Consider the following 57671-nt stretch of genomic DNA (forward strand, 5'->3'; position numbering starts at 1 on the left):
TGCATCTTTGAGCTTTCTTTCAAGTTCCGAAATGCGTTCCTGTTCTGGCGTTTGCTTTAAATTGCCGTTCCCTGGAAAACTTCCTTGTCCGAACTCTTCATATTCTTTTCTCCATTTATACAACTGTGGAGCAGTAACTCCTAACTCTCTGGCCAGTTCTGAAATATTTGTTCTTTCAAAACTCAACTGGACTGCTTTCTCTTTAAAAGCTCGGTCATAAATTATTCGCGTTTTTTTCATAAATTAAAATTAAGGTTTTTATTCTTAACTTTTTATGCGGGTAAAGTTAGCATGTCCAAACTCCATTCATCTACATGAATGGAGTTTTTAGTTTTGAGTGATGCTTTAAAATGATATAAATACCGTATAAAAATGCTATAGTAAATAATAATAAAATTTCATTGTCTATCGATAATCCTGGAGGAGTTACTGGTTGTTTAGCACCTGGCGAAGGAGGGTGAGGTGCTGCATAGACGTACATTTCCCCAAGAAGGTAAATAATAATATAATAAAACTTACTTCTATTGATTTTCATATTTATAATAAGATGTTAATCTTTAGTGTATTGTCAATTACCGATTGTTGTTATAACTCAAAAATAGATGTTATAGTGATCGCAAAGTTATTTTATTTAATTATAAATCAATACAAATTTAGATTAAAACCCATTTTTTATCGATGAAATGCAGTTTCGGCTTGAGCATAAAAAAACCCTTTTAAATTAGAATTTAAAAGGGTTTTAGTGGTCCCACTTGGAATCGAACCAAGCACCTACTGATTATGAGTCAGTTGCTCTAACCGAATGAGCTATAGGACCGTTTATGCGAATGCGAAATTACTACAATTTTATATTTGTTGCAACTATTTTTGAAGTAGTTTTATATATAATTTAATTAATTACTTTTTTAATTCAGAACAATCTGATTTTGAGAAACATTCATAAAAAGCTTTCTGACGTATTATTTTATTTCCTGACATAATTCTATCAAAACACCATTTGTGCTTTTTGGATGAAGGAATGAAACTAATTTGTTATCGGCTCCTTTTTTTGGAATTTCATTTAAAACAACAAATCCTTCTTTTTTTAATCGGTCAATTTCAGCTAAAAGATCCTCTACTTCAAAAGCGATATGATGGATTCCTTCTCCTTTTTCGGCAATAAATTTTGCTATAGGACTTTCGGGATTTGTTGCCTCGAGTAATTCTATTTTATTGGGACCATTCAAAAAAAATGCTGTTTTAACACCTTCGCTAATTACCTCTTCCTCTTTATAAGCAGCAGCGCCAAAAAGTTTCTCGTATATTAAAACAGCACTAGATAAATCGTTAACAGCAATTCCAATATGTTCAATTTTTTTCATTTTTTGAACAAATTAATACATTTAAAATTAAATGTAAGGTTTATACCAATTTATTTGCGATCAAATATTCAGCAATTTGAATTGTATTTGTCGCCGCTCCTTTTCTTAAATTATCAGCTACAATCCACATGTTTAGGGTATTTTCTTGGCTTTCGTCACGACGAATTCTACCTACAAAAACGTCATTCTTGCCTTCGGCATATCTTGGCATTGGATAGGTAAATGTATCTAAGTTGTCTTGAACTACAATTCCATCTGTTTGACTCAAGATGGTTCTAATGTCACCAACTTCAAAATCATTTGAAAACTCTACGTTTACCGCTTCGCTATGTCCACCTACTACTGGAACACGTACAGCAGTAGCGGTTACTTTGATAGAATCATCGCTTAATATTTTTTTGGTTTCTTTTACCAATTTCATTTCTTCTTTGGTATACCCATTATCTTCAAAACTATCACATTGAGGAATACAATTGCGATTGATTTTATATTTATATACCATGTCACCTTCGATTCCAGCACATTCATTTTCGAATTGTTCTACAGCTTTTACTCCAGTTCCAGTGATGGATTGGTAAGTTGAAACAACTACTCGTTTGATGTTGTATTTTTTATGTAATGGTGCCAAAGCCAAAACCATTTGAATAGTAGAACAGTTTGGGTTGGCGATGATTTTATCTTCTTTTGTTAATTCATTTGCATTAATTTCAGGAACGATTAATTTTTTTGAAGGATCCATTCTCCAAGCAGATGAATTGTCAATTACGGTAGTCCCAGCAGCTGCAAATTTTGGTGCCCAATCTAATGAAGTTTGACCTCCAGCCGAAAACAAAGCAATATCCGCTTTCATATCAACTGCGGTTTGTAAGCCTACAACGCTATGTTTTTGTCCTTTGAATTCAATAATTTTTCCAACAGATTTTTCAGAGGCTACCAGAATTAATTCGGTGTAAGGAAAGTTTCTTTCTTCTAATACTTTTAACATTATTTCTCCAACCATTCCGGTTGCACCTACAACAGCAATTTTCATAATATATCGTTTTATTTTTTTTATTTCTTTTTATTGTGGTACAAAAGTATGGAATCTTCAATGTAAAACAAACGCATTCACAAAAAATAACAAAATGTTACAAATATAACAACGCGTAAAAAAACCACGCTTTTCGGCGTGGTTAAGTTAGAATATATAATGTAGCGGAAATTATTTTTTCAACAAATCTCTAATTTGAGTAAGCAATTCTTCTTGAGACGGACCAGCTGGTGCAGCAGGAGCGGCAACTTCTTCTTTCTTTTTTGCTTTTTCTGCTGCTCTTAAAACAACAAAAACAAACAACGCAATAATAACAAAATTAATAGTAGCCTGCACTAAATTTCCATATGTTATAATAGCGGCTTCAGCAGTTTTTGCAGCATCTAAACTTTCATAACTATTACCGTCAAGTGTAATAAATTTTTGAGTAAAATCTATTCCACCAGTTAATAATCCTACAATTGGCATGATTACATCATCGACAGCTGAACTGACTATTTTGCCAAATGCACCACCAATTACAACCGCAGTTGCTAAACTCAGTACATCTCCTTTCATTAAAGAAGCTTTAAAATCTGCAAAAAATCCCATAATTATTTGATTTATTGGTTGTTAAATAATAATATTTTAAACGAAGTTAAGAAAAGATTAACAAGAAAAAAATTATTCTCGATAATAAATACGTTTTACTCTTTGAGAAATACTTGTCAGAATTTCATAAGGGATGGTGTTTAGTTTTTTTGCTATTTCATTAACTGTCGGTATTTTACCAAAAATAATCACTTCATCTCCTTCTTTACAATCTATTTTAGTACAATCTACCATCAACATATCCATACAAATACTTCCTATAATTATTGCCTTTTGGTTATTTATGGTAACAAAACCCAATCCATTGCCCCAAGCTCTCGAAATACCATCTGCATAACCAATAGGAATAGTGGCTATTTTTGAAGAGTCGTTAGCAATAAAACGTCTTCCATAGCCCACACTTTCGCCAGCTTGAATGCTTCTTATTTGTGAGATAACGGATTTTAAGGTACTCACGTTTTCCAATTCTTTTTGCTCTTCTAAATCATTAGAGACGCCATAAACTCCAATTCCAAGTCGAACCATATCGTATTGTGCGTCAGGAAAATTAGTAATTCCCGAAGTATTCAATAGATGACGAATTGGGTTTATTTGTAATTCAAATAGCATTTTCGATGATAATTTTTCAAATAAATTAATTTGATAGTGAGTAAATTCAAGGTGATTAAGGTCGTCACTAGTGGCCAAATGGGACAAAATACTTTTTATAGTCACCAAGTTAGTGTTTTGTAGAATTGAAATTAATTCATTAATATTTTCTTCTTCAAAGCCCAAACGATGCATTCCGGTGTCGATTTTAATGTGAATCGGAAAGTGTACTAAATTTAATTGTTCAGCAATTTTAAGGAAAGCATGTAAACCTTTCAAACTGTATATTTCGGGTTCTAATTGATGTTGGATAATAGACAAAAAACTAGTACTTTCAGGATTTAAAACCATTATTGGTAATTTAATTCCGGCATTTTTTAATGTAATTCCTTCATCGGCGAAAGCCACACCTAAATAATCTACTTTGTGATGTTCGAGTAGTTTTGCGATTTCAAAACCTCCGCTTCCATAGCCAAAAGCTTTAACCATTACCATAATTTTGGTGGTTGGTTTCAATTTTGATTTGTAAAAGTTGAGATTATGGCTAATTGCGTTGAGATTTATTTCCAAAATCGTTTCATGTGTTTTCCTTTCTAATAAGGAAACAATGGTCTCAAATTGAAAATGACGCGCTCCTTTTATCAAAATCGTTTCATTTCCAAAAGTTAAATTCGGATACGCGATTATAAATTTTTTCGTATTTTCGAATGAAGAACAGTTAGGAAATTTATTTTCAAAAGCTGAAATCGTTTCTCCAATGACAAAAACTCTAGTTATTTTATTTGCTACAATCAATTGTGAAACTTTAGAATATAATTCTTCGTTTGTCAAACCACTTTCGAAAATATCCGATAAAATCAGCGTTTTCTTCTCGTGTTGTTTTTGACTTTCCAGAAAATCCAAGGCTATTTTTAACGATTGAAAATCGGAACTATAACTATCATCAATAAGAGTGCAATTGTTAATTCCATCTTTGACTTTTAAACGCATTTCAACTGGAAACAATAATTTCATTCTATTTTGAATGGTTTCAATATTGTAATTGAAATACAATAAAACCATCAAACAAGAGATGGAATTTTCAATCGAAGCGTCCTCTTTAAAAGGAATTTGAACTTCAAAATTAGTTTTGACATAGTGTATTTGTAAAACTGTTCCTTCTTGATTTGGTTTTAATATTATAAAAACAGCTGCGGTTTTGTCAGTAAAACTCCAAGAAAATGTTTTACTATTTGAATCTAATAGCGCTTTTACAATACTATTCTTTTGATATATAATGATATTAGAATGTTGGAAAAGAAGTAATTTTTCTTTTATTTTTTCATCAATATTGGTAAAACCTTCATTGTGTGCTGAACCGATGTTGGTGAGGATTCCAATTGTTGGCTTAATAATCGCTTCCAATTTATCCATTTCGTTCCTTTTCGAAATTCCTGCTTCAAAAATACCTAGATTGTATTTTTGGTTGATAGCAAGTATAGATAAAGGAACGCCTACTTGTGAGTTGTAACTTTTAGGACTTCGAACAACATTGAAATCGGGACTTAATAAGAAATTAAGCCATTCCTTTACGATTGTTTTGCCGTTACTTCCGGTCAAACCAATAATTGGGAAATCAAAAAGACTACGATGATGAGCCGCAAATTGTTGTAGTGCTTCTAATGTATTATCTACAATCAAAAAATTGGCTTTGTTCTCGCATTTATCCGGAATATGGGTTACAACAAAGTTTTGGACTCCTTTTTCGATTAAAGTGGTAATATAAATATGAGCGTCATTATTGGGACCCACTAATGCAAAAAACAATGTTTTTTCATTGTTTTGCAAAGAACGACTATCTATGGAAATGTTGTCGATGGTACCGTTAGAGACACCTCCAAACCTTTTGGCATGAAGGATTTGTTCGATGGTTTTTATAGATAAAGTCAAAATTTACTTTTGATTTTTGTTAGTTTTATCAGATGCTAATTTATGGTCTTCTTCACTTTTCTTCATCGCGTAAAAATAAGCTGCACGACTCAATGGTTCGTATTCCTCGTTTTCACCAAGCATAACAAGTTTGTCATTGTCGTTTTTTCTATAGCTGTAATTGGCTAAATTTCCTGTACGAGTACAAACAGCATGAACTTTGGTAACGTATTCGGCAGTTGCCATCAAGGCAGGCATTGGCCCAAAAGGGTTGCCTTTGAAATCCATATCTAATCCAGCAACAATTACGCGAATGCCTTGGTTTGCCAAATCATTGCATATTTTTACAATTTCGTCATCGAAAAACTGGGCTTCATCAATGCCTACAACATCACAACCTTGTGCTAAAATAGCAATATTGGCTGCTGCAGGGACAGGTGTAGAACGAATTTCATTGGCGTCGTGTGACACAACCAAATCATCATGATAGCGAGTGTCAATGGCGGGTTTGAATATTTCAACTTTTTGTTTGGCAAATTGCGCTCTTTTTAGTCTGCGAATGAGTTCTTCAGTTTTACCTGAAAACATAGAACCGCTAATAACTTCGATCCAACCAAATTGTTCTTTATGATTTACTGTATTTTCGAGAAACATTTTGTATTTTTCTACCTTTAGAAATGAATAATTTTTATTACTTTGTGGCGGCACTAAGCGACATGAAAATTTTATACTTTTACATCGTTTCAAATGTAGAAAAATTTTATCAAAACTAAGATTCACGAGCCTTTAATTGTAAAATTATAATTGCTGTTGATCGTTGCTTGTTCTCTAGTTAAAAAACAAAACAAATTCATTTATTAAAAAAGACAGGACTTACTCACTATAATTTCAAATGTTATGAAGAAAAAACTGGAAGCTGACTTAATGAGCATTGCTCACAGAGTATTGCAAATTAAAAACAAATCTGACATCAATCAATTGTACATTGAAACGCAGAAATTATATGAAAAACTAGCGATTTTAAGATTTGTTGAAGATCATTTTGCTGATGCAAAACCTACAATTGGTCAAGCCGAAATAGTCGAAAAAATGGAGCATTATTTTGAAGAAATTCACGTAGCAGATCCTTTGATTAAAATGATTCAGCCAGCAATTGTTGTTGAAGAAACTGCCATTGAAGAAGTTGTAATCGATGAAGTTCCAGTAGAAGTTCCTGAGAAAAATGAAAGGGATGCTGCTGTTGAAGTAAATTCAACCGATGAAGTTGCAGAGGAAAAAGAAGTAGAAGCTGTTGTTGCAACTGCTATTGAGGTAAATGCAATTGATGAAGTTCCAGAAGAAAAAGAAATACAAGTTGTTGTTGCAACTGACATTGAAGAAGTTGTAATCAACGAAGTAACTGCAAAAGATTCTGAGGAAAAAGTAGTAGTGGAAATCCCTGTAGAAGAGGAAATAAAAACTGAATCCTATAAAGATTATGGATTTCTACCAGCATTTGAGTTGGATGTAGAAGTGGAAGAAGAAACACCTAAAAAATCAGAAGAAGTACAAATTTCTTTTATGGATTTATTAGGAGGCGATTTTAGTGAGCCGATGTTTGTGAAAGCAGATCAATCTGATCCAATAAGATCGAAAACGCCTTTTAGTTTTCCAAAAGAGACTAGTTTTAAATTGGATAAAGAAGAAATAGCAACATCTATTGATGTGAATATAAAAAAAATTGAGCCTAAAACAGTTTCTCTAAACGATAAATTTGCAAAAGGAATTACTATAGGTTTAAATGATAGAATTGCATTTGTAAAGCACCTTTTTGGGAATAGCGTCGAAGATTATAACCGTGTAATGAATCAGTTAATTACCTATGATAATTATGAAGAAGCCCAAAATTTTATTGAAGATATGGTAAAACCAGATTACAATAATTGGGATGGAAAAGAGGATTATTCACAACGGTTTTTAGAAATCATCGAGAAAAAATTCACTTAAATGGGTAAATTATTTATTGTCCCAACTCCTATTGGCAATCTTGAAGACATGACTTTTAGAGCAATTCGGATTCTTAAGGAAGTCGATTTGATCTTGGCAGAAGACACCCGAACAAGCGGAAAACTATTAAAACATTATGAGATTGGTACACATATGTACAGCCATCACATGCACAATGAGCATAAAACGGTCGAAAATTTAATTTCCCGTTTGAAATCAGGAGAAACCATTGCCTTAATTTCTGATGCAGGAACGCCTGCGATTTCTGATCCTGGATTTTTGCTCACTCGTGCTTGTGTCGAAAACGGAATCACGGTCGAATGTTTGCCTGGCGCAACAGCTTTTGTACCTGCTTTGGTGAATAGTGGTTTGCCGAATGATAAATTCGTTTTCGAAGGATTTCTACCTGACAAAAAAGGAAAACAAACCCGATATTTGGCACTTGCCGAAGAAACTCGTACGATGATTTTGTATGTGTCGCCCCATAAATTAGTCAAAACTTTAGCCGAATTCATTACTTATTTTGGTGAAGACCGATCGATTTGCGTTTCAAGAGAATTATCAAAACTACACGAAGAAAATGTTCGTGGAACGGTACGAGAAGTCTTGACACATTTCGAAAATAAACCGCCAAAAGGAGAAATTGTGGTCGTGGTTGGTGGAAAATCAACAATGAAAGAAAATAAAAAACAATCAGAATAAAAAATATATAATGAGCATTGCATCCTTCTTAGAAAAATTAAAACAAACACCAAATTCCATTACTTTCCCAGAAACCATTGCTGTGATTGAAGAAAATTACGATTTTACTCCAACGACTTTCGATAATGGAACACAACATAATGCCGCTGGGCAAAACTCAGGTTCTTGCAAATTATTTGCATTTGCCCAATTACAAAACTTATCCCAAGCCGAAACTTTAGCTTGTTTTGGAGCCTTTTATTTCGAGGAAGTATTGGGAGAAGCAGAAGGGACCAACCACCAAAACATTCGTAATTTTATAAAATTAGGATGGGATGGAATTCAATTTGAAGGAGAAGCTTTGGTTTTGAAAGCATAATTTTTTTTGGCCACGGATTACACGGATTAAATGGATCTTCACAGATTGCAAAATTTAAAATCTGTGAAAATCTGTGAAATCTGTGTCAAATTTAATTTAAAAATTAATGAAATATTTGCGACTTATTGTCTTCGCGGCAAATCAACCCTCCACTTCCAAATCCACAAACGAAAAAGTATTCCCACTAAATAATCCTTTATCTGATAATTTCAAATCGGGGATTACAAGCAAAGCCATAAACGAAAGCGTCATAAAAGGAGCTTTCAAATTACTGCCTAAATCTTTCGCCATAGCATCAATTTCCTGATACAATTTCGCGGTTTCCCAGCCGTTTTTGTCGCTCATAATTCCTGCAACAGGTAAAGGTAATATTTTATTTTCAGATCCATTTACGGCACAAACGCCGCCTTTGTTTTCAATTATAAGATTCACAGCACTGCAAATTTCGGCATCAGATGTTCCTACAACCACAATATTATGGCAATCGTGCGCTACAGAACTGGCGATTGCGCCTTTTTTTAATCCAAAATTCTTTATAAAAGCAATTGCGGGTTTCGTATTTTGATAGCGATTCACAACTGCCATTTTCAGGATGTCATTTTCTGTATCCGAAACTATTTTTCCATCAACGATTAATGATTTGTGATGGATTTCATTGGTAATTAATTGTCCTTCTAAGGCCTCAATCACACGAATTGTAGAATTAGAACCCGAAATGGCACCCGAGCGATAGCGAACTGGCGAAGCAAAGTCACTAATTTCCTTTGCAGTAATTGTAAAATTATTAGGCGTTTCAAACGCAACGTGTTTTACAAAAGATTCGCCATTCTCGGCGACTAATTCTCCGTTGATATAAGTTTGCTGCACTTTAAAATTAACTAAATCTTCGACTATAATAAAGTCGGCAGCATCGTTTTCTTTTAACAATCCCACATTAATTTTATAATGATTCACAGGATTCACGCAAGCAGCTTGCAAGACTTTAAAAACGTCAATTCCTTTGGCAACCGCTCGAGCACAAAGCAAGTTAATGTGACCAACAATCAAATCATCTGGATGTTTGTCATCCGAACAAAACATAATGTTTTCATAATTATCAGGAAGTAAATCAATGAGTGCTTCAAAGTTTTTGGCGGCACTTCCTTCGCGAATTAACACTTTCATTCCAAGCGACAATTTTTCCTCAGCTTCTTCAAAAGTGAAACATTCGTGATCGGTAGTAATTCCTGCCGAAATGTATTTACGAACTTCTTTCCCTCGTAGTCCTGGGGCGTGGCCATCAACTGGTTTGTTGAAATGTTTTGCCCATTGTATTTTCTTCAAAACTTCATCATCATCGAATAAAACGCCAGGGTAATTCATCATTTCTGCCAAGTAATAAATATCAGGCGAAGCTAGTAATTCCGCAATTCCTTCTGAATCTATCATAGCGCCAGCACTTTCGAAAGAAGTTGCAGGAACACAAGATGGCGCACCAAAATGAAATTTCAATGGCACTTTTTTGCTGTTTTCAATCATATAATAAACACCTTCGGAACCAAGAACATTGGCGATTTCGTGTGGGTCAGAAATAGTTGCCACAGTTCCATGTAACACGGCGATTTTTGCAAATTCAGATGGAACAAGCATGGAACTTTCGATATGAATGTGGGCATCTATAAATCCGGGCATAATGAAATTTTTAAGCCCGTGATTTTTCTCAATTATCGAAATGATTTTTCCGTTGGCTACAGTTATTTCTCCAGCATAAATACGTCGGTTTTGGATATCGACAATTTGTCCTTGAATTTGCATTTTGTATGTTTTAAAATGATATTCAAAAGTACTACGATTTTACTTTAACTTCTAAAAATTCACCGCAGATTCACAGATTATTTTGAAATATTTTTTAGATAAGGATTAGTAATGGTTTTGTTAAATTTGCGAATATGCGGTTAATTTTTTTGTTATTAAATTATTCAACTATTTTAAACTAAATTTGTCAAAATACTCAAAATCATAATTTATAATTCTCAATTCATAATTATTTATGCGCTGGACCATTAAACCAAAACCTTCGGATGATAAAGTAAAACAACTTGCTGAGGCTCTGAAAGTAGAGGAATTTGTAGCCACACTTTTGGTACAACGCGGAATTGAAACTTACGAAGAAGCCAGACAGTTTTTTCGTCCTACTTTGGGTGATTTGCATAATCCATATTTAATGAAAGATATGGATAAAGCGGTCGAACGTATCGAAAAAGCGATCGAAAACGACGAAAATATTCTCGTTTTTGGAGATTATGATGTCGATGGAACGACTGCAGTTTCATTAGTTTCTTCTTATTTGAAAACCTATTATCCAAATGTTGCAACTTATATTCCAGATCGTTATGATGAGGGTTATGGAATCTCTTTCAAAGGGATTGATTTTGCTGATGATAATGGTTTTACCCTAATTATTGCATTGGATTGTGGCATAAAATCAATAGATCATGTGGCCTACGCCAAGGATAGAAATATTGATTTCATCATTTGTGATCACCACAGACCGGGTGAGTTTTTACCCGATGCAATAGCAGTTTTAGATCCAAAAAGAGCCGATTGTACTTATCCGTATGATGAATTGTGCGGATGTGGAATAGGTTTTAAATTGATTCAGGCCTTAGGTGAAAACCGAAACCAAACTATTGAAGATTTGACTTCCTATTTGGATTTAGTGGCAACGGCGATTGCAGCTGATATTGTTCCCATGACGGGAGAAAATCGTGTTTTGGCTTATTTTGGTTTACAAGTCATTAATTCAGATCCTCGACCGGGTTTTAAAGCTTTAATCCATCAAATAAAAAAACAAACACTTGATATTACCGATGTTGTTTTTATTATTGCCCCAAGAATTAATGCTGCGGGTAGAATCAAACATGGCAATCATGCAGTGGAATTATTGACGGAATTTGACTTTGAACAAGCGCAACAATTTGCATCAGAAATTGAGGCTTATAATTCGGAACGCAAAGATTTAGACAAACAAATTACTAAAGAAGCACTTCTTCAAATTATTGACAATTCAGAAATTGAGGGTTTTACAACCGTAGTTTTTCAACAAGATTGGCATAAAGGTGTGATAGGAATTGTGGCTTCGAGATTAATAGAAACCTATTATCGACCAACATTGGTCTTTACCAAAAGCGGTGATAAATATGCAGCATCTGCTCGATCTGTAAAAGGCTTTGATGTATACAATGCATTGGAAAGTTGTTCGGAACATTTGGAACAATTTGGTGGACACATGTATGCAGCGGGAATGACTTTATTGGAAGAAAATTATCAAACATTCAAAGATGCTTTCGAAAAAGTGGTACAAGAAACGATTCATCCCGAAATGCTAATCCCAGAAATTTCGATTGATGCCGAGATCAATTTCTCGGATATTACACCCAAGTTAACTCGGATTTTGAAACAATTCGAACCTTTTGGTCCACAAAACATGACGCCCATTTTTATATCAAAAAATGTAAAAGACACTGGATATGCCCAAAGACTAGGTGCCGAAGAGGAACATTTGAAACTGTTTGTTCGACAAGATACTTCCGAAGGAATGTCGGCAATTGGATTTGGTCTAGGGAATAAGATGGAAATAACAACTCATCAAAAACCGTTTGAAGCGGTGTATTGTATTGATGAAAACGAATGGAATGGCAAAACGACTGTTCAATTGCGATTAAAAGATTTAAAATAATTACCGATTAAATGAAGAAAAAAGATCCTTACGCAGCCTTGCGTTATAGAGAATTCAATATGTTTTTAGTGTTGCGTTTCGCCATGGTTTTTGCCTGGTCTATGCAATTTATTATTATAGAATGGGAAGTGTATAGCTTGACAAAAAGTGCACTTTCACTTGGGATGATTGGTCTAATGGAAGTAATTCCAGCGATTGGAATGGCTTTGTTTGCGGGTCATATTGTAGATCAAAAAGAGAAGAAAGGAATGCTTTTGAAATGTATTTTTGGGTTTTCAATAATAAGTTTTGGGCTGTTTTTATTGACTTGGCCTACAATAGTTAGTGATTTTTCGACTAATACAATTTTGTATTCGATTTATTTTTTGGTCTTTTTAGGTGGTTTGGTTCGTGCCTTTTTAGGACCAACCATATTCTCGCTAATGTCGCTAATAGTGCCTAAAAAAGCGTATCCTAACGCAGCAACTTGGAGTAGTTCAGTATGGCAAATTGCCTCTGTGGTTGGACCTGCAGTTGCCGGATTTTCCATTACTTGGATAGGAGTCCATTGGTCGATGTGCACTATTTTTGCTTGTTCGATTTTCGCATTAGTAATTTTGACACAAATAACAACTAAACCTATTTTGAATCCAAAAATTGGAGAACCCATAATGGAAAGCTTGAAGGAAGGTGTCATTTTTGTGTATACTAATAAATCTGTTTTAGGGGCTTTAACGCTCGATATGGTGGCCGTACTTTTTGGCGGTGCCGTGGCTCTTTTGCCGATTTTTGCCCAAGACATTTTAAAAGTAGGACCAGAAGGTTTTGGAGTTTTACGCGCAGCTCCTGCTGTGGGTGCTTTACTAACGATGTTTGTTTCGGCACATCTTCCTTTTTATAAAAATGCAGGAATAAAATTATTGGCAGCCATTTTTGCTTTCGGACTTTGTATTATTGCTTTTGGTCTTTCCACGATTTTTTGGGTGTCGGTTCTCGCTTTGTTTATGAGTGGCGTAACGGATGGTTTTTCGGTGGTGATTCGACAAACGATTTTACAACTCAAAACACCAGATCACATGCGAGGTCGTGTGGCAGCTGTGAACTCCATATTTGTAGGTTCATCTAATGAATTGGGTGCTTTCGAAAGTGGGTTGACTGCAAAATTAATGGGAACAGTTACTGCAGTAGTTTTTGGCGGAAGCATGACTTTATTAGTAGTGCTTTATACAGGTCTTAAATTACCTTCCTTTAGAAATCTGGATTTACAAAAAGATTTGGATGAACACGAAAACCACGAAAACTAGATTTTTGAATGTTGCGATAATTAGATAAACATGAAATTAAAATCATTCATTGCAAAATTCACCGTGCTTTTTAAACAAGGATTAAGTCCAAAGAAATTAAGTCAAAGTATTATCGTTTCGGGATTAATTTCGACCATACCAATTTTAGGGGTGAGTACTTTTATAATTACGACGATATCACTTAAAAGCAAATTGAATTTGCCCGTAATGATTGCCTTGAGTTATTTGATGTGGCCAATACAAATTTTGATGATTATTCCGTTTATAAAAGTGGGGCAATTTATTTTTTCTGTTCCGTCTAATCATCATTCGGTTGAAGAAATAATCAACTCTTTTCAGGATGGTTTTTTTGCAACACTAAGTTATCTTTCTTTTGAATTGCTTTGCGGATTGGGAGGGTGGATGTTGACTGCAGTTCCTTTTGCTTTTGGAGTATATTTGGTGACGCTTTTGTTATTAAAAGAGAAGAATGTATCGTGATTTCAAATAAAAGAAGTAGTTATTCAAATTTCTTCACTTCGAAGGTCTCTCCATCAAAAACACCATAGGTAAAATAATTAATCCAGTCGCCCAGATTGACATACTCAGCGTTTTCGCCAACAGTTTTTATCATAGGCAAATGGCGGTGGCCAAAAACCAAGTAATTATAATGTTTAGTTTCCAATTTTCTTTTAGCATAAAGGATGAGCCATTCGTTTTCGTCACCAAGGAATTTCACGTCTTCATCGCCCGAAATTAGTTTGTTTTTAACGGAAAGATAATGTCCTAGTCGAACACCGATGTCTGGGTGAAGCCAACAATACAACCATTTTGAAATAGGATGTATAAAGACTTTTTTCATTCGTTTGTATCCTTTATCACCAGGTCCTTTTCCGTCACCATGGCCAATCAGAAAGGTTTTTCCGTTAATAGTATATTCTTGATTGTCGCGATAAACGGGAATATTAAGTTCTTTCTGGAAATAATCTTCCATCCATAAATCATGATTGCCCACGAAGAAATAAATAGGTATTCCGCTGTCGCGAATTTCGGCAAGTTTCCCTAAAACACGCACAAAACCTTTGGGAATTACGGTCTTGTATTCGAACCAAAAATCGAATAAATCGCCCAATAGAAAAATCGCTTCGGCATCTTTTTTGACTTGGTCGAGCCAAGCGACAAATTTTTGTTCTCTTGGAAAACTCAATTCTGGTGTTGGGGCACCAAAATGTTGATCGGAGGCAAAATATATTTTTTTGTTGGGTGAGATTTGCATAAAGCTAAAATAAGTTTTTTTTTCAACTCGAATTACACTAATTTTCACTAATTCTAATAATTATAAAATGAAATAAACTCATTTTTAATTCGTGTGAATTCGTGCAATTTGTGTTTGTTTTTTTACAAATTATCACTCGCGAACCATTCGGCAAAAGAAGATTCCGTTTCTTGCAATTTAAGGGAAAAAAGACCAATGTTTTTAGGCAGCCTACTGATAATTCTTTTAGAAAAATCGACCACCATATTTTCAGATGTCGGTTGGTAATCGACTAGAATTACATGATGACCGCGAGATTTTAATTCATTAGCCAATTCGAGATGTGGCGTTGTTTCATTGAAAACAGTGGCATGATCAAACTGATCTACGATTTCCTCTTTGACTATTTTTTTTAAATCGGTAAAATCGATAACCATTCCAAATTTAGTGTCATTTCGATCAATGATAGGTGTTCCAATAACGGTTACCGACAATTTATAGCTATGCCCGTGCACATTTTTACATTTCCCATCATAACCGTATAAGGCATGACCTGTTTCGAAACTAAATTTTTTTGTGATTCTGATTTTGCTCATGCTATTTTATTTTTGAGTGCAAATTTAGTGAAACTAATCCTTTCTATCCGCTTTTTTTACTCGATAAAACATCCACACGGCTACTGTGGCCAAAAGTAAAAAAGGGAGAAAGGAACCAATTAGTACTCCGGTTTCATAATTACTGTCAGCTTCATTTTTTAATGTATCGACAACATTTAACTGTAAAAAAAGAATAATTAGGTGGGTCATTGTTTATTTTTTAAATTGACTTAATGCGTTTCTGGAGAAATCAGACAACACCAATTTTCCAGATAAATGAGCTCTTTCATACAGTAAAGTGGACCAATTTTCTGTTCCTTCCCAAAGTACTTTTTTCATTTCCGTTAAAGCTTCTGGATTATAAGTTACCAATTTTTTAGCAAATGAAATGACTTCTAGATCTAGGGTATTTTGGTTGGCAAAGACTTTAGAATAAAGCCCTTTTTGGCTTGCCCAAGTTGCAGTTTTCCATTCTGTATCCAAAGTCATTTCGGTCATTGCCGATTTTCCTATTTTTCGGCTAACGGCAGGTTCAATTACAAAAGGACCAATTCCGATTGCTAATTCGGACAATTTTAGACTGCTTTCGACAGTTCCAAAAGCATAATCACAAGCAGCAACAATGCCTACTCCGCCTCCAACGGCTCTTCCGTGAATGCGACCAATAATTATTTTCGAACAGTTGCGCATTGCGTTGAGCACATTGGCAAAACCTGAAAAGAATTTTGTAGCTTCTTCCGGATTTGAAACTTCCAAAAGTTCATCAAAAGAAGCACCTGCACAAAAAGTACCTTTTCCGCTACTTTTTAAAATAATCACTGCAACAGCTGGGTTCTGGCTTAAATTATTAAGTTCATTAGTCAAACGATTTAGTAAATCCGAAGGGAAAGAATTACTCGCTGGGTGGCCAAATTCAAGAGTTGCGATCGAGTTTTCGAATGTCGATTGGAGTATGCCGTTTGGATTATTATTTTTCATTTCAATAATTTTAATGTAAAGTTAAAAATATTAAGGGGAAGGGGATAATTTATTTTTCTAAATTTGCTTGATGCATGATTTTAATGTTATATTTGCGGCACTATTGGGGGATTAGCTCATTTGGCTAGAGCGCTTGCCTGGCAGGCAAGAGGTGGTCGGTTCGAATCCGATATTCTCCACTTAAATTAAAACCATAATTACTTTTTTAGTAGTTATGGTTTTTTTGTTTCATAACTGTTTGCATTGCTATTTCCAGTGTTTTTTTAAATATTTTATTGATAAGCAAGATTTTCACTACCTTTAGTATTATTTTAGAATCGAAATTAGGGATTTGTTAAATTCCCATTTTATCGATGTTTCTAAACTTTATTTATTAATATATATACATGAGAGTTACTGTCACCCGAAAAAATATAAATTTCCTTCCTGATTCTAGCAGAGTTGTTGCCCGTTATTTTGTGAATGGTGATCAAAGAACCAAAGAAATAATAGCTCGTATTATGATATTGGATGAAAAACAAGTAAATCACACTCTTGAACGCACACTTCGCGAGTTTGCAAGGAGGCACCGAAATATTTCCCATACTTTTTTTAGACATTGCGAAAGCATACGGGGAATAATAGAGGACATGCAAATCAATTACAATACCTTATCCTATGAGCGTAAAATGCTGATCGGTTCCTATTGCACCATGGAGTATGCTATTGAATCGGCGGCTTTTTTCAATCCTTCTATTATTGAAGATTTAGACCAGTCAGGACTTCAAAGGGGAGAAAAACGGGTCATTCTTTCCTTCCGAGCTACTGGTGAAGGGCATATTTCTTCCATTGTTTTTAGAAGAGGAATTCTCGATGGAAACAATGATTTGCAAATAATGAAAATTGGAAATCTGATTGATAAGGCCGAGATTGTGCATAAAGGGGAGTATAATAAAAAACGATTCGCCATGAAATTGGAAGAAATGCATACCCCTACAAAATACTCAGCCAAAATTCTAAATGACCTTCCAGGACAATTTGGATATCACGCTTTAAAAAATGCCATTGATAAATCCTTAGCTGAACAACCACTAAGCCTTAATAAGAAAACTTCACTCGAAGAAATTTTATGGTTGGCTGATTCATTTTACGATATTCAATTCAAACACGATTCAGATATTACGGAACGCGTTATATTTCCAATATCAGAATCGGAAAGCCGCGGTATTGAGGACGCCCGTTTCGTTCGCTTTATAGAGGACGATAAATCCGAAAAAGTATTTGCAACTTATACCGCTTATAATGGACACGCGATACTTCCTAAACTTATTTCAACAGAGGATTTTTATTCTTTCCATGTAATGCCATTGCGGGGTGATGGTGCTAAAAATAAAAATCTAGCGATGTTTCCTAGAAAAATCAAAGGGAAATACGCCATGCTTTCCAGGATTGATGGGGTAAATAATTACCTAATGTACTCTGATAGAGCAACGGAATGGAATAATCCTGTTTGTATACAACAGCCACGCTATCCATGGGAATTCACGCAAATTGGAAACTGTGGATCTCCGATATGGACCGAGGAAGGTTGGTTAATAATAACCCATGGTGTAGGTTCCATGCGACAATATTGTATTGGAGCTTCGTTATTTGATCTCGATGACCCCTCAAAGGAAATAGGAAGACTTGAGGAGCCTTTACTTTCGCCTCAAGAAGATGAACGCGAAGGCTATGTGCCAAATGTAGTCTATTCCTGCGGATCGATAATCCATAACAACAGTCTAATATTGCCTTATGCCGTCTCGGATTATTCCTCCACTTATGGCACGGTAGATATGGTAGAATTGCTCGATGCCTTGAAAAAAAGCAGGTATTAAAATATCAATTATACAATCCGTTTTTTTAGGAGCTTTATCCTGCTGTCCGCTATATTCCCGATTAACAAAAACTACGGCAAAAAAAGCCTTGTTTTTCTAAAGCGGGAGATGCCGCTTTCATCAGGGCTATGGCATCACGATAAACGAGAAGTCTCTGTTTTCAAAAAACACCAATCTCGCAATAGTCACTTTTTATCGAAAAATTATATATTTATAAGGACATAAGGCTAAAGTCGAGAGGCCTATCTCATTTCAAATTTGTAAAACACAAAAAATCAATTCGAAAGTAATAATTCAGCTAAGCGTTCATCCCTGTTATAGATGTCATTATAAAAGCTGATTTCACCATCCGATCCTACCCAGGCCGTAAAATAACCTATAAACACAGGAATTCTTTTTTTCAAGGTATAAGCTTTTTCTTTGCCAGCGTTCATCGCTTCATCAATTTTTTCAACAGGCCATTTCGGGTCGTCCTTCAGTATCATAATAGCCAAATCACGAGGACGCGCTACGCGAATACAACCGTGGCTGAAGCTTCGGCTGTCTCTATTAAATAAGGTTTTCGATGGGGTGTCGTGCATATAAATCGTATGCGAATTTGGAAAAAGAAACTTTACCAAACCCAATGCATTTTTAGGACCCGGTTTTTGACGCACCCTGTCTTTATACCATTCCATATCGTTTTCTTCCAGATAGTTGCTGTTTTTGGCAATAGCTGGTAAAATCTCATTTTTCAAAATACTGGGAGGTACGTTCCAGTAGGGACTAAATACAATTTGGTTCATATCGCCACTAAAAACCACGGTTTCGTTCAATTCTTTTCCTACCACCACTTTAGAAACTAACGCTGGTTTACCGTCTTTGAAATAAGTAAGCGTAAAGGAAGGAATATTCACTACAATAAATTGTTTGGATTTGGTCAAACTAGGCGAAAACCAACGGCAGCGTTCCATATTGACCATAATCGTCTTGATGCGTTCACTTACCGGAATATTCATTATTTGGATATTTTTCGACGTCAGTATAGAATCCGGAGAAATCCCAATGTGTTCTTTGTATTTGTATAAACCGGCCATTAATTCGCTGTCGAATGTTGTGCTTTTTGAATCGGTGGTCAACTCGCCAGTAACTACGAGACGTTTTCGTACTTCCGGAATCACTTCCGAAGAATCGCCCAATCTCAAGGTTTTCATATTGTCGGGAATAGCAATAGCATCCCAACCGCCTTTTTTTTCTATAGTACGGTATTTTTGCAAGGCCGTTTTTAATAAATAATATTGGTCTAAAACATCTTTATCGGGTGAGTTAATCCGCTTTGGATCCAAAAGAAGGGAATCTAATCTGGTTTCGAAAGATTGTTTATTTCGGGGTAAATACCAGCCCAATTCCGTCGATTTTTCGGCGTCAATTCCTTTGTAAACTTTATCGGCATAAAAGAAATAAAGGGACGACATAAAAAGTTCGGCTTCTAAATTTTGTTTGTCACTGTTATCTGATTTGGCAAGCAAATCGCTGATGCGCTCTTTGTAAGGAATCTCAATATGCAAGCCTTCCTGATCCAAATTATTGGCTTTGTCATAGAGTAATTTGGCAAATTCGTTCAAGCCCTTTCGATCGTACCACAAATGTTGGTAGTGGCGTTTGCGGTACAATTGCAACACCTCGCGTTTCAAAAAACTGAATTTGGGGTATTTTACAAAGAAAGGAGCCACTAAGCTACTGTCGAAAGTTTGGGGAACGAATTCCTGAATGGGAACTCGAACGGGCACAGTAGCAACAGCTTCTTTCTCTTTGAATTGACACGAAAAAGTAAACAGCAATAAGCAACCGAAAAGGTCGAGCATGCTAGTACGAAAGTGTTTCATAAAGAATGAATTTTTTATGCAATCATAAAGATACAAAAAAGGAAGAAGGTTCGAAAGTATTGCAGATTGATTTTTGAAAGGGTGTTTTTAAAAAGCTGGATGGAGAGATTGGTGGTTTTTTGTTGTAAAGATTAATGGTTATTTTACAATGAGGACAATAGTAAGCAGGTCAATTGTTAGAATAAATATACATTTATTATGAGTAAAAGTGAAATAAAATAGTCAATGGTGAACTAAAGGTTTCTTTTGTAGAATATTTGACATTTATTTTTAACTTTGACGTATATGTTTTTCTTACAAATAAGATGTAGAAAACAATATCACTATATTCAAAATTTAGAACTTTCAAAAGTACTCGATATAAAAATTCAAGAATTATTAAATTATGGAGGATAAAGTTATCCCTTTAAAAGCTGTTGACTTTTTTTGTGGCGGTGGCGGCATGAGTTATGGTATGGTAGAAGCAGGTATAAATGTTCTAGCTGGAATTGACTATGAGCCAAATTGTAAAAAAACTTACGAAGACAATATTACTGGCGCACAATTTATCCAAGCTGATGTTTTTGAATTGAGAGAAGAAGAATTGGAAACAAGATTAAATCTTGATCGTAATGATAATGATTTAATTTTAATAGGTTGTAGTCCATGCCAATTTTGGAGTATCATTAATACTGATAAAACCAAATCAACAAAATCAGCAAATTTATTAATTGAGTTTACTCGTTTTGTGAAATACTTTAATCCAGGATATGTTGTAGTAGAAAATGTTCCTGGAGTTTTAAGAAAGAAAACTGAAAGCGGACTTGAAGATTTTATAATTTGGCTCGAAAAGAATCATTATAAAGTGCACTTTGAAGTTCATAACGTTGCCGAATATGGTGTTCCACAAAGCCGAAAAAGATTTACTTTGATTGCTAATCGAGTAACTGACGAACGTATAGATTTAATAAAAAGCGTAGATAAAAAAATTACCGTTAGAGATGTTTTAGGACTAACAAATGGTTTTCCTCAAATAAAAGACGGTTACAAAGACGAAACAGAATTTTTACATACCGTAGCTTCTATCTCGGCAGTGAATAAAAGAAGACTAAAGAAAGTAGCAAAAGATGGAGGAAACCGATTAGGTTTTGCCAATGATCCAGAATTGCAATTAGCTTGTTTTGAAGGTAAGGATAGTTCTTTTAAAGATACTTTTGGTCGTTTGTGGTGGGATAAACCATCACCAACAATTACAACAAAGTTTTTTAGTATTTCTAATGGTCGTTTTGTCCATCCTGATGAAGACAGAGCATTGTCATTACGTGAAGGTGCAACTTTGCAATCTTTCCCAAAAGAATATAAATTTCATGGAACCAGCACATCCTCTATTGCAAGAATAATAGGGAATGCAGTTCCACCTCAATATGCAAAATGTATTGGCGAGGCAATAATAAACAATCATTTGAATGGCGCAATTTAAAACCAGAGCAAGAGCATTAGATTTATTAGGTCGCCAACAAATTGCTGGGATTCCTACAGCAATTAACGAACTTATAAAAAATGCTCATGATGCTTATGCTGATAAATTTGATGTTGATTTTTTAAGAAAAGACAATTTACTTATTTTGAGGGATGATGGTTTGGGTATGACCAAAGAAGAATTTGAAACAAGATGGTTAACTATTGGAACGGAAAGTAAATTTATAAATAGAAAAACAGTACTACCTCCAAAAGACTCGACTAAAGCTTTAAGACCTGTTATGGGTGAAAAAGGAATTGGAAGATTAGCTATTGCTTCAATTGGTAAACAAGTTTTAATTATTTCAAAAGCTAAACAGAGGGAAAAAGAGTATAAAATTGTTGCGGTATTTATTAATTGGGAATTATTTGAATTGCCAGGAATAAATTTAGAGGATATTATAATACCTATAAAAGAATTCGATGAAATTCCTGATTTGATAGAATTTCATGATTTAAGACATGAAGTTCTGAATTCTCTAAAAGGACTTAAAGAAAAAGATATAATTTCATTTGAAGATTATGAAAGAATAGCTCTTTCTGTAATTAATTTTGATATTGACCCAAAAGAACTCAATAATAATCTTATTGGAGACTTTAAGTTAACAGATAATAAAGGTGGTACATTTTTTTATATAAACCCCGTAAGTGAAACATTAATCTTTGATATAGAGGGTGATAGAGAAAAAAAAGAAGCCACTAAAATTGAAAAAATGTTGATGGGTTTTCATAACACAATGACTCCAAATCATCCTAAGTCAGTAATTGACATTTCATTTAGAGACTATAGAGGAGATGATGGAACTTATTATGATATCATTGAAAAAGAACAATTTTTCACTCCACAAGAATTTGAAATTGCGGATCATCATTTTGAAGGTGATTTTGATGAATTTGGACAATTTAAGGGTAATATTAATATTTATGGAGAAAAAGAATATGAAAACCATATTATAAATTGGAACGGTAACAATTTTAAAGAAACTGATTGCGGTCCATTTAAAATTAATTTTGTTTATATTCAAGGGGATCTAAAGAGTTCTAAAATTGACCCACATAACTGGGCTGTTTTGAGTAACAAGACTAATAAATTTGGTGCATTGTATATCTATAAAGATAATATTAGGGTTTTACCTTATGGAGATATAGATTATGATTTTCTTCATATTGAAAAAAACAGAACTAAAAGAGCAAGTACATTTTTTTTCTCCCATAGAAGAATGTTTGGAGTTATTGAAATTAATTCAAAAATTAATTTCAAGTTAGTAGAAAAAGCTGGTAGAGAAGGGTTTATTGAAAACAAAGCTTATAGACATTTTCAAGACATCTTGAGGAATTTTGTAATTCAGTTAGCAAGTGATTTTTTTGACCCAACTGGGAAAAATATTCAATCGGAATTTTATCAAAAGAAGAAAGAAGAAATTAATTCATTTCATAATGCACTTGAAAGAAGAGACAAACTTGCAAAAGGGAAAAAAGAAAAGTTTATTCAAAATTTAGATGTTTTCTTTAAAAATTTAACTTCATCTAAATTTGAACAAGATGTTGATTCAATTTTAGATGAAACTAATAAGAATCTAAACTCAGTAATCTATATAAAAGATACGGATGAAGCTAGTCAAAAAATTATTGACTATGAGTTTCAAGCAAGACAAAAGATAAATGATTACAAAAAAAGCATTACTTTATCTGGACCAAAAGGCTTTAGTTTGTCTAAGGGTAATAGATTAGATTTTGAAACTTATTTAAAAGAATTTCAGCTTTTAGAACAAAATATATTTAACAAAGCAAATAACAAAATTGACTTTTTAATTGAAGAGTATATTTCTAAATTAAAGATTGAAATTAGTAAAAGGAAAAGATTAGAGCAGGCAGTTGATTTTATTTCAGTTGAAGCTAAAAAAACAAATTCTAAAAAAAGAAATGAAACAAATGAAATAGTTACTGATGTTTCAAAGAAAATTAAAGAATTGACTTCTGATCTGATGTTAGATTTAGATAATCAAATTAGAACAGTAAAAGATAAATTCAAACTTTTAAGTACTAATAATGTTGAAGATTTTAATCTAGTTGAAGAAAGAAAATCTATGGAAGATGAAATTGAACTTATAAGTAATCGTAACACTTTTGTTATGGATAGAATTATAAGACAATTTGAAAGCTTTTATATTGAAAAAGATAATGACGGTCAAATAATAACAAACGATCAAATTTCTGATGCAATGTCTGAGGAGTTGGAAGAATTGAGAGAAAGAGTTCAAGCTGATATTGAATTAAGTCAACTTGGGCTGGCTGTTGGAATTCTACATCATGAATTTAGCAGTACAGTTCGATCAATCAGAGGAAGTATAAAAGACTTAAAAGCATGGTCTGATGTCAATCAACAATTGGATAGCGTTTATAAAAATATAAAAGTAAACTTTGAACATCTTGATGGTTATTTAAATTTGTTTACTCCACTAAATAGGAGACTAAACAGAAAAAGAGAAGAAATATCACTTATGGAAATAAAATTATTTCTAATAGATTTATTTAAGTCAAGAATGGAAAGACATAATATAGAATTTAAACATACTAAAGGATTTGCAAATCAAAAAATGAATGGATTTCGTTCAACATTTTATCCAGTTTTTGTTAATTTAATTGACAATGCGATATATTGGTTAAACCACAGTAATGTAGAAAACAAAATAATTAGAATGCATGCTGATGAATCGGGTGTATATGTTTCAAATAATGGTATTGAAATTACGATTCAAGATAAAGATAGAATTTTTGATTTAGGCTTTTCAAGAAAACAAAATGGAAGAGGTATGGGTTTAAGTATTAGTAAAGAAGTTTTAAATGCGGAAAATTATAACATATCTGCTGTCACTCCTAAAGAAGGAAGTACAGTTACCTTTAGAATTGAACGTAATAAACCTACTGATAATGAGTAATCCGTTTTTTGAAAAATCAAAAGAAATTGCAAATAACTTTTTGCAAAGCATAGTTTTTATTGATGATAAAGCGTATTCTGGAGTAACAGAAGATGATCCTAATCATGATTTTGATGCACAGAAAGTATCAATGGCTTTTGCTACAGAAAAAAAAATTTGTGGAGTTTATCAACCAAAAACCAAATTAGATATAGAAAATTTTAAATCTATTGTCAAAAAGGCTGATGTTGTAATTTTAGATTGGAAAATAATTCTTTCAGAAGATGAGATAGAAGACCCAAATGCTGACGATGATGATGATCCTAGAGGTATTTATACTTTAGATATTTTAAAAAATATATTTCTAGATATTTCTAATAATAAAGAAAGTTTAAAATTAATAGTGGTTTATACTGGAGAAATAGATTTAAATGAAATTACAAGTCAAATATTTGATGAGCTAATCGGGTTAAAACCTGATTTGATAAAAGAATCATGTGAAGTATCTTCAAATAATATTAAAATATTAATCAGGGCAAAATCCTCTGTTGAAGATGATGAAGTTGACAACAAATTTAATCATCTTGTTGGTCTAAATGATAAAATTGTCAAATATAGAGATTTGCCTAATTTTGTTTTAGATGAATTTACAACGATGACCTCTGGTCTTTTATCAAATTTTGCATTACTTTCATTAACTACTTTAAGAGAAAATTCGAGTAAGTTATTAGGATTGTTTAATATAGACTTAGATTCTGCATATTTAGGACATAAGTCTGTTTTGCCAAATCAAAATGATTCAGAATTATTATTAATAGAACTTTTTGCAAGTTCACTTATTGATATTTTAAAATATAAGAATATTGATGATTTCATTCAGGTAGAACTTTTAGAAAGTTATATTGACACTATACCTGATTTAAATTTAGGTAAGTTTATAAGAAATAACACATTACTAAAAGAGCTTTTATCATCAAAAATTGAAGATGTTAATAAAAGATATGAAACTTTATTACCTGACTCATTGAATAAAAAAGAAAAGTTAAGTTTTTCTAAAGATTCAACCAAGCTATTCATTGACAAAAACGAAGAAGATTATATATTTAAAATAAACAAAGAATTTGCCAGATTAACACATCATAAAAATATTTTTCTACCTAGTACTACATTGCCAAAATTAAATTTGGGAACAATCATCAGAAGTATTCAGAATAATCAACAATATTACGTTTGTATTCAACAAAGATGTGATAGTGTTCGAATTATTAGAGATTCAGAAAGAAAATTTTTATTTATACCATTAAATGTAGTTATAGACAAACCTTTTAATATTTTAACTACTGAGGGAGTCAAATTAAAAGTTGAATCAAAATCTTTTTCATTAAGGACAATTAAATTTATTTCAGAAAATAGTAATGGAGTTGTTGAAGCTGTCATTCAAGATGGTAAGTTTATTTTTATTCAAAAATATAGAGATACTTCTGACGAACAGTTTGAATGGGTTTTAGATTTAAAAGATTTACATGCTCAACGAATTGTTGCTGAATATGCTTCAACATTATCACGCGTTGGTTTAGACGAATCAGAATGGTTGCGAAATTCTGCTAAATAAAAAACAAATGGCAACCCGTAACCTCTGGACAAAAGAAGAACTAATTCTTGCTTTTAATTTGTATTTAAAAATTCCTTTCGGGAAGATGCACAGTACTAATAAAGACATTATTCATCTTGCTGGCTTAATTGACCGTACGCCAAGTTCGATTGCTTTACGTTTGGTAAACTTCGCCAGTGTAGATCCGGCTCTGCAAGCAAGGGGAATTAAAGGAATGGATGGCGGAACAAAAATAGTTCAGCCAATTTGGGATGAATATTTTCACAACCAAAAGGAACTAATTTTTCAAAGTGAACTGATATTAGCACAAAAGGAAAATATTTCAATTGAGGATAAATACCATGATCTTTTTTTGGAATTAAAAGATATAAAAGGAGAAACTAAAATAAGAGAAGTAAAAACTAGAGTGAATCAATCCGTTTTTAGACAAATGATTTTGGCTAACTATGGAGTTAAGTGTGCTATTACAGGAATTGATATTCCGGAGTTATTATTAGCCAGTCATATTGTTCCTTGGTCAACAGATGAAAATGAAAGGTTAAATCCTGAAAATGGCATTTGTCTTTCGGCACTTTACGATAAAGCATTTGATAAAGGATTAATTGGAATCAACCAAAAGTATCAAGTCATTTTATCTACTAGTTTAAAAAAGAAAATGAAGTTTAGTTTTTATCAAACTCATTTTGGAGCAATTGAAAACCTAAAAATAGCTGAACCTATAAAATATCTCCCTAGATTAGAATTTCTAGAATTCCATTTAGACACCATTTTTGATAGATAAAAACCATTTCTGTTCCCTCCATCATTTGCCAACCGAAATCATTAGAAACCCCCACTTAATAATCACTTTACATAAACATGAGTTTTATCAGTTTTTCATGGTTTGTAAAAGATTAAATTTGGCATAAAAACAACAAAAGCGTTTATATGGAAATAGTGACCAAACCTACCAAATATGAATTGGGCGAAATGCTGCTTGAAATAGGTTCCCTGCTTATGGTGGCTGGCGCCAATACCGAGCGTGTCAAAGTTACTATTAGTAGAATTGCGGGTGCCTTTGAATGCGATTCGCAACTCATGATTACCAATCATGCCTTAATGATTACCTTGACGTATAATAGTAAAGTGAAAACCTTTACCAGCGTAAAATGGGTGCCAAACATGCATCTTAATTTCAATCTTATTGCTGACATCAGTGCGATGAGTTGGAAAATTGTAGAAGAAAAATGGTCGGTAGAGCGCATCAATACCGAAATGAAACTGCTCAACAAAAAAGCACTTTATCCACGTTTTTTAGTGTTGTTTTTAGTAGCACTCGCAGGATCTTCTTTTTGTAGATTGATGGGTGGCGAGACAGTCGAAATGATAGTTTGTTTTGTTGGAACATTCCTTGGTCTTTATGTGAGACAGGAATCGATGAAGATGCACTTTAATTTTTATTTGTGTGTCTTTTTTGCAGCCTTTACCTCTTCCTTCATCGTCGGACTTTATTCGTTCTTGAATCCTGAAGCCGAGTCTATTCATGCCTTATCCACTTCGGTTTTGTTTTTGATTCCAGGAGTGCCAATGATTAATTCTTTCTCTGATTTAATAGACGGGAATATCCTGAACGGAACAACTCGAGGTGTAAATGTCTTGGTGATTGCATTTGCTATTGCCTTAGGATTGATGACTTCTTTATTAATTTTTAATTTACACTAATATGGATTATTTAGCATTATTAGAAAAAGGAATATGGTTGGGTTGTGCCGGTGTCGGATTTGCGGTATTGTTCAATGTGCCACGAAGAACTTTGGGCGTTATTTATCTTATCGCAGCTTTGGGCGGCATGCTTAAATTTTATTTTTTATCACTCGAAGTAGGTCTGATTTTATCCACTTTAAGCGGTGCGAGTCTTATTGGTTTTGCAAGTATATTGGCCGCTCATTATCGAAAATCACCTCCAATGACATTTGCGCTTCCAGCATTGATACCTATGATTCCGGGACTTTATGCCTATAAAGCCATGGTAGGAATAATGAAATTGACTGCCGAAAAAGATCCTGTTGCTTATGGGAAACTCTTTTTTGAAACCGTGAACAATGGACTTTCGGCTTTGTTTATCATTTTGTCATTGGCGGCAGGAGTTGCTATTCCAATGTTGATTGCACGCAAGGAAACGGTGAAGCGTATAAAACCCGAATTAGTATTAGAAAAATAAAAAGAAAGTTCACTAGCTAATAAGTATAATTAATTTGAAGCTGTATTTCAAGTCTGTTTTTTTAACTGCACTTCGACTTTAATCCGTGCAGGCCTAAATCATTGTTTTTGTATAGGGTTTTTGCTTTTGCTGCAAAATAAGTATAACCACCTATTAATTCGATTTACAATAGTTTATCAGGGGCAATCTTTTTCATCTAAAGGGAATACGAATGATTTATCCTGAGCTACAAAGTGTTAAAACAGTAAAATTCTTTCTGTCTTAGCGGCTTGACGGCAAAAAAATAAAAAGGAATAGTTTCAATATTTATAGCAAACAGTTAATTAATTCTTGTTTTGTAATCAAAATGCTATTCGAATGAAGGGTGTTTTTTTTATTTCTTAAAATTTTGGTAAAGGGCATGATAAAATGAAAAAAGAATATTAGATTTGAGAAAACAATAATTAATATACTTATGAAGATTCAATTTAATACAGACAAAAACATAGAAGGTCACGAAAGATTAGAAATATATTTTACTGAAGAAATACAAAAAGATTTAGCTCGTTTTGAGGAAAAAGTAACCCGTATTGAGGTGCATCTAGGAGACGAAAACAATGCAAAAAGTGGGGTGAATGATAAACGATGTGTGATTGAAGCTCGTCCGGCGAAATTGCAGCCTATTGCAGTTACTGCTCATGCAGATACAATCGAAAAAGCTTTTTTTCAGGCGGTCGAAAAAATTAAAAAAACACTTACTTCGACTTTCGATAAGCAACATGCCCATTAAGAAATTGGTTATATAGATTAAATATTAATTCAACTAAAAACAGTCTAAGAAAATTATTTTTTTAGACTGTTTTTTTATTGTGTGAAATAATTCTTTCTGAGCCCTGATAGCAGCAAATTAACCCGCACCAGTACATGAAGTTTTTTACCGTCTGTTCGAGGTGTAATTTTTTTTCAAAAAAAAGCAATATAAAGATGACGTTATCTTTGTGTATAATCTGAATTAGAATTAGGCAGTGTAGCAGTAAATCAATTAGTGTTAATTACCTGAGTTCGAGTTTTGTTTCAAAATATTATATTAAGCAATATTGGTGAGTTCTATTCTAATGAATTTCCCCCATGGTAGTAATATCTTTTCACTTAGTATATTTTGAGCCTATTTCTATTTCATTAATTCATTGAGCGATGATTAGTTTAGAAAAAATTACACCTCGAACAGACGAAGAATAATCTTTAGCTTAATGACATTGCGCGAGAAGTTGCTAGGGTTCCAATAAAGTAATTGGGCTTGGATAATGCAAAGAGCAGGCCAAGGCGTGTTCAGAAAACAGAATGTGGTGCTCCTAAAAAAACATTGGACGTAGAAATGTAGCTGTTTTGTTGGATAAAAACGGCACTTGTTTTATTTTTTCTTAGCTATCCCATTCGGTCTTATATATTTGATTAATTTTGCCGAAAATATTTAAGGAAGCGTGGGAAGTAAAAATAAATTAAAAAGATTCAAGGAAAACGAAACATTCGATAATGTTTTTCAACCAAGTAGAGAAGATGTCGTGGGAGATTTATTTCCGCTAAAAGGCAAATGGAATACCGATTTTTTCAAAAACGACAATCCATTAGTGTTAGAATTGGGTTGTGGCAAAGGAGAATATTCAGTGGGTTTGGCTGAAAAATATCCAAATAAGAACTTTGTTGGTATCGATATTAAGGGCGCGCGTTTTTGGCGTGGAGCGAAAACGGCTGTTGATACGGGTTTGCATAATGTGGCCTTCATTCGAACGCAAATCGAATTGATCAATCATATTTTTTCCGAAAACGAAGTCGATGAGATTTGGATTACTTTTCCGGATCCACAAATCAAATACAAACGGACAAAACACAGAATGACCAACTCGGAATTTCTACAATTGTATAAAAAAGTACTCAAAAAGGATGGTGTTGTCAACCTGAAAACGGATAGTGAATTCATGCACGGTTACACTTTGGGATTGTTACATGGAGAAGGGCATGAGGTGTTGTACGCGAATCACAATGTATATGTAAACGAAGGAAGTCCTGAGGAAGTGACTGCTTTTCAGACGTTTTACGAAAAACAATATTTAGAAATTAACAAGGCAATTACGTACATTCGTTTTAAAATTAAAGAATAGTATCTTGATTCTAATAAAAAAGGTTGGTCTTTTTATGAAGCTTATCCATAATTTATGATATTTATAACGCCATTATTTTTAGGATTTATTTCCGCTTTTGTAGGCATTAGTCCTCCAGGATTAATCAATATGACAGCTGCAAAAGTAAATCATAAGGAAGGAAGGCGTAATGCGTTATGGTTTGTTTTTGGGGCAATGATTGTAATTTGTCTTCAAGTTTTTTTTGCGGTATTATTTGCTAAAATCATCAATCGTCGACTTGATTTAGTCACTTTGATGCGGGAAATTGGTTTTGGGATATTTGCTACTCTAACGGTTTATTTTTTATGGTTGGCCAAGAAGCCTAAAGACAAAATAAGAAAATTAAAAAAGAAAAGTAAAACCAAACGTTTCTTTCATGGGATGTTACTCTCTTCTCTTAATTTTTTACCCATACCTTACTATGTTTTTATGAGCATTACTCTAGCTTCATACAATCTTTTTTCATTTGAGACGGATTCTATTTTGATCTTTTTAATCGGGGTTGTATTTGGTTCGTTTTTAGTTCTCTATATTTATATTTCCTATTTTAATAGAACTGAAAATAAAAGAGGTTTTATTATGAAAAACATGAATACCATTGTTGGAATTATTACGGGTCTGATTTCAATTATTACTTTGATCAATATTATTCAATATTATTGGTAATAGGGATGGACAAGCTAAACGATAATTTTTTCGAAAGAGTCTATGCCGTTGCCAGACAAATTCCCTACGGAAAAGTAACTTCTTATGGAGCAATTGCAAAAACACTTGGCGCCGCACGTTCAGCCAGAATGGTAGGATGGGCAATGAATGCCGCGCACAACTTAGAAGATGTTCCAGCACATAGAGTGGTAAATAGAAAGGGATTGTTGACTGGAAAACACCATTTTGACGGAACAAATTTGATGCAACAACTGTTGGAAAGTGAAGGTGTAAAAGTCGAAAACAATCAAATTGTGGATTTCGAAAAAGTGTTTTGGGAACCTGAAATAGGATTGTAAATTCATAAATAACAGCAAAAGGAGTTGTGGAACTACTGCTTTTCGATTGCAATTAATCGCATCCAAAACCTTTATAATAAGAACTTTTCATTGTATCTTTGCACTCTAGATATTTCAATAGAATTAGTTTAAATAAAAATAATATCTCGATTGGATTTTTCCGATTGAAAACGATAAATAGCATCAAATGAAATTAGATAAAAAAGAAATTCTTAAAGCCTTAGAATCGATTACTGTTGCAGGCGAAGGGAAAAACATGGTAGAAAGCGGAGCAATTGCTAATGTTGTAGTATTTGGTGATGAGGTTGTAATTGAATTAGTGTTGCATGTACCGGCAATGCATATACGCAAACGTGCAGAAGATGATATAAAGAAAACAATTCTTGAAAAAGTTTTTCCTGATGCAAAAATAAAAATTAATGTAAAAATTGAAGCTCCTGAAAAAGCAGAAATCAAAGGAAAATCGATTCCTGGAATCAAAAATATTATTGCCGTTGCCTCTGGTAAAGGAGGTGTAGGAAAATCTACAGTTACCGCAAATTTAGCAGTGACATTAACAAAAATGGGTTTTTCAGTAGGTGTTTTAGATGCTGATATATACGGGCCATCAATGCCAATTATGTTTGATGTAGAATCAGAAAAACCATTGTCAGTAACTGTCGATGGAAAATCTAAAATGAAACCTGTTGAAAGTTATGGAGTTAAAATTCTTTCGATTGGATTTTTCACGTCTCCAAGTCAAGCAGTTGTATGGCGTGGACCAATGGCTTCAAAAGCGTTAAACCAAATGATTTTTGATGCTGATTGGGGCGAATTAGACTTTATGCTTCTTGATTTACCTCCAGGAACTGGGGATATTCATTTGTCTATAGTGCAAGCTTTACCTATTACAGGTGCAGTGGTGGTGAGTACACCGCAAGCTGTAGCACTTGCTGATGCAAAAAAAGGGGTTTCCATGTTTATGTCTGAAGCGATAAATGTTCCTGTTCTTGGAATTATTGAAAATATGGCGTATTTTACACCTGAGGAATTGCCAAATAATAAATATTATATCTTTGGAAAAGAAGGCGCTAAAGATCTTTCAGAAGATTTACAAGTCCCTTTCTTAGGCGAAGTTCCTATAGTGCAATCAATTCGTGAAGCGGGAGATTGTGGTCGTCCAGCGGCCATGCAAACGGGTTCCGTTATTGAAACAGTTTTTGAAGAAATTACAAGAAATGTAGTTAGAGAAGTGATCGATAGAAATGAAAATTTACCTGCTACCGAAGCAGTTAAAATAACAACTATGGCTGGTTGTGCCGCAGTTAAAAAATAATTTATAATTTTAATAAATGACAACAGAAGAATTAACAAGCAATATTTTAAAAGCACTTGAAGAAATTCGTCCTTTTTTAAATTCTGACGGGGGTGATATACAACTTGTTTCCATAGAGGAAGGTAAACATGTAAAAGTGCGACTCGAAGGAGCTTGTACCAGTTGTAGCGTAAGTCACATGACACTAAGAGCTGGGGTGGAAACTACAATCAAAAAATATGCTCCTCAAATTGAAACAGTCGTCAATATAGCATAATCATTCTGTCTTTGCTTTTAGGAATTGGGGCAAGGCCTACACTTTCACTTGCATTGCAGTGTGGTTGGGGTTTTTGTTGCACTTTCCCAAAATAAATAAATAGAATTTTTACTTCAAATGAATGTCACTGTATTCCTCTGTAAAACAGAATTAAAGTGAAATCGTTTTTCACGCATGCCCAATAGCTTTTTAGGATTTGCTATTATTACTTTATTATTCAATGGATATAACAATATATATTACAGACCGTAAAGGGCAACCGCATAAAGTTAAAGTGCCAACAGATATGGCTTTGAATTTAATGCAAGTCGTTCAAGCTTATGAAATAGAACCACTTGGAACTGTTGGAATATGTGGCGGGAAATTGATGTGTTCTAGTTGTCATTGTTATGTTTTAAAGGATGTAAATACTCCTGAAAAAAGAGATATGGAAGAAGCGACACTTTCGAGATTAATGCACCTAAAATCCAATAGTCGTTTGAGTTGTCAAATTCCAATAACTGTAGCTATGGAAGGCATAGAAATAGCATTGGCTCCCATAGTATAAAAAAAGCGCGAAGAAATTCGCGCTTTTTTTAATTCGCAAAAATTGGAATAGCTTTGGGTAAAATGCGTTCTACAAATTTAGCATAAGCCAATTCTGAAGGATGTAAGCCATCAGAAGCAACCAAATCTGGGTTTGCCAATCCTTGTTGTGTAATATCGGTAATATTCACAAATTCAATATTTTTTTGTACGCAATAGTTTTTTGCAAAAGTATTGTATTGTTCCAGTTCTAAAGAAATGGCTGCCGAAGTAGTTGCATTAAGCCTTTTACCATAAGGTGTAAAGGCATAATCAGGTATAGAAACGACAATTAATTTAGATTTATCTCCTTTGGCTAATTTAATAGCCGTGCTTACTAATTGTGGAAATTCTTGTTCATATACCGAAAAAGGTTGGTGTTGGTATTGATTGTTAACACCAATTAATAGGGTTACAAAATCATAATTGGCCTGTGGATTTTGAGTAGCTATATCCGAAATTAAGTTGGTTGTTGTCCAACCCGTTGTCGCAATGATTTCAAGAGAAAAAGTGTTATTAGAGAAGGATTTTTGTAAACCTGACTTTAGTTGTTCCGGAAACCGACAGCTTTCACAAACGCTTTGCCCAATGGTATAACTGTCCCCAAGAGCCAAGTAGTTCAATTGTCTTTTTACTGGCAGTGATAAAATTTCAGGAGTTGTATTTTCACTACTGCAACTTAAAAAAGTGAAGGATATAAAAAATACTGCTACAACGTTTATAAGTGTTTTCATAAAAATGAGAATTCATTAATTCCATATATTTACGAATTATTTAATGAAATGGTTTTGTATTACGACATTTCAATCTTCATTTTGATGTTTTCTTCAATTGCATCCCATAATCCAATTCGTTTTTCAAGAGCTAATACCGAAATAATTTCAACTTCTGCCCATTTTTGAGCATCAGTGCCACAAAGTTCCGTTATCATTTTCATTGCCATCGGTCCGTGTTCATCTGCATCAAGTTCTATATGTCTTTCAAAATAGTAAATTAGTTTGCTTAAATCAGTATTTGGAAAATTAGACTGAAAGCTCTTTACTATTTCAGTAAACATTGTTGGAATTAAATCTTCTCTACCAAAGGTAAAAGCTGCGGCAATTTCATGTGTTTTACCTTCCTCAATTACTCTAAAAGTAAAATCTAAAAAAGCTTTAATATTTGGATGTAAATTGCTTTTTTTAATGGCGACAAATATATTGTTAAGGGAATGGACTTCTAATAAAAATGACTTGATTTCACTTGTGTTTGCGCCGCAAAATTCCATCGCTTCAAGATACATTTCATAATGACTTTGTCTACGGCCATCAATTGTTAAATCACTTTCTTCAGCTAGAACAATCTCGTTTATTAAATATCTTGTCTCTGGATTATTTGTAGCAAACCATGGAGTTGTTGTGCAGGTAAGTTTTTCTTGTAAGGCTTTTAGTAAAGACATGAAATCCCAAACAGCATAGACATGACTTTCTAAAAAGCAATTTAAGTCATCAATTGTCAACACCTTTTCATATAAAGAATGCTTTAATAATTGCTCTCTTTGAGGGTTTATTATATCGTTTATTTTTTCAATATTCATTTTGCTTTTTATTGTAAAAATAGAAAAACTTCCTGTTTCTAGAAAGCATTCGCTATCAATTTTATAAATACTTTAATAGTCGTTTAATGCTATTTAAATGCTGATATTCCAGTAATATCCATTCCAGTTATCAATAAATGAATGTCATGCGTTCCTTCGTATGTGATAACAGATTCTAAATTCATCATATGTCTCATGATCGAATAGTCGCCGCTAATTCCCATTGCGCCAAGGATTTGTCGTGCTTCGCGGGCAATATGAATCGCCATATCTACATTATTTCTTTTGGCCATTGAAATTTGTGCAGTAGTAGCTTTTCCTTCATTTTTTAAAACACCTAAACGCCAGGTGAGTAATTGTGCTTTGGTGATTTCGGTAATCATTTCGGCCAATTTTTTCTGTTGTAATTGAGTTCCGGCTATAGGTTTGTCAAATTGGATTCTTTCCTTGGCATATCGTAGCGCCGTGTCGTAGCAATCCATGGCTGCCCCAATTGCGCCCCAAGCAATCCCATATCGAGCTGAATCTAAACAGCCAAGCGGAGCTCCTAATCCAGATTTGTTAGGCAATAAATTTCCTTTTGGAACTTTTACATTATCAAAAATTAATTCTCCAGTGGCAGATGCTCGAAGTGACCATTTGTGGTGTGTTTCAGGTGTTGAAAATCCCTGCATTCCTCTTTCTATAATTAAACCATGAATTCGTCCTTCTTCATTTTTAGCCCAAACAATTGCGATGTCTGCAAAAGGAGCGTTCGAAATCCACATTTTGGCGCCGTTTAAAAGATAATGGTCACCTTTGTCTTTGAAATTAGTTATCATGCTTCCGGGATCAGAACCATAATTTGGTTCAGTCAAGCCAAAACAACCCATGAATTCTCCTGATGCTAATTTGGGTAAATATTTCATGCGTTGTTCCTCATTACCGTATTTCCAGATAGGATACATCACTAAAGAAGATTGTACCGAAGCTGTAGATCTCACACCAGAATCCCCTCTTTCGATTTCCTGCATTATCAAACCATAAGAAATATAATCGAGTCCTGCTCCACCATATTCTTCAGGAATATAAGGCCCAAAGGCACCAATTTCTGCCAAGCCATGAATGATTTGTATTGGGAACTCTGCTTTTTGAGCATAGTCTTCAATAATTGGTGACACTTCTCGTTTTACCCAGCCTCTAGCAGCTTCACGAACTAATTTGTGTTCATCCGATAATAAAGCATCAAGGTCGTAATAATCTGGAGATTGAAATAAGTCTGGTTTCATGATTATGAATTTTATGTAACAAAGCTACATAAAGAAATATAACAATACAAAGATGAAATGTTATATTTTGAATTATCCATAAAGAAAGGATACTATTGAAAGAATGGAAGAATAGTATTCGATTACATCTTCAAATAAAAATCTTTTGTCAATTCGATGTATTCAGGAGTATAAATATGTCTAGCTGTTTCTATTGTTAATTCATCAGCAGTAAATGTGCTCAACTGCTCCGCCCGGTCGCTGTCGCTAGGGTCATATCGTTTGAAAGCCAATAAGCTGCGTTTTACCTCCGTTGTTGGAGTTCCTTTTACGCGAGTTATTTTGACAGGGAATAATTCAAACTCTTTGGCTAGAGCTATGAAATTTTGTTCTTCTTTGAATGGGATAATTACAGCAAATAGTCCGTTTTCAGATAATAACAAATCAGCTACCTCAATCAGATCCTCGAAGGGCATTGCTGATTGAAAACGTGCTAAATCGCGTTGTTCATCATTAGATTTGTAATCTTCGGAATAAAAAGGGGGATTGGAAACAATTAAATCGTATTCGTCTTCTGGTTCTTCAATAAATTCATCTATTCCGGCATGAAAACAAAACAAACGATCGTTCCAAGGGGAGTTTTCAAAATTATCTGTGGCCTGTTCGTAGGCTTCTTCGTCAATCTCTACTGCGTCGATCTGAGTTGCGGCACTTCGTTGTGACAGCATTAAGGCGATAATTCCAGTTCCAGTTCCAATGTCTAAAATACTGAAAGGATTGTTTTCAATAGGCGCCCAAGCTCCTAGAAGTACTCCGTCAGTTCCAATTTTCATCGCGCATCGGTCTTGTTCGACTGAAAATTGTTTGAATTGGAATTTTGACATAAAGATTTAAGATTATTTTTGGATTAACCGATTAATCAATTAACCGATTAAACTTTTTACAAATACATTTCAATCAAACCTTCTGGTAAGTCCATGATGACTTTTTTGTTTTCTCGGTCAATTTTTACCAAGAAATGGTCAATCATTGGAATTAAGATTTCAACATCACCCTTTAAAACTTCGAATAGAGGTTGGGCAGTTGAATCGTTAACGGATTGAATTACTCCAACTACGCCAAGGCGTTTGTCTTCAACTTCAAAACCGATAACTTCGTGATAGTAGAATTTGTTGCCCGAAAGTTTGGGTAACATTTTAATAGGGAGATATAAATCGTTTCCAAGTAAAGCTTCTGCTTCCTCTTCGGTGCTTACATCTTCAAAACGGATACGGAGAAAGTCGTTTTTGTGAAGCGAACTGCTTTCAATAAAAAAAGGAACCAAGTGTTTGTTGCATTCAACAAACACTGATTCCAAGTTTTCGTATAACTCAGGTTCGTCCGTGTCTAAATAGGCAAGAACTTCCCCTTTGAAACTGAATTTTTTTGCGATTTTACCTAAATAGAAACAATCTTCTTTACGCATCTTCGCTACTTAAATTATGCTTCTGGAGTTTCTTCTTCTTCAGCAGCAGGAGCTTCTTCAGTGGCAGCTTCAACTTCAGCAACTTCTTCTTCAATAACAGGATTAGCAGCAGCAATTGCGTCAGCTTCTACTTGAGCAGCAGTAGCCAATCGTTTTGCGTTTACAGCTTGTTCTGCTTTGAAAGCTTTTGCTTTAGCGTCAGCTTGTGCTTTAGATAAACCGTCTTTTTTAGAATCTACTGTTCCAGCTTTTGCTTCTAACCAAGCAGCTAATTTTGCATCAGCTTGTTCTTGAGTCAAAGCTCCTTTACGAATACCTCCATCAAGGTGGTGTTTCAATAAAGCTCCTTTGTAAGAAAGAATTGCTTTTGCTGTATCAGTTGGTTGAGCACCATTGTGCAACCATTTTACTGCGCTATCCAAGTTTAATTCGATAGTTGCAGGGTTTGTGTTTGGATTGTAAGTACCAATTTTTTCTAGGTATTTACCATCTCTTTTTGAGCGAGCATCTGCTGCTACAACCCAGTAAAACGGTTTTTGTTTTTTACCGTGTCTTTGTAATCTTATTTTTACTGACATAATCTAATGATTAAATTTTGAGGTACTCGACCTCGATTAATTAAGGGTGCAAAGATACATTTTTTATTTGTAATTACTAATTCGTTATTAGATTTAATGAATGCTAATTTATTGTGGTGTTTTCGATGTAACTTTTGGATGTAGTTCCTTTTTTTTAATCAAAATACTATACTTTTGTGTAGTTCAATATCAATATTATGAAATATTTTTTTCTATATAGTTTGCTTTTCCTAGCTTTTATTTCTTGTCAGGATGACGTTAAGTTTAATAATCCTGCTTTTGAAGGACAAAAAGATAATGTGTTCTGGAGAGCGGTTGATGCAAAAGCTTTTCTTTCCAAAAGTGGATCATTAAGTATAGAAGCCTATACAAGAAATGAAAAAGTGACTTTAAAAACTACTTCTACAATTTTACAAACCTATATATTAGGTACAAGTACGTCAAATATGGCAACTTATGTTTTAACAGATAGCAGCGGAACAATAACTTTTGCTACTGGAACGGGGAGAGGTTCAGGGCAAATAGTTATTGATGAATATGATACGGTAAATAAAACCGTTACAGGTACATTTAAATTTAATGCTGAAAACGTCTTTAATAATCCCTTGGCTGGACCAATATTGAATTTTCAATATGGTCATTTTTATAAAGTTCCAGTAACTGTATTGGTTTTATAATTCAATATTTATTTTGAAAAACTCTTGTATTTAGCGAGTTTCGGATCTGTTATTGAGTATTTCACAAAAATATATGCTATAAATTAGCTAATACATAGTAGATTAGAAATAAATAAGAGTACATTTGTACAGTTATTTAAAATAAGTACATATGAATATTTTTGTTGGAAGCCTTCCATTCAGTATTGAGGAAGCAGATTTAAGAGAGTCTTTCGAGGCTTACGGAGCAGTTGATTCTGTGAAAATTATTACTGATAAATTTACTGGAAGAAGTAAAGGATTCGGTTTTGTTGAAATGCCAAATGATGACGAGGCTCAAAAAGCAATCGATGAGTTAAACGGAGCGACTGTTCAAGGTCGTGCTATCGTAGTAAATAAATCTGAGCCAAAACCAGAAGGCGAAAGAAGAAGTTTTAACAGCAACAGCCGTGGTGGAGATTCACGCGGAGGTTATGGTGGTGGAAACAGCCGTGGTGGAGACAACCGTGGAGGTGGAGACAGAGGAGGAAGATATTAATATTTTCTTTTAAAACATAAAAAAAGGTGTCAATGAAAATTGACACCTTTTTTGTTTGCTCTCATTCCAAACCCTCTCCAGAGGAGTGGGAGAGAATTTCTTGTTTTCTGTTAACCAATTTCCAACTTCTTTAGTACTATCTGATTTTTCTCTAGACAATCTTTTTCATTGCTTGAATTATGGAATAATAAACAAGAAATTACACCATTAACTTGTTTGCGGTCTAATGGATAATTCAAAATAATTTATATATTTGGTTGTTTATAAATAATTGAACATTCCATAAAATGAGGAAATTACTTTTTGCAACAATTGCTTTTTTGGCAATTCAATTCGTTTCAGCTCAAGAAACGACAACTGATTCAAATAACCTTATTTACAATCTAGATGAAATTGAAAAAATACCCGAGTTTCCAGGGGGGATGAATGAGTTTTATAACTTTATTAGAAAAAATTATACTGCTCCATCTAAGACTCTTTCAGATAAAGTTTTGGTACGTTTTATAGTTGAAAAAGATGGTAGTCTATCCAGTTTCAAAGTATTGAAGTCTGTTAATTATGATTCCGATAAAGAAGCTGTTAGGGTTTTATCAATATGCCCTAATTGGATTCCTGGAGAAAAAAATGGTCAAAAAGTAAGATGCAAGTTTACTCTTCCAATCTCAAAATTAATTTATAATTATCAGATCCATACTTACTCTGCTCAACAAAGTTTAAAAGGGGTTATTTACAATTCAGCTGGGATGGAAAAAAAACCGGAATTTCCGGGAGGTATTGAAAAGTTACATGAATTTATTAGAAATAATTACATTGCTCCCTCAAAGGGTGTTAAAGGGAATGTCTTTGTGACTTTTATAATTGAAATAGACGGTAGTCTTTCAGATATTAAAGTATTAAGAGATCCAGGTTATGGAACGGCAGCGGAAGTTATAAGGGTTATGTCAAAATGTCCTAATTGGATTCCAGGGGAACAAAATGGTCAAAAAGTAAGAACTACTTATAGTTTACCAATTCCTATAAAATCCTAGTATTATTTTGAGTATCTCGGAAAAGTAATTGTTGAAAAAAATATCCACAAAAAAAGCTGTCAAATTTGACAGCTTTTTTTGTTTTCAAAGAGATTTGACAACTTTCAAAAAGTTGTCAAATCATATTATTTCTTATCAGTGAATTAGATATTAGCCGCTAACCAATCTCCAACTTCTTTAGTTCCGTAAGCTTTTCCGCCATCGGCTAAGTCTTCGGTAACGATTCCTGCTTCTAAAGCTTTGTTTACTGAATCTCTCATTGCTTTTCCTTCTTCCATCAAACCGAAGTTTTCAAACATCATAGCTGCGGATAAAACAGTAGCCATAGGATTAGCAATGTTTAAACCAGTTGCTTGAGGATATGAACCGTGAATTGGCTCAAACAAAGATACCTCAGCTCCCATAGACGCTGAAGGCATTAATCCCATAGAACCTGAAATTACAGAAGCTTCATCAGTTAAAATATCTCCAAATAAGTTCTCTGTAATCAATACATCATATGTGTTTGGCCATTGCACCAAACGCATCGCAACTGCATCAACAAATTCGTATGAAACAGTAACTTCAGGATAATCTTTTTCCATAGCTTGAACTGTTTCTCTCCACAAACGAGATGTTTCAAGAACGTTAGCTTTATCTACGCAACACAATCTTTTAGAACGTGTCATGGCTAATTCAAAACCTTTTTTAGCCAAACGTTGTACCTCATGTCTTGTGTACACACAGTTGTCAAAAGCAGTTTCTCCACCGTCTCTTCTTCCTTTTTCTCCAAAGTAGATTCCACCAGTTAGTTCACGTAGAAAAACCAAATCAGTTCCTTCGATACGCTCTCTTTTTAAAGGAGATTTATCTAATAAAGATGGAAAAGTAAAAGTAGGTCTTACGTTTGCAAACAAACCTAATGCTTTACGCATTTTCAACAATCCTTGTTCAGGACGGACAGGTGCTGAAGGATCATTGTCGTATTTTGGGTGGCCAATTGCACCAAATAAAACTGCATCAGCGTTTTTACAAATTTCATGTGTTGAATCTGGATAAGGTTCCCCTACTGCGTCAATCGCTGCAGCACCAGTCAAAGCTGGTTTCCAAGTAATTTCATGTCCAAATTTTTGTGCAATTGCATCTGATACTTTTACAGCTTGATCAATTACTTCAGGACCGATTCCGTCTCCTGCTAAAAGTGCTATGTTAAATTTCATTCTTATTGTTTTGTGTTATTGGTTGTGTTTAATTATACTGTTGCAATGTTAAGCATTTTTTGTGTTGCAATGATTGCTGCTACTGTTTGATCGGAGTCTAGTCCACGAGTTTTGAATTCCTTTCCGTTATTTGTCCATGTGATGATGGTTTCGCATAAGGCATCTGAACTACTTCCTGGTGGAATTCTTACCGCATAGTCAATCAGTTTTGGTAAAATCATTTTTTTGTTCTTATAAATTTTCACTAATGCATTCATAAAAGCATCAAATTGTCCGTCACCTTGAGCGTGTTCTTCTATTATTTCTCCATCAATTTTCAAGCAAAGTGTTGTTGAAGGACGCATTCCTTTAGCATGAGATAAAACATAGGATGCAACTGTTATTTTTTCTTCATAAGTATGACTATCCAATACATCCGAAATGATATAAGGTAAATCTTCCTTAGTAACCGTTTCTTTTTTATCACCCAGTTCAATGATTCGTTGAGTAACTAATTTTAAATCTTCTTGGTTTAGCTTTAATCCTAATTCTTGAAGGTTTTTTTCGATATTGGCTTTTCCTGAAGTTTTCCCTAAAGCGTATTTTCGTTTTCTTCCAAAACGTTCTGGAAGTAAATCATTAAAATATAAATTGTTTTTGTTGTCGCCATCGGCATGAATTCCAGCAGTTTGTGTAAAAACATTGTCTCCAACGATGGGTTTATTTGCAGGAATTCTATAGCCAGTAAATGTCTCTACCAATTTACTCACAGAGTATAAAGAAGATTCCTTCACATTGATTTTTACTTCAGGCATAAAATCATTGATAACGGCTACAGTACTTTCAAGCGGAGCATTCCCTGCTCGTTCTCCCATTCCGTTTACGGTTACGTGAAGACCGTGGATGCCCGCTTTTATCGCTTCCATGACATTAGCAATACTTAAATCATAATCGTTATGGGCGTGAAAATCAAAATGAATTTTAGGATATTTAGCTATAATTTCAGAAATGAAAGCGAATGTTTCTGAAGGAATTAATACGCCTAAAGTATCAGGTAATAATATTCTTTGAACTGGTTGCTGTGTTAAAAAATCTAAATATTGGTATACATATTCCGGAGAATTACGCATTCCGTTGCTCCAATCCTCTAAATATACATTGGTTGCAATTCCGTTTTCATTGGCCAAAGCAATAGTTTGGGCAATTTCAGTAAAATGTTGTTCTGGAGTTTTCTTTAATTGGTATTTAAGATGATTCAAGGAACCTTTGGTCAATAAATTTTGAACTTTGGCACCTGTTTTTTTCATCCATTCGATTGATAAACCACCATCAACAAAAGTTAAAACTTCAACTCGATTAGAGTATCCTTTAGATTCAGCCCAAGACATAATGCCTTTAACTCCTTGAAATTCTCCTTCACTCACACGAGCTGAGGCGATTTCGATGCGATCAATATTTAATTCTTCAAGCAACAATTGTGCAATGGTTAGTTTTTCTGCAGCAGAAAAAGAGACTCCCGAGGTTTGTTCCCCATCACGGAGAGTCGTGTCCATTATTTCAATTTTTCTTTTTTCCATTTTAAATTTGATACTAATTGATTTTATAAATAAAATCGGAAAATTGTATTTTTTATATAAAGATTAAAAGCAGTTACTGAGTTCAACTTAAAAGCTGAACTTACAGTAACTGCATTTTTATTTTTTATTTTTTAGTAAGGTAGTTTGTTGGCAAAGCCTACAATTTCTTCTTTAATGTTTTGCAAGTAGTCTATATCGTCAAAACCATTTACCATATTGTCTTTTTTGTATCCAGAGATGTCGAAAGATTCTTTTTCTCCAGTTGCCATTAATGTAATTGTTTGAGCTGGAAGATTGATTTCCAATTCTGTTTTAGGATCAGCTTCAATTGCTTTGAATATTGTTTCAGCAAATTCAGGACTTACTTGAACAGGTAAAACGCCAATGTTCAAACAATTTCCTTTGAAAATATCTGCAAAGAAACTAGAAACTACAGCTCTGAATCCGTAATCATAAACTGCCCAAGCTGCGTGTTCTCTTGAAGAACCGGAGCCAAAGTTTTTTCCGCCAACAAGAATTTTTCCCGAGTAAGTGGAATCGTTTAAAACGAAATCTGCTTTTGGAGAATCATCTCCGTTGTATCTCCAGTCTCTGAAAAGATTGTCGCCAAATGCTTCACGTTTGGTAGCTTTCAAGAAACGAGCTGGGATGATTTGATCGGTATCTACATTTTCAATTGGTAGTGGCACTGCACTACTGCGAAGGACATTAAATTTATCGTATGCCATTTTAATTTTAGATTTTAGATTTTAGATTTTAGATTTCTCAGTAAAAGGAAATGCTAAAGGCTAAAATGTTTTATATTATTAATGTAAAAGAATTTTAATTTGAATTTTTTAGATTTTAAAGTTTTTACGCTATAGGCAGAAATCTAAAATCTAAAATCTTCAATCTAAAATAATTCCCTTGGATCTGTCAATTTTCCAGTAACTGCTGCTGCAGCTGCCATAATAGGAGAAGCTAACAACGTTCTTGAACCTGGACCTTGACGTCCTTCGAAGTTTCTGTTTGAAGTACTCACTGCATATTTTCCAGCTGGTACTTTATCATCATTCATTGCTAAACAAGCAGAACATCCTGGTTGACGCAATACGAAACCAGCTTCAGTAAGAATGTCTAACAAACCTTCTTCTTTGATTTGTTCTTCAACAACGTGAGAACCTGGAACTAACCAAGCCGTAACATTATCTGCTTTTTTGCGACCTTTTACAATTTCTGTAAAAGCTCTAAAATCTTCAATTCGACCATTGGTACAACTTCCCAAGAAAACAAAATCAATTGGTTTACCAATCATCACATCGTCTTCCTCGAAGCCCATATAGGCTAAAGATTTTCTATAAGTTTCCTTGCCACCTTTAACTTGGTTGGCACTTGGAATATGTTTAGAGATACCGATTCCCATACCAGGATTTGTACCATATGTAATCATTGGCTCGATATCTGCTGCGTCGATGTTTATTTCTGCATCAAAAACAGCATCAGCATCTGTTTTTAAGGTTTTCCAATATTCAACTGATTTTGTCCAAGCTTCTCCTTTTGGAGCGTATAATCTACCTTCAAGGAAATCGAATGTTTTTTGATCTGGAGCAATCATACCACCACGTGCACCCATTTCGATACTTAGATTACAAACTGTCATACGACCTTCCATTGACATTTCTTCGAAAACGTTTCCTGCATATTCTGCAAAATATCCTGTTCCTCCAGATGTAGTCAATTGGGCAATAATATAAAGTGCAACATCTTTTGGACCCACACCTTTGCTTAATTTACCATTTACGTTGATACGCATTTTCTTTGGTTTCGGTTGCATAATACATTGAGTAGAAAGCACCATTTCCACCTCAGAAGTTCCGATTCCAAAAGCGATACAACCAAAAGCTCCGTGAGTAGATGTATGTGAATCCCCACAAACAATTGTTGCTCCTGGTAATGTTATTCCGTTTTCAGGACCTACTACGTGAACAATTCCATTTTTTTTGTGTCCTAATCCCCAATGAGAAATGCCGTATTCTGCAGCATTATCTTCTAATGCTTTCAACTGATTGGCTGATAAAAAATCGGCTACTGGCAAATGCTGGTTTATTGTTGGTGTATTGTGATCCGCTGTTGCGAATGTGCGTTCTGGATATAAAACCGTAATTCCTCTTTCTTTTAAACCTAAAAAAGCAACAGGACTAGTTACTTCGTGAATGAAATGACGGTCAATAAAAAACACGTCTGGTCCATCTGCTATTTTACGCACCACGTGCGAATCCCATACTTTGTCGAATAATGTAGTACTCATCTTTAACTGTTTTTTAGTGTATTTCTTTTTTTTCAACCACGGCAATTGGTTGAAATTGTAACATTGAGTGCGAATTTAAAAAAAAGATATACAACCGTCAATTTAATTATTGGTTTATATACGATACCCAAAATGATTTTACAACTCATTACGAACTAAGTTTGTTTGAATTGGATCAAATATTCTATTTTAATTTTGGTAGTATTTTGATTTTTAACCTAATTTTTAACTTGAATTGAAGTGTTTTTAAAATTTATGATTATTATACTGTTTTGATAAAAATGGCGCGTTTGTTTGAAAATAGTTTAATAAAAGTGGGATTATGTCTAAATATTTCTAGTTAATTGTGCTTTTTATTTTTTTATAGTCTATTGTTCTATAGTTGATTTTTAGTCTTAAAGCATGCTAATAACTACATTTTACTAAAACATATTCGAAGCTTTTTTTACTAGTAATTTTGATAAATTACTACGACGTCCAAAAATTAGAGTTCGTGTATTTTTAGTTTTTGTGAAAGGGTTTTTTAAAACAAATTATAATTGAATTTTAATGATTCAAAATACCAGTTAAAATTCAACATAAGAATATATAGTACTTTTTTAATAAATATTTGAGTTGAATTTTGAAGAATGAATGTGTAGTCGTTGCTTACTATTTATTTGTTTTTCTTAGGATTTTGTCGAGTGTCAAAAATTCTATTGATATAGATTTTTGTTCTGCCTTCTCGATAAGTAATTTACCAATGATGGTGAATTAGCTTTCTGTATTCGTATTTTAAATCCACAAAATCTTCATCAATAGAACCAATTTCTTTATAATTATCAGTCTCCAAAATTTCAGTATTTTTTCTTAATTCTATTGCAATTGCAATCGCTTTTTTAAACCCATAAAGCAGTGCGTTAAATCTTGTTGTTCTTCCTAAATCCTTTATGCCCTTGTAGTCCAAAAAACAGGTTTTATTATTCTTTCCACCTTTCGATAATTTTTTGCACTTCAGTTTGGTTGTGAATTTTTCCTTTTTTAATGTCATCTTCAGATTCAGCAATCATCTTGTCTTTTGTTATTTGGATACTATACGCTTTCGCCATTGCATAGAATAACTTAATGAATTTCTCATCTCCTTGATTAACAAATTCATGTAGTTGCTTTTTTAATTCCGATGTACTCGTAATGATAACTTTAATAGTGCCTCACCAATGTACAAATTCTGTTTCATAAATTATATCGAACGGGTGATAATTATTTAGACATTCAAAATCTCAAGTTTTTAATTATTTTCTATTTTTATTTTCAAGAAAGGTTTTTTGTTGATAACTATAATTGAATTTCAATCTCATAAAATGTAATTTTGGAAATGACTAAAACAGATTTAGCTTTTTGGGTTCGTCGTGCTATAAACACAAATCTAAAATCTAAAATCTAAAATCTAAAATTTCAATGTACTTAATATTCGATACCGAAACCACAGGATTACCAAAAAAATGGGGCGCACCTATTTCTGACACGGATAACTGGCCAAGATGTGTCCAAATTGCTTGGCAGTTGCATGATGACATGGGGAAAGTTGTTGAGCATCAGGATTATTTGGTTAAGCCCGAAGGATTCAATATTCCGTATGATGCGGAACGAATTCACGGAATTTCGACTGAATTGGCCGATGCCGAGGGGATATTGCTGGCCGAAGTTTTAGAAAAATTCAACATTGCCTTATCGAAAGCCACCTTTATTGTGGGTCAAAATTTAAGTTTTGATCTCAATATTATGGGTTGTGAATTTTATAGAGCCGGAATCGAAAGTCCAATGGGCTCGATGAAAATGCTCGACACTTGTACCGAAGTTACCGCCTCTTTATTGAAATTGCCAGGAGGACGTGGAGGGAAATTCAAGTTGCCTACTTTAACTGAATTACATCAATATCTTTTCAACAAACCATTTTCGGAAGCGCACAATGCTACTGCCGATGTGGAGGCAACTACCCGTTGTTTTTTCGAATTGATTCGTACAGATGTTTTTACTAAAAAAGAACTTGAAGTCGAACAGGAATACTTTCAAGATTTCAAAAATAAAAATCCAAGAGAAATTCAACTTATTGGATTACAGCATATCAATTTAAAAGAAGCTTCCAATAAAATTCGTCAACAATTGGGTGCCAAGCAATCGGCAACTATTTCGAAAAAGGAACTTTCAGAAAACAAACAGACTTTAGTTGACGCTAGTTTTGTGCATTTGCACAATCACACACAATTTTCGGTTTTGCAATCTACAATTAGTGTTCCAGCCTTAGTTAAAGCAGCATCACAACAAAAAATGCCTGCTGTGGCGATGACTGATCACGCCAATTTGATGGGTGCTTTTCATTTTGTTCGTGATGTTATTTATCATAATAAAGCGGCTGAAGCCAAAAACAAGGAATTAATCGAAAAAGGGGAGGAGCCAACCGAAGTTTCAATGAAACCTATCGTCGGTTGTGAATTTTTTGTTTGTGAAGACCATAAAAACAAGTCGGTAAAAGATAATGGTTATCAAGTGGTACTGTTGGCGAAAACCAAAAAAGGCTATCATAATTTGGCCAAGATGTCCTCTATTGGTTATACCGAAGGATTTTATTATGTGCCTCGAATAGACCGCAAAGTCATTCAACAATACAAAGAAGATATCATAGTGTTGTCGGGGAATCTTTATGGTGAAATTCCGTCTAAGATTTTGAACTTGGGTGAAAACCAAGCCGAAGAAGCATTGTTATGGTGGAAAAATGAATTTGGCAATGATTTTTATATCGAAGTCATGCGTCACAATCAAGAAGATGAAAATCGTGTCAATGAGGTGTTGATTTCATTGGCTAGAAAGCATGAAGTCAAGCTAATTGCGACAAACAACACCTTTTACATTAAAAAAGAAAATGCCAATGCTCACGATATTTTGTTGTGTGTAAAGGAGGGCGAAAAACAAACTACGCCAATCGGTCGTGGCCGGGGCTATCGTTTTGGATTGCCGAATCAGGAATATTATTTTAAGTCGGGAGATGAAATGAAGCAATTGTTCAACAATTTGCCAGAAGCGATTTCGAACATTTCCGAAATTGTCGATAAAATAGAAATTTACAATTTAGCGCGTGAAGTTTTACTTCCTAAATTTGAAATTCCGGAGGAGTTCATAGTTCCAGAAGATGCGGTTGATGGCGGTGTGCGAGGTGAAAACGCTTATTTGAGACATCTTACTTATGAAGGTGCAAAAAAGCGGTATCCCGAAATTACAGAAGTTGTTAGGGAAAGATTGGATTTCGAATTGTTAACTATTCAAAATTCAGGTTATCCTGGTTATTTCTTGATTGTTCAGGATTTCATTGCCGAAGCTCGCAATATGGGAGTTTCTGTTGGACCTGGAAGGGGTTCTGCAGCGGGTTCTGTGGTGGCTTATTGTTTGAAGATTACCAATATTGATCCCTTAATGTACAACCTGCTTTTTGAGCGTTTCCTAAATCCGGATCGTGTGTCACTACCCGATATTGATATCGATTTTGATGACGAAGGACGAAGCAGCGTTATGGATTATGTAATTCGAAAATACGGCCAAAAACAAGTGGCTCAGATTATTACTTATGGTAAAATGGCAACAAAATCGGCCATTCGAGATACGGCTCGTGTATTGGATTTGCCTTTATTCGAAGCAGATAAAATTGCCAAATTGATTCCAGGAATGATGCCGTCAAAATGGAATCTAGCACGGTTTTTAAGTGAAAAGGAAGATTTAATTAAGAAAGCCGTTCGCCCAGAAGAATATGATAAAATCAAAGAATTAATTGGTTTGTCTAATGAAGATGATTTGGGTGGAGAAACCATTCAACAAGCCAAAGTTTTAGAAGGAAATCTTAGAAACACAGGAATACACGCTTGTGGAGTGATTATCACGCCGAGTGATATTACGGATTTTGTTCCTGTGACAACCGCTAAGGATTCGGATTTGTATGTTACTCAGTTTGATAACTCGGTGGTGGAAAGTGCCGGTTTATTGAAGATGGACTTCTTGGGTTTGAAGACCCTTACCTTAATAAAAGACACCGTTAAATTAGTAAAATACCGAAGTAATATTGACTTGAATCCGGATGAATTTCCAATCGATGATCTAAAGACCTACGAGCTTTTTCAACGCGGAGAAACGGTGGGGATTTTTCAGTATGAAAGTCCCGGAATGCAAAAATACATGAAGGAGTTGAAGCCTACGGTTTTTCCTGATTTAATAGCTATGAACGCCTTGTATCGTCCGGGTCCAATTGCTTACATTCCGAGTTTTGTCAAGCGGAAAAATGGAGAAGAGGAAATTGTGTATGACCTTGACGCCTGCGAAGAATTACTAAAAGATACCTATGGAATTACGGTCTACCAAGAACAGGTAATGCTTTTGTCTCAAAAACTAGCGGATTTCTCCAAAGGTGATGCCGACGTTTTGCGTAAGGCGATGGGGAAAAAGCAGAAAGATGTTTTGGATAAAATGAAACCCAAATTTATCAGTCAGGCTGCTGCCAAAGGACATGCCGAGGATAAATTAGAAAAAATATGGAAAGACTGGGAAGCCTTTGCGGAATATGCTTTCAACAAATCGCACTCGACTTGTTATGCTTGGATTGCCTATCAAACGGCTTTTTTAAAAGCGAATTATCCAGCGGAATATATGGCAGCGGTATTGTCGAATAATATGAGTGATATCAAGCAAGTTTCCTTCTTTATGGAAGAATGCAAACGAATGGGATTACAGGTTTTAGGGCCAGACGTAAACGAATCTTTTTATAAATTTACCGTAAATGATGATTATGCGGTTCGTTTTGGAATGGGAGCGGTAAAAGGTGTTGGTTCTGGAGCAGTTGCTACTATTGTTGATAGTAGAAAAGACGGAAAATACAAGTCGATTTTTGATTTAACCAAGCGTATCGATTTGCGTGCAGCAAACAAAAAAGCATTAGAAAATCTGGCTTTGGCTGGTGGATTCGATTCGTTTGGAGACACAACTCGCGCTCAATATTTTCACGAAGAAGGAGATGGTGTTACTTTTTACGAAAAAGCCATTCGTTATGGTGCTAAGTTTCAAGAAAACGAAAATTCATCGCAGGTTAGTTTATTTGGCGAAAGCAGCGATGTTCAAATTGAAGAACCGGTAGTTCCACCTTGCGAGGATTGGTCAACTATGGAAAAATTAGCCAAAGAAAAAGAAGTAGTTGGAATTTATATTTCAGGTCATCCGCTGGATGATTTTAAATATGAAATGAAATATTTCTGTAATTCGAAATTGGAATCGCTGAAAGATTTGAACCAGCATTTGAATAAAAACTTGACTTTTGGAGGAATTGTTAGCAATGTGCAACACCGTGTTGCTAAGAATGGAAAAGGGTGGGCAATCTTTAATTTAGAAGGCTATGACGAAAGTTATGAGTTCAAAATTTTTGGAGAAGAATACATGAAAAACAGGCATTACCTTATTGCTAATAGTTTTACCTATATAAAAATATTGGTAAAAGAGGGCTGGACCGATAGGGATACAGGCAAAAAAGGGGATCCAAGATTACAATTCACAGAATTTAAAATGCTGCAAGATGTATTCGAAAACTTTGCCAAAAAATTAAATATTTTATTGAATGTGAAAGATTTGAATTCGGATTTTATTTCGAATTTAAACGCCGTTTTTCAAGCTAATAAAGGAGATAATTCGGTTACATTTGATATTTTGGAATTAGAAACTATTAAAAAACAAGTGGAAACCGTTCCAGAAATGGAGAAAGAAGAAGAGAAAACAGAAACAACTTTATTCGATGATGAAGTACAAGATGAGTCAGTTATTTTTACTGATGAACTTTCAGAAGATGAAGAACCTTTACTTACAGCGACAGTTACAGAGGTTGAAGAAACCAAGGTGATTACACATATTTCGATGGTTAGCCGAAAGTTGAAAATTAAGATTTCGCATGAGTTGTTGACGGAATTAGAGAAGATGCAGCTTAATTTTAAGTTGAATTAATCAATTATAACAATTTATAAATAGTTAAATGTAATACAAGTTACACTTGGTAACTCAAATCTTTCTTTATCTTTGTATTCAGTTTGAAATGGAAGACTTTCATGCTTTTTAAACCTTAAACAATAATAATATGGCATTAGTAATAACAGATGCTACTTTTGATGAAGTAGTTTTGAAATCCGACAAACCGGTAATGGTAGATTTTTGGGCAGCTTGGTGTGGACCATGTAGAATGGTAGGACCGATCATAGACCAACTTGGAGATGAATACGAAGGTAAAGTAGTCGTTGGTAAAGTAGATGTAGATGCAAATCAAGAATTTGCTGCAAAATACGGAGTGAGAAATATTCCAACAGTTTTGGTTTTTCACAACGGAGAAGTAGTAGGAAAGCAAGTAGGAGTAGCTCCTAAGCAAACTTACGCTGATAGTTTAGACGCATTGTTGTAATCTATAGATTATGATTTATATATAAAGGTTTGGCGAAAGTCAAGCCTTTTTTTTATTTAAAAAATACCGCAGATTCACAGATTTTAAAAATTGGAAAGGATTTATATTTTGGCTATTTAGTTATTAAATTTTATTTTTTAAAAGTTGAAATTGTTAATGCTAATTATAATTTCTACTGATGTCTGCGATTTCAAATTATATTTTTTTTTACAAATTAAATAATGAATTTAAAATCTGCGAATCTGCGGTTTAATTTTTATATCATTCAATCTTTTAATACATTTGAGAGATGAAGATCGAATCGCAATTAGAAAAAATATCCAGTTTTCAGCATCTTGAATTGTTAGCCAATCAAATTGTGGAAGGCTTTATATCAGGAATGCACAAAAGTCCTTTTCATGGGTTTTCGGCAGAATTTTCAGAGCATAAGGTTTATAATGTAGGCGAAAGTACCAAGCACATCGATTGGAAATTATTTGCCAAAACGGATAGGCTTTACACGAAACGATTTGAAGAAGACACCAATTTGAGGTGCCATATTATCATCGATAACTCTTCATCGATGCACTATCCAAAATTAGAAAATAACGAACAATTTTTCGAAAATAAAATAGGATTTTCTGTTTTAGCATCAGCGGTGCTGATGAATCTATTAAAGAAACAGCGAGATGCAATAGGTCTAAGTGTGTTTTCGGATACGTATGAGTATTATTCACCTGAAAAGGGAAGTGATCGTCATCACCGGATGATTTTGAACACTCTCGAAAGCCTTTTAGAAAAACCGAAAGTTCAAAAAAACACGGACACCATTACATTCTTGCATCAAATAGCCGAAAAGATTCACCGCCGTTCCATGATTGTTTTATTTACGGATATGTTTCAATTGGGCGATGAACAAGCCTTATTTACAGCCTTACAACATTTGAAACACAACAAGCACAAAGTGGTTTTATTTCATGTTATAGACAACAAAACAGAGCTTAATTTTGATTTTGATACTACTCCAAGAAAATTTATTGATCTAGAAACAGGTGATGAAGTAAATCTTTTTGCCCAAAATGTAAAGGAGGAATACGAAAAAGGGATCAATGCCTACTTCAAAAAACTCGAATTGACTTGTTCGCAAAACAAAATTAAGTACGTTCGTGTTGGTGTTGGTGAAAATTTTGAAAAAATTTTAACGACTTATTTAGTTGAAAAACAAAACCTTGGATAGGTCATCTAAAAATAATTTAAAATTCTCTTGTAAAAGGCTTGCAGAAACGAAAATGTAGTGTATCTTTGCCACCGCAATAAAGCAGAGGTTTGGTAGTTCAGTTGGTTAGAATACATGCCTGTCACGCATGGGGTCGCGGGTTCGAGTCCCGTCCAGACCGCTAAATTGGTAAAGAGCGATTCAGAGATGAATCGCTTTTTTTGCCAATAATAGTATCTAAAGCAGTTGTGTTGTTTTCGCTACCACTTTGTAACTCGTAGCTCGGTTTAGTAGTTAGACCAATGAAAAGCTTTCCACTTTGTGGATGGCTTTTTTGATTTTAGGGCAATTCCTAATTTTAGTATTTCTTCTTAATTTTTTTCTCTCCATTCACTTCCAATTATAGGATCAATCCCAAAAAGTATTTCTTGGGTTCGATTCGTTTCTTGCATTAATAAAATTGTTTAGAATTTATTAAAAAATTAAATAAAAATCAAGACAGAAATTTATGAAATGTAAAACAAACATTATTTTTTATTAAATTAGCGCAATCGATTGTACTATAAACTTTAAAAACCAAAAAACCTATGAAAAAAAAATACTTATTATGTGTTGCGTTGATGTTCTTTGCTGCCATAATTCATGGACAAATAACAAATTCTGTTACCTATGATTTTAGGGATGGGACAATTATTTCATCAAAACAAAGCGCTGATGGTAAACTTACATTAGCTGGTGCGTATATTTGGCATAACAGTAGTCCAACAGGTTACGGGCTGGATTTAAAAGTGAATCAAGAGGTTAATATCGCTGTGTCTGGTAGTTGTACAATTAGATTTTTAGGTTCTGCATATTCTGGCTTAAAAATGGTCGGTACAGCTACGGTTTCAGGAGATCTAGGAACTCAAGTTACAAAAGTAGCTGCTGATAAAGTAGATACTTATGATTTTGTATATTCTGGAGTTGCGAAAACTTTAAATTTCAAAACGGTAGCGGGAACAGGTGGAGATACTTATCTTCCTACAATTCAAGTTATTCCTGCTCAATTAGGGAAAGACTTTACAGTAGCAGAAAAAAATATTCCTTATTATTTTGATTTAAGAAATCAAAGTATTGTGCCTTCTAGCCCTCCAAACAATATTGAAGTAGGCTTATTCAAGATGACTGCTGGAACTTCAAATGGTCTTGGTCTAAACGGTAGTCAGCATGGTATTACTTTTAAAGATGGGAATGCAATAACGCTTAAAGTTGCGGGTAACAGTTATATTAGAGTTGCAGCAGATCAATATTCAGCTGGAGCAATCAAGGCAACTAGTGCAACTGGAGCTTTTAATATTGTTTCTCAAAGTAACAATACTGGAGCTACATTTAGTGATGGAGCTCCTCTATATATTGATTTTCTTTATGTAGGTACTGCAGGTACAGTTGTTCTTGAACACACAGGTGGTGGTACAACTTACTTGCCTTACATTGAAATTTCTCCGAATCCTTATAATGTTTCTTTAAGTACCTATACTCAGAAATCCGGTACAGTAACTATAAATGGAGTAGCCATTAACTTAACTTCTGGTGCTACTTCTACTGACAATGCTTCAATTACTTTAAGTAGTGGCATTGTATTAAGTGCTTTGAGTGATAATGGTTTTGTTGCCCTTAATCTGGGAGGTAACATGTCAACAATTACTCCTACTGTTTCTGGAGATATTGCATCAGCAACAATCTCTGGTAGTAATTTAAATATTACTTATGCTAATAGCAGTAATGATCCAAAAACATACACAATAAAACTCTATGATAACAGTTATTTAAACGGAATAACTAAATATGATTTTAGAGATGGAACTATTATTACTGCAAAACAAAGCACAGATGGTTTACTTATTTTAGGAGGAGCTTATACTTTTCACGGTGCAACTTATGGTCTTGATTTAAAAGCGAATCAAGAAATGAATCTTACTGTTGCTGGAACTAGTGCAATAAAGTTTCTAGGTTCACAATATTCATCAATGAGTATGTTGGGAACTGCAACGGTATCTGGAGATTTAGGAACACAAGCTACAAAAGCTACGACGGATTTAACGGATACTTATGATTTTGTTTATTCAGGTGCTTCAAAAGCTTTAAACTTTAAAGCTGTTACTCCTGGAACAGACATTTATCTTCCTTCGGTAAGTATTATACCTGCTCAAATGGGGGCTGCTTATGCTGCAACAGTAAAAAATGTGCCTTACTTCTTTGACTTTAGAGATGGAAGTATTGTTCCAAAAGTCACTCTTGGGAATACGGGTATAAATAAAGGATTAGTAGAAATTGTCCCAGGTTCAACTAGTGCATATGGTTACAATGGCACACAACATGGTTCTATTCTAAAAGCAGGGAATCAAATTAAACTCAAAGTATATGGTAATTCCTATATTAAAATAGGAGGAAGTATTTATTCTGCTGGAACAATTGCTGTTTCAAGTGCAACTGGTAATTTTGATAAAGCATCCCAATCCTCAACCACATCAGCAAATTTTGATACTAATAGAACTTCAGTAGATTTTCTTTATGTGGGAACTGCAGGGATTGTAACATTAGATTTTACTGGAACGAATTATGTTCCATACATTGAGGTTGTTCCAGTAACAACTCCTGTTTCATTAACTCCTTGGGTTCAAAAAACAGGAACAATAACCATTAATGGAACAGTAATAAATTTCACAGCAGGTGCAGACATTAGTACTAATGCGACAGTAAATTTAAGTTCTGGAACAGTTGTAAGTGCTACAAATGTTGCAGCTTCGATACAAATACCTTTAAATGGTAATGCTTTATCAAGTTATTCATCAACATTAACAGGTGATATAGCTTCGGTTTCAGCAAGTGGAAATGCACTTACAATTACTTTTTCAAATCCTACATCAAATCCCAAAACCTATACTTTAAATATTGCAGATAATAGCGTCATAGTTGAAGCTGTTGCTGGACAAACCTATGCTTATAATTTTACAGATGGGACTGTTCTTCCACAAACAAGTTACCAAGCATTGCGTTACAACACTTTTACAACAAGTGATGGCATTCTTAATTTAAAAAGCAACACCGCTACCGATGCCAATAAGTTTGGTTATCACGATGCAGCGCATGGTGCAGTGTTTTTTCCAGGAAATTCTATGAATATGATAGTTGCAGGTAAGGCAACAATTACTTTTGTAGTCTGTACCTATGGTAGTGGAGTTGACGGTGTTTTTGAATTTAAAGATGCGAATTCAAATATATTAGGTTCTGTAAATGCTCAAAATATTGGAGGAGCGGATGCTACCGCTGTAAGTTTTACTTATACAGGGACTAAAGGGGTAATTACCGCAACATTAAAAAGTGCTGGTTTTCCAAATGCTGAATTTTATATTCATGGTATGAATATAGAAAATGCAGCAGCAATCGTTGTCTCAAATGGAAAAACTGATGTATGGGATTTTGGTGCAGAACAATTGGATACAGCCTTATACAATAACAAATTAACATCAAGTATTATAAATTCTTGGTATTCTCCATCGATTGTAGTGGGAAGTTCAGCTAATGTTTTGCCATCTTTTACTGCTGGAGTATTGAGTTGGGTTGGTGGTTCAAACGACAGATTGAGAACTACAAATACAGCTCTTACACGTTATGATGAGAACATAGGTAGTGCAGTAGGATATAAGGGTAGGGTATATGTTAATGGGGCTGCTGCTTCAGGACGATATATGAGTCTTACCTTAAGCGCAGATGATGAGGTTACTGTAGTTGCAAGTACAGATTCAGGTGGAATGGTTAACTTTCAATATGTTGCAGATGCCGCTTCTCAAACGAATGTTGTTTCAGTGCCAACTAGCTTGACAGAACTTCACTTTGTTGCAAAACAAGCAGGTGCTTATCATATTTTTGATACTCAAGGCAAACCAAGTTATTATAGAATTTTAAGAAAAGATGCTAACTATAAAACGTTAACCGGAAATGTAGATGTTACTCAGGCATCTGGAATACCTAATGGATACACTATTGTTTTTACTAATGCAGCCGGAAAAACTTGGTCTTCAACCGTGTCATCAGGATCTTATAGTGTAAAACTTCCAATTGGTTATACCTATCAATTGAGTTTGTCTAATGCCAATGGTTATATTATCAGTAATGGTAATTCTTTAAATGTTACTGACACAACAACAACTTATAATATAACAATTGTAAAAGTACAATTGTACACAGTAAGTGGTTCTATTACAGGACTAGGAACCGATATATCAAAATTAACGTTAAAGTATGTTCCTAATCCAGCAGCTAATAAAATATAT

General features: G+C 34.1%; 51 protein-coding genes and 3 tRNA genes (1 of these 54 running past the window's edge). 29 read left to right on the forward strand and 25 right to left on the reverse strand.

The window, feature by feature from the left end:
- From E0F76_RS16040 to E0F76_RS16070, 7 genes are all read right to left on the reverse strand, one after another.
- Window positions 1-240: transposase (locus tag E0F76_RS16040; protein ID WP_132004782.1), on the reverse strand; the 240-nt coding region annotated here is incomplete at its 3' end.
- A 503-nt stretch (window positions 241-743) separates the two neighbouring features.
- A tRNA-Ile gene (locus E0F76_RS16045) sits at window positions 744-817 on the reverse strand.
- A gap of 142 nt (window positions 818-959) precedes the next feature.
- Window positions 960-1361: a methylmalonyl-CoA epimerase gene (mce, locus tag E0F76_RS16050; protein WP_132008468.1), complete on the reverse strand. Its 402-nt coding sequence runs from the start codon at window positions 1359-1361 to the stop codon at window positions 960-962.
- A gap of 40 nt (window positions 1362-1401) precedes the next feature.
- On the reverse strand, window positions 1402-2391 hold the full coding sequence (locus E0F76_RS16055; RefSeq protein WP_132008470.1) for an aspartate-semialdehyde dehydrogenase: 990 nt from the start codon (window positions 2389-2391) through the stop codon (window positions 1402-1404).
- Window positions 2392-2562: 171 nt separating this feature from the next.
- A complete protein-coding gene (mscL, locus tag E0F76_RS16060) occupies window positions 2563-2982 on the reverse strand; it encodes a large conductance mechanosensitive channel protein MscL (protein ID WP_132008473.1) in 420 nt (139 codons plus the stop codon).
- Between the two features lie 72 nt (window positions 2983-3054).
- Window positions 3055-5499 carry a bifunctional UDP-N-acetylmuramoyl-tripeptide:D-alanyl-D-alanine ligase/alanine racemase gene (locus E0F76_RS16065; RefSeq protein WP_132008476.1) on the reverse strand — a complete coding sequence of 815 codons (2445 nt, stop codon included), beginning with the start codon at window positions 5497-5499 and terminating at the stop codon, window positions 3055-3057.
- A gap of 3 nt (window positions 5500-5502) precedes the next feature.
- Window positions 5503-6132 carry a thymidine kinase gene (locus E0F76_RS16070; RefSeq protein WP_132008479.1) on the reverse strand — a complete coding sequence of 210 codons (630 nt, stop codon included), beginning with the start codon at window positions 6130-6132 and terminating at the stop codon, window positions 5503-5505.
- Between the two features lie 243 nt (window positions 6133-6375).
- Here E0F76_RS16070 and E0F76_RS16075 point away from each other — a divergent pair, with 243 nt between their 5' ends.
- The 3 genes from E0F76_RS16075 to E0F76_RS16085 are packed head-to-tail and all read left to right on the forward strand — an operon-like array spanning window position 6376 to window position 8524.
- On the forward strand, window positions 6376-7464 hold the full coding sequence (locus tag E0F76_RS16075; protein ID WP_132008482.1) for a hypothetical protein: 1089 nt from the start codon (window positions 6376-6378) through the stop codon (window positions 7462-7464).
- Window positions 7465-8166, forward strand: coding sequence for a 16S rRNA (cytidine(1402)-2'-O)-methyltransferase (gene rsmI, locus E0F76_RS16080; RefSeq protein ID WP_132008485.1), 702 nt, complete (start codon window positions 7465-7467; stop codon window positions 8164-8166). It abuts the gene before it with no gap.
- Window positions 8167-8176: 10 nt separating this feature from the next.
- Window positions 8177-8524 carry a HopJ type III effector protein gene (locus tag E0F76_RS16085; RefSeq protein ID WP_132008488.1) on the forward strand — a complete coding sequence of 116 codons (348 nt, stop codon included), beginning with the start codon at window positions 8177-8179 and terminating at the stop codon, window positions 8522-8524.
- Window positions 8525-8665: 141 nt separating this feature from the next.
- On the opposite strand, the gene ade is transcribed toward E0F76_RS16085, so the two are convergent.
- Window positions 8666-10318 carry an adenine deaminase gene (ade, locus tag E0F76_RS16090; RefSeq protein WP_132008491.1) on the reverse strand — a complete coding sequence of 551 codons (1653 nt, stop codon included), beginning with the start codon at window positions 10316-10318 and terminating at the stop codon, window positions 8666-8668.
- Between the two features lie 235 nt (window positions 10319-10553).
- On the opposite strand from ade, the gene recJ reads away from it, so the two are divergent.
- From recJ to E0F76_RS16105, 3 genes are read left to right on the forward strand one after another with little or no spacing between them, the layout of a single operon-like run.
- Window positions 10554-12242: a single-stranded-DNA-specific exonuclease RecJ gene (recJ, locus tag E0F76_RS16095; RefSeq protein ID WP_132008494.1), complete on the forward strand. Its 1689-nt coding sequence runs from the start codon at window positions 10554-10556 to the stop codon at window positions 12240-12242.
- A gap of 11 nt (window positions 12243-12253) precedes the next feature.
- Window positions 12254-13525, forward strand: a complete 1272-nt coding sequence (locus E0F76_RS16100) for an MFS transporter (protein ID WP_132008497.1) — start codon at window positions 12254-12256, stop codon at window positions 13523-13525.
- Window positions 13526-13555: 30 nt separating this feature from the next.
- Window positions 13556-14005: a DUF2062 domain-containing protein gene (locus tag E0F76_RS16105; RefSeq protein WP_132008500.1), complete on the forward strand. Its 450-nt coding sequence runs from the start codon at window positions 13556-13558 to the stop codon at window positions 14003-14005.
- 19 nt (window positions 14006-14024) lie between these two features.
- Here E0F76_RS16105 and E0F76_RS16110 read toward each other — a convergent pair whose 3' ends face one another.
- The 4 genes from E0F76_RS16110 to E0F76_RS16120 all read right to left on the reverse strand — a co-directional run bounded on the left by E0F76_RS16110 (window position 14025) and on the right by E0F76_RS16120 (window position 16333).
- A complete protein-coding gene (locus E0F76_RS16110) occupies window positions 14025-14780 on the reverse strand; it encodes a UDP-2,3-diacylglucosamine diphosphatase (RefSeq protein WP_132008503.1) in 756 nt (251 codons plus the stop codon).
- A 122-nt stretch (window positions 14781-14902) separates the two neighbouring features.
- A complete protein-coding gene (locus E0F76_RS16115; protein ID WP_132008506.1) occupies window positions 14903-15355 on the reverse strand; it encodes a 6-pyruvoyl trahydropterin synthase family protein in 453 nt (150 codons plus the stop codon).
- A gap of 33 nt (window positions 15356-15388) precedes the next feature.
- Window positions 15389-15565 carry a hypothetical protein gene (locus tag E0F76_RS19385; protein WP_165932728.1) on the reverse strand — a complete coding sequence of 59 codons (177 nt, stop codon included), beginning with the start codon at window positions 15563-15565 and terminating at the stop codon, window positions 15389-15391.
- A 3-nt stretch (window positions 15566-15568) separates the two neighbouring features.
- On the reverse strand, window positions 15569-16333 hold the full coding sequence (locus tag E0F76_RS16120; RefSeq protein WP_132008509.1) for an enoyl-CoA hydratase/isomerase family protein: 765 nt from the start codon (window positions 16331-16333) through the stop codon (window positions 15569-15571).
- A 105-nt stretch (window positions 16334-16438) separates the two neighbouring features.
- Between E0F76_RS16120 and E0F76_RS16125 the strand changes: the two genes are divergently transcribed.
- Window positions 16439-16512 (forward strand) — tRNA-Ala (locus E0F76_RS16125).
- Between the two features lie 207 nt (window positions 16513-16719).
- Window positions 16720-18189 carry a glycoside hydrolase family 130 protein gene (locus tag E0F76_RS16130; protein ID WP_132008512.1) on the forward strand — a complete coding sequence of 490 codons (1470 nt, stop codon included), beginning with the start codon at window positions 16720-16722 and terminating at the stop codon, window positions 18187-18189.
- Between the two features lie 275 nt (window positions 18190-18464).
- Here E0F76_RS16130 and E0F76_RS16135 read toward each other — a convergent pair whose 3' ends face one another.
- Window positions 18465-20054 (reverse strand): L,D-transpeptidase family protein, encoded by a 1590-nt coding sequence (locus tag E0F76_RS16135; RefSeq protein ID WP_132008515.1) that lies wholly within the window; start codon window positions 20052-20054, stop codon window positions 18465-18467.
- Window positions 20055-20439: 385 nt separating this feature from the next.
- Between E0F76_RS16135 and E0F76_RS16140 the strand changes: the two genes are divergently transcribed.
- From E0F76_RS16140 to E0F76_RS16200, 13 genes are all read left to right on the forward strand, one after another.
- A complete protein-coding gene (locus E0F76_RS16140; protein ID WP_132008518.1) occupies window positions 20440-21513 on the forward strand; it encodes a DNA cytosine methyltransferase in 1074 nt (357 codons plus the stop codon).
- The gene (locus E0F76_RS16145) at window positions 21500-24490 is read left to right on the forward strand and encodes an ATP-binding protein (protein WP_132008521.1); all 2991 of its coding nucleotides are present in this window, start codon (window positions 21500-21502) and stop codon (window positions 24488-24490) included. Before E0F76_RS16140 ends, E0F76_RS16145 begins: the two co-directional genes overlap by 14 nt.
- Window positions 24483-26081, forward strand: coding sequence for a response regulator receiver domain (locus E0F76_RS16150; RefSeq protein ID WP_132008523.1), 1599 nt, complete (start codon window positions 24483-24485; stop codon window positions 26079-26081). The genes E0F76_RS16145 and E0F76_RS16150 overlap by 8 nt, the downstream gene beginning before the upstream one ends.
- Before the next feature lie 7 nt (window positions 26082-26088).
- Window positions 26089-26862, forward strand: a complete 774-nt coding sequence (locus tag E0F76_RS16155; RefSeq protein WP_132008526.1) for an HNH endonuclease — start codon at window positions 26089-26091, stop codon at window positions 26860-26862.
- A gap of 146 nt (window positions 26863-27008) precedes the next feature.
- On the forward strand, window positions 27009-27782 hold the full coding sequence (locus E0F76_RS16160; protein WP_132008528.1) for a threonine/serine exporter family protein: 774 nt from the start codon (window positions 27009-27011) through the stop codon (window positions 27780-27782).
- A gap of 1 nt (window position 27783) precedes the next feature.
- Window positions 27784-28281, forward strand: coding sequence for a threonine/serine exporter family protein (locus tag E0F76_RS16165; protein WP_132008530.1), 498 nt, complete (start codon window positions 27784-27786; stop codon window positions 28279-28281).
- A 454-nt stretch (window positions 28282-28735) separates the two neighbouring features.
- The gene (locus E0F76_RS16170) at window positions 28736-29050 is read left to right on the forward strand and encodes an HPF/RaiA family ribosome-associated protein (protein WP_132008533.1); all 315 of its coding nucleotides are present in this window, start codon (window positions 28736-28738) and stop codon (window positions 29048-29050) included.
- Window positions 29051-29741: 691 nt separating this feature from the next.
- On the forward strand, window positions 29742-30419 hold the full coding sequence (gene trmB / locus E0F76_RS16175; protein ID WP_132008536.1) for a tRNA (guanosine(46)-N7)-methyltransferase TrmB: 678 nt from the start codon (window positions 29742-29744) through the stop codon (window positions 30417-30419).
- 54 nt (window positions 30420-30473) lie between these two features.
- Window positions 30474-31106 carry a LysE family transporter gene (locus tag E0F76_RS16180; RefSeq protein ID WP_132008539.1) on the forward strand — a complete coding sequence of 211 codons (633 nt, stop codon included), beginning with the start codon at window positions 30474-30476 and terminating at the stop codon, window positions 31104-31106.
- Window positions 31107-31111: 5 nt separating this feature from the next.
- Window positions 31112-31444 carry an MGMT family protein gene (locus tag E0F76_RS16185; RefSeq protein ID WP_132008542.1) on the forward strand — a complete coding sequence of 111 codons (333 nt, stop codon included), beginning with the start codon at window positions 31112-31114 and terminating at the stop codon, window positions 31442-31444.
- A 187-nt stretch (window positions 31445-31631) separates the two neighbouring features.
- Window positions 31632-32759: an Mrp/NBP35 family ATP-binding protein gene (locus E0F76_RS16190; RefSeq protein ID WP_132008545.1), complete on the forward strand. Its 1128-nt coding sequence runs from the start codon at window positions 31632-31634 to the stop codon at window positions 32757-32759.
- Window positions 32760-32775: 16 nt separating this feature from the next.
- The gene (locus tag E0F76_RS16195) at window positions 32776-33015 is read left to right on the forward strand and encodes a NifU family protein (RefSeq protein WP_132008548.1); all 240 of its coding nucleotides are present in this window, start codon (window positions 32776-32778) and stop codon (window positions 33013-33015) included.
- A 220-nt stretch (window positions 33016-33235) separates the two neighbouring features.
- Window positions 33236-33562 (forward strand): 2Fe-2S iron-sulfur cluster-binding protein, encoded by a 327-nt coding sequence (locus E0F76_RS16200; protein WP_132008551.1) that lies wholly within the window; start codon window positions 33236-33238, stop codon window positions 33560-33562.
- A 28-nt stretch (window positions 33563-33590) separates the two neighbouring features.
- Here the strand turns inward: E0F76_RS16200 and E0F76_RS16205 are convergent, their stop codons facing one another.
- From E0F76_RS16205 to E0F76_RS16230, 6 genes are all read right to left on the reverse strand, one after another.
- Entirely contained in the window at window positions 33591-34313 is a 723-nt protein-coding gene (locus tag E0F76_RS16205) for an SGNH/GDSL hydrolase family protein (protein WP_132008554.1), read from the reverse strand.
- Between the two features lie 59 nt (window positions 34314-34372).
- A complete protein-coding gene (locus E0F76_RS16210; protein WP_132008557.1) occupies window positions 34373-35155 on the reverse strand; it encodes a DUF3050 domain-containing protein in 783 nt (260 codons plus the stop codon).
- A gap of 89 nt (window positions 35156-35244) precedes the next feature.
- Window positions 35245-36423 carry an acyl-CoA dehydrogenase family protein gene (locus E0F76_RS16215; RefSeq protein ID WP_132008560.1) on the reverse strand — a complete coding sequence of 393 codons (1179 nt, stop codon included), beginning with the start codon at window positions 36421-36423 and terminating at the stop codon, window positions 35245-35247.
- 122 nt (window positions 36424-36545) lie between these two features.
- Window positions 36546-37286 carry a tRNA1(Val) (adenine(37)-N6)-methyltransferase gene (locus E0F76_RS16220; protein ID WP_132008563.1) on the reverse strand — a complete coding sequence of 247 codons (741 nt, stop codon included), beginning with the start codon at window positions 37284-37286 and terminating at the stop codon, window positions 36546-36548.
- Between the two features lie 56 nt (window positions 37287-37342).
- Window positions 37343-37867 (reverse strand): ribosome maturation factor RimM, encoded by a 525-nt coding sequence (gene rimM, locus E0F76_RS16225; protein WP_132008566.1) that lies wholly within the window; start codon window positions 37865-37867, stop codon window positions 37343-37345.
- Between the two features lie 14 nt (window positions 37868-37881).
- The gene (locus E0F76_RS16230; protein ID WP_132008569.1) at window positions 37882-38445 is read right to left on the reverse strand and encodes a 30S ribosomal protein S16; all 564 of its coding nucleotides are present in this window, start codon (window positions 38443-38445) and stop codon (window positions 37882-37884) included.
- 197 nt (window positions 38446-38642) lie between these two features.
- Here E0F76_RS16230 and E0F76_RS16235 point away from each other — a divergent pair, with 197 nt between their 5' ends.
- From E0F76_RS16235 to E0F76_RS16245, 3 genes are all read left to right on the forward strand, one after another.
- Window positions 38643-39122: a DUF6252 family protein gene (locus E0F76_RS16235; RefSeq protein WP_132008572.1), complete on the forward strand. Its 480-nt coding sequence runs from the start codon at window positions 38643-38645 to the stop codon at window positions 39120-39122.
- Between the two features lie 151 nt (window positions 39123-39273).
- On the forward strand, window positions 39274-39639 hold the full coding sequence (locus E0F76_RS16240; RefSeq protein WP_132008575.1) for an RNA recognition motif domain-containing protein: 366 nt from the start codon (window positions 39274-39276) through the stop codon (window positions 39637-39639).
- 287 nt (window positions 39640-39926) lie between these two features.
- Window positions 39927-40667 carry an energy transducer TonB gene (locus tag E0F76_RS16245; protein ID WP_132008578.1) on the forward strand — a complete coding sequence of 247 codons (741 nt, stop codon included), beginning with the start codon at window positions 39927-39929 and terminating at the stop codon, window positions 40665-40667.
- 143 nt (window positions 40668-40810) lie between these two features.
- Here the strand turns inward: E0F76_RS16245 and leuB are convergent, their stop codons facing one another.
- The 6 genes from leuB to E0F76_RS19925 all read right to left on the reverse strand — a co-directional run bounded on the left by leuB (window position 40811) and on the right by E0F76_RS19925 (window position 46797).
- Entirely contained in the window at window positions 40811-41866 is a 1056-nt protein-coding gene (gene leuB / locus E0F76_RS16250) for a 3-isopropylmalate dehydrogenase (protein WP_132008581.1), read from the reverse strand.
- A gap of 32 nt (window positions 41867-41898) precedes the next feature.
- A complete protein-coding gene (locus tag E0F76_RS16255) occupies window positions 41899-43422 on the reverse strand; it encodes an alpha-isopropylmalate synthase regulatory domain-containing protein (RefSeq protein WP_132008584.1) in 1524 nt (507 codons plus the stop codon).
- Window positions 43423-43553: 131 nt separating this feature from the next.
- Entirely contained in the window at window positions 43554-44150 is a 597-nt protein-coding gene (leuD, locus tag E0F76_RS16260; RefSeq protein ID WP_132008587.1) for a 3-isopropylmalate dehydratase small subunit, read from the reverse strand.
- A gap of 164 nt (window positions 44151-44314) precedes the next feature.
- Window positions 44315-45709, reverse strand: a complete 1395-nt coding sequence (gene leuC / locus E0F76_RS16265; protein ID WP_132008590.1) for a 3-isopropylmalate dehydratase large subunit — start codon at window positions 45707-45709, stop codon at window positions 44315-44317.
- A 736-nt stretch (window positions 45710-46445) separates the two neighbouring features.
- Window positions 46446-46655, reverse strand: a complete 210-nt coding sequence (locus E0F76_RS16270; protein WP_246022091.1) for a hypothetical protein — start codon at window positions 46653-46655, stop codon at window positions 46446-46448.
- Between the two features lie 13 nt (window positions 46656-46668).
- Window positions 46669-46797: a hypothetical protein gene (locus E0F76_RS19925; protein ID WP_281275293.1), complete on the reverse strand. Its 129-nt coding sequence runs from the start codon at window positions 46795-46797 to the stop codon at window positions 46669-46671.
- A gap of 349 nt (window positions 46798-47146) precedes the next feature.
- On the opposite strand from E0F76_RS19925, the gene dnaE reads away from it, so the two are divergent.
- The 5 genes from dnaE to E0F76_RS16300 all read left to right on the forward strand — a co-directional run.
- Window positions 47147-51715: a DNA polymerase III subunit alpha gene (gene dnaE / locus E0F76_RS16280; protein WP_132008596.1), complete on the forward strand. Its 4569-nt coding sequence runs from the start codon at window positions 47147-47149 to the stop codon at window positions 51713-51715.
- Window positions 51716-51845: 130 nt separating this feature from the next.
- The gene (gene trxA / locus E0F76_RS16285; protein ID WP_132008599.1) at window positions 51846-52163 is read left to right on the forward strand and encodes a thioredoxin; all 318 of its coding nucleotides are present in this window, start codon (window positions 51846-51848) and stop codon (window positions 52161-52163) included.
- A gap of 289 nt (window positions 52164-52452) precedes the next feature.
- On the forward strand, window positions 52453-53379 hold the full coding sequence (locus tag E0F76_RS16290) for a DUF58 domain-containing protein (protein WP_132008602.1): 927 nt from the start codon (window positions 52453-52455) through the stop codon (window positions 53377-53379).
- 86 nt (window positions 53380-53465) lie between these two features.
- Window positions 53466-53539: transfer RNA gene (locus tag E0F76_RS16295), tRNA-Asp, on the forward strand.
- A gap of 406 nt (window positions 53540-53945) precedes the next feature.
- Window positions 53946-57671, forward strand: partial view of a hypothetical protein gene (locus tag E0F76_RS16300; protein ID WP_132008605.1) — the 5' portion only. Its footprint extends 2253 nt past the window's final position; the window shows 3726 of its 5979 coding nt (coding positions 1-3726); it begins with the start codon at window positions 53946-53948; the stop codon falls past the right edge of the window.

It is taken from the genome of Flavobacterium cellulosilyticum, assembly GCF_004349355.1.
GTDB classification, from domain to species: Bacteria; Bacteroidota; Bacteroidia; order Flavobacteriales; family Flavobacteriaceae; genus Flavobacterium; species Flavobacterium cellulosilyticum.

Excerpts from the sequence above, each read along its gene's own strand:
- E0F76_RS16130 (WP_132008512.1), top strand. The coding sequence starts at position 16,720 with ATGAGAGTTACTGTCACCCGAAAAAATATAAATTTCCTTCCTGATTCT.
- E0F76_RS16210 (WP_132008557.1), bottom strand. The coding sequence starts at position 35,155 with ATGAATATTGAAAAAATAAACGATATAATAAACCCTCAAAGAGAGCAA.
- E0F76_RS16215 (WP_132008560.1), bottom strand. The coding sequence starts at position 36,423 with ATGAAACCAGACTTATTTCAATCTCCAGATTATTACGACCTTGATGCT.
- recJ (WP_132008494.1), top strand. The coding sequence starts at position 10,554 with ATGCGCTGGACCATTAAACCAAAACCTTCGGATGATAAAGTAAAACAA.
- rsmI (WP_132008485.1), top strand. The coding sequence starts at position 7,465 with ATGGGTAAATTATTTATTGTCCCAACTCCTATTGGCAATCTTGAAGAC.
- ade (WP_132008491.1), bottom strand. The coding sequence starts at position 10,318 with ATGCAAATTCAAGGACAAATTGTCGATATCCAAAACCGACGTATTTAT.
- dnaE (WP_132008596.1), top strand. The coding sequence starts at position 47,147 with ATGTACTTAATATTCGATACCGAAACCACAGGATTACCAAAAAAATGG.
- E0F76_RS16120 (WP_132008509.1), bottom strand. The coding sequence starts at position 16,333 with ATGAAAAATAATAATCCAAACGGCATACTCCAATCGACATTCGAAAAC.
- E0F76_RS16075 (WP_132008482.1), top strand. The coding sequence starts at position 6,376 with ATGAAGAAAAAACTGGAAGCTGACTTAATGAGCATTGCTCACAGAGTA.
- E0F76_RS19925 (WP_281275293.1), bottom strand. The coding sequence starts at position 46,797 with ATGGCGAAAGCGTATAGTATCCAAATAACAAAAGACAAGATGATTGCT.
- E0F76_RS16160 (WP_132008528.1), top strand. The coding sequence starts at position 27,009 with ATGGAAATAGTGACCAAACCTACCAAATATGAATTGGGCGAAATGCTG.
- E0F76_RS16135 (WP_132008515.1), bottom strand. The coding sequence starts at position 20,054 with ATGAAACACTTTCGTACTAGCATGCTCGACCTTTTCGGTTGCTTATTG.
- E0F76_RS16245 (WP_132008578.1), top strand. The coding sequence starts at position 39,927 with ATGAGGAAATTACTTTTTGCAACAATTGCTTTTTTGGCAATTCAATTC.
- E0F76_RS16290 (WP_132008602.1), top strand. The coding sequence starts at position 52,453 with ATGAAGATCGAATCGCAATTAGAAAAAATATCCAGTTTTCAGCATCTT.
- E0F76_RS16185 (WP_132008542.1), top strand. The coding sequence starts at position 31,112 with ATGGACAAGCTAAACGATAATTTTTTCGAAAGAGTCTATGCCGTTGCC.
- leuB (WP_132008581.1), bottom strand. The coding sequence starts at position 41,866 with ATGAAATTTAACATAGCACTTTTAGCAGGAGACGGAATCGGTCCTGAA.
- E0F76_RS16190 (WP_132008545.1), top strand. The coding sequence starts at position 31,632 with ATGAAATTAGATAAAAAAGAAATTCTTAAAGCCTTAGAATCGATTACT.
- E0F76_RS16055 (WP_132008470.1), bottom strand. The coding sequence starts at position 2,391 with ATGAAAATTGCTGTTGTAGGTGCAACCGGAATGGTTGGAGAAATAATG.
- E0F76_RS16255 (WP_132008584.1), bottom strand. The coding sequence starts at position 43,422 with ATGGAAAAAAGAAAAATTGAAATAATGGACACGACTCTCCGTGATGGG.
- E0F76_RS16165 (WP_132008530.1), top strand. The coding sequence starts at position 27,784 with ATGGATTATTTAGCATTATTAGAAAAAGGAATATGGTTGGGTTGTGCC.
- leuD (WP_132008587.1), bottom strand. The coding sequence starts at position 44,150 with ATGGCATACGATAAATTTAATGTCCTTCGCAGTAGTGCAGTGCCACTA.
- E0F76_RS16105 (WP_132008500.1), top strand. The coding sequence starts at position 13,556 with ATGAAATTAAAATCATTCATTGCAAAATTCACCGTGCTTTTTAAACAA.
- E0F76_RS16145 (WP_132008521.1), top strand. The coding sequence starts at position 21,500 with ATGGCGCAATTTAAAACCAGAGCAAGAGCATTAGATTTATTAGGTCGC.
- E0F76_RS16195 (WP_132008548.1), top strand. The coding sequence starts at position 32,776 with ATGACAACAGAAGAATTAACAAGCAATATTTTAAAAGCACTTGAAGAA.
- E0F76_RS16100 (WP_132008497.1), top strand. The coding sequence starts at position 12,254 with ATGAAGAAAAAAGATCCTTACGCAGCCTTGCGTTATAGAGAATTCAAT.
- E0F76_RS19385 (WP_165932728.1), bottom strand. The coding sequence starts at position 15,565 with ATGACCCACCTAATTATTCTTTTTTTACAGTTAAATGTTGTCGATACA.
- E0F76_RS16205 (WP_132008554.1), bottom strand. The coding sequence starts at position 34,313 with ATGAAAACACTTATAAACGTTGTAGCAGTATTTTTTATATCCTTCACT.
- E0F76_RS16170 (WP_132008533.1), top strand. The coding sequence starts at position 28,736 with ATGAAGATTCAATTTAATACAGACAAAAACATAGAAGGTCACGAAAGA.
- rimM (WP_132008566.1), bottom strand. The coding sequence starts at position 37,867 with ATGCGTAAAGAAGATTGTTTCTATTTAGGTAAAATCGCAAAAAAATTC.
- E0F76_RS16240 (WP_132008575.1), top strand. The coding sequence starts at position 39,274 with ATGAATATTTTTGTTGGAAGCCTTCCATTCAGTATTGAGGAAGCAGAT.
- leuC (WP_132008590.1), bottom strand. The coding sequence starts at position 45,709 with ATGAGTACTACATTATTCGACAAAGTATGGGATTCGCACGTGGTGCGT.
- E0F76_RS16200 (WP_132008551.1), top strand. The coding sequence starts at position 33,236 with ATGGATATAACAATATATATTACAGACCGTAAAGGGCAACCGCATAAA.
- E0F76_RS16230 (WP_132008569.1), bottom strand. The coding sequence starts at position 38,445 with ATGTCAGTAAAAATAAGATTACAAAGACACGGTAAAAAACAAAAACCG.
- mscL (WP_132008473.1), bottom strand. The coding sequence starts at position 2,982 with ATGGGATTTTTTGCAGATTTTAAAGCTTCTTTAATGAAAGGAGATGTA.
- E0F76_RS16180 (WP_132008539.1), top strand. The coding sequence starts at position 30,474 with ATGATATTTATAACGCCATTATTTTTAGGATTTATTTCCGCTTTTGTA.
- mce (WP_132008468.1), bottom strand. The coding sequence starts at position 1,361 with ATGAAAAAAATTGAACATATTGGAATTGCTGTTAACGATTTATCTAGT.
- E0F76_RS16155 (WP_132008526.1), top strand. The coding sequence starts at position 26,089 with ATGGCAACCCGTAACCTCTGGACAAAAGAAGAACTAATTCTTGCTTTT.
- E0F76_RS16150 (WP_132008523.1), top strand. The coding sequence starts at position 24,483 with ATGAGTAATCCGTTTTTTGAAAAATCAAAAGAAATTGCAAATAACTTT.
- E0F76_RS16110 (WP_132008503.1), bottom strand. The coding sequence starts at position 14,780 with ATGCAAATCTCACCCAACAAAAAAATATATTTTGCCTCCGATCAACAT.
- E0F76_RS16115 (WP_132008506.1), bottom strand. The coding sequence starts at position 15,355 with ATGAGCAAAATCAGAATCACAAAAAAATTTAGTTTCGAAACAGGTCAT.
- E0F76_RS16140 (WP_132008518.1), top strand. The coding sequence starts at position 20,440 with ATGGAGGATAAAGTTATCCCTTTAAAAGCTGTTGACTTTTTTTGTGGC.
- E0F76_RS16070 (WP_132008479.1), bottom strand. The coding sequence starts at position 6,132 with ATGTTTCTCGAAAATACAGTAAATCATAAAGAACAATTTGGTTGGATC.
- E0F76_RS16235 (WP_132008572.1), top strand. The coding sequence starts at position 38,643 with ATGAAATATTTTTTTCTATATAGTTTGCTTTTCCTAGCTTTTATTTCT.
- E0F76_RS16220 (WP_132008563.1), bottom strand. The coding sequence starts at position 37,286 with ATGTCAAAATTCCAATTCAAACAATTTTCAGTCGAACAAGACCGATGC.
- trxA (WP_132008599.1), top strand. The coding sequence starts at position 51,846 with ATGGCATTAGTAATAACAGATGCTACTTTTGATGAAGTAGTTTTGAAA.
- E0F76_RS16085 (WP_132008488.1), top strand. The coding sequence starts at position 8,177 with ATGAGCATTGCATCCTTCTTAGAAAAATTAAAACAAACACCAAATTCC.